Origin of the sequence: Streptomyces canus (assembly GCF_030816965.1) — a bacterium.
GTDB classification, from domain to species: Bacteria; Actinomycetota; Actinomycetes; order Streptomycetales; family Streptomycetaceae; genus Streptomyces; species Streptomyces canus_E.
The window spans coordinates 2893951-2951621 of sequence record NZ_JAUSYQ010000002.1 but is presented as its reverse complement, the minus strand read 5'-3'; the positions used below and the strand labels follow the sequence as shown (position 1 = coordinate 2951621).

At 69.9% G+C, this 57671-nt stretch carries 48 protein-coding genes and 2 pseudogenes (2 of these 50 only partly in view); 30 read left to right on the top strand and 20 right to left on the bottom strand.

Translation table 11 applies throughout. The features are described 5' to 3' along the window. Together QF027_RS14535 and QF027_RS14530 are read left to right on the top strand one after the other, a co-directional pair. Positions 1-312, top strand: the end of a protein-coding gene (locus QF027_RS14535; protein ID WP_307074922.1) for an alkene reductase. Its footprint begins 759 nt before the window's first position; the window shows 312 of its 1071 coding nt (coding positions 760-1071); its start codon lies beyond the left edge, outside the window; it ends in the stop codon at positions 310-312. Between the two features lie 63 nt (positions 313-375). Next, complete coding sequence (locus tag QF027_RS14530; protein ID WP_307074920.1) at positions 376-1293, top strand: alpha/beta hydrolase; 918 nt, start codon at positions 376-378, stop codon at positions 1291-1293. A 340-nt stretch (positions 1294-1633) separates the two neighbouring features. On the opposite strand, the gene QF027_RS14525 is transcribed toward QF027_RS14530, so the two are convergent. Then, entirely contained in the window at positions 1634-3457 is a 1824-nt protein-coding gene (locus QF027_RS14525) for a helix-turn-helix transcriptional regulator (RefSeq protein ID WP_307074918.1), read from the bottom strand. A gap of 287 nt (positions 3458-3744) precedes the next feature. Between QF027_RS14525 and QF027_RS14520 the strand changes: the two genes are divergently transcribed. The 4 genes from QF027_RS14520 (at position 3745) to QF027_RS14505 (ending at position 7044) form a co-directional block, all read left to right on the top strand. After that, positions 3745-4560 (top strand): oxidoreductase, encoded by an 816-nt coding sequence (locus QF027_RS14520; protein ID WP_307074916.1) that lies wholly within the window; start codon positions 3745-3747, stop codon positions 4558-4560. Positions 4561-4840: 280 nt separating this feature from the next. Beyond that, positions 4841-5749, top strand: coding sequence for an SMP-30/gluconolactonase/LRE family protein (locus QF027_RS14515; protein WP_307074914.1), 909 nt, complete (start codon positions 4841-4843; stop codon positions 5747-5749). A 41-nt stretch (positions 5750-5790) separates the two neighbouring features. Next, complete coding sequence (locus tag QF027_RS14510) at positions 5791-6393, top strand: TetR/AcrR family transcriptional regulator (protein ID WP_306982264.1); 603 nt, start codon at positions 5791-5793, stop codon at positions 6391-6393. Between the two features lie 300 nt (positions 6394-6693). After that, positions 6694-7044 carry a DoxX family protein gene (locus QF027_RS14505; RefSeq protein WP_306982265.1) on the top strand — a complete coding sequence of 117 codons (351 nt, stop codon included), beginning with the start codon at positions 6694-6696 and terminating at the stop codon, positions 7042-7044. A 330-nt stretch (positions 7045-7374) separates the two neighbouring features. Here the strand turns inward: QF027_RS14505 and QF027_RS14495 are convergent, their stop codons facing one another. Beyond that, entirely contained in the window at positions 7375-8334 is a 960-nt protein-coding gene (locus tag QF027_RS14495) for a GlxA family transcriptional regulator (protein ID WP_306982267.1), read from the bottom strand. A gap of 284 nt (positions 8335-8618) precedes the next feature. On the opposite strand from QF027_RS14495, the gene QF027_RS14490 reads away from it, so the two are divergent. Then, on the top strand, positions 8619-9560 hold the full coding sequence (locus tag QF027_RS14490; RefSeq protein WP_306986717.1) for an NADP-dependent oxidoreductase: 942 nt from the start codon (positions 8619-8621) through the stop codon (positions 9558-9560). 812 nt (positions 9561-10372) lie between these two features. Here QF027_RS14490 and QF027_RS14485 read toward each other — a convergent pair. Beyond that, positions 10373-11119 (bottom strand): annotated as a pseudogene (locus QF027_RS14485) (MFS transporter); the annotation flags it as partial. Between the two features lie 237 nt (positions 11120-11356). Here QF027_RS14485 and QF027_RS14480 point away from each other — a divergent pair. Further along, entirely contained in the window at positions 11357-11494 is a 138-nt protein-coding gene (locus QF027_RS14480) for a hypothetical protein (RefSeq protein ID WP_307074910.1), read from the top strand. Between the two features lie 45 nt (positions 11495-11539). On the opposite strand, the gene QF027_RS14475 is transcribed toward QF027_RS14480, so the two are convergent. Beyond that, positions 11540-13582 carry a DUF2075 domain-containing protein gene (locus tag QF027_RS14475; RefSeq protein WP_307074908.1) on the bottom strand — a complete coding sequence of 681 codons (2043 nt, stop codon included), beginning with the start codon at positions 13580-13582 and terminating at the stop codon, positions 11540-11542. A 291-nt stretch (positions 13583-13873) separates the two neighbouring features. After that, entirely contained in the window at positions 13874-15766 is a 1893-nt protein-coding gene (locus QF027_RS14470; protein ID WP_307074906.1) for a DUF2075 domain-containing protein, read from the bottom strand. 357 nt (positions 15767-16123) lie between these two features. Here QF027_RS14470 and QF027_RS14465 point away from each other — a divergent pair, with 357 nt between their 5' ends. The 3 genes from QF027_RS14465 to QF027_RS14455 all read left to right on the top strand — a co-directional run bounded on the left by QF027_RS14465 (position 16124) and on the right by QF027_RS14455 (position 18735). After that, entirely contained in the window at positions 16124-16756 is a 633-nt protein-coding gene (locus QF027_RS14465) for a hypothetical protein (RefSeq protein ID WP_307074904.1), read from the top strand. 941 nt (positions 16757-17697) lie between these two features. After that, positions 17698-17913, top strand: a complete 216-nt coding sequence (locus tag QF027_RS14460; protein ID WP_307074902.1) for a hypothetical protein — start codon at positions 17698-17700, stop codon at positions 17911-17913. A 66-nt stretch (positions 17914-17979) separates the two neighbouring features. Beyond that, on the top strand, positions 17980-18735 hold the full coding sequence (locus tag QF027_RS14455; protein WP_307074900.1) for a transposase family protein: 756 nt from the start codon (positions 17980-17982) through the stop codon (positions 18733-18735). Positions 18736-19269: 534 nt separating this feature from the next. On the opposite strand, the gene QF027_RS14450 is transcribed toward QF027_RS14455, so the two are convergent. Continuing rightward, complete coding sequence (locus tag QF027_RS14450) at positions 19270-21876, bottom strand: LamG-like jellyroll fold domain-containing protein (RefSeq protein ID WP_307074898.1); 2607 nt, start codon at positions 21874-21876, stop codon at positions 19270-19272. Positions 21877-22004: 128 nt separating this feature from the next. Beyond that, the gene (locus QF027_RS14445; protein WP_307074896.1) at positions 22005-23501 is read right to left on the bottom strand and encodes an arabinofuranosidase catalytic domain-containing protein; all 1497 of its coding nucleotides are present in this window, start codon (positions 23499-23501) and stop codon (positions 22005-22007) included. A gap of 630 nt (positions 23502-24131) precedes the next feature. On the opposite strand from QF027_RS14445, the gene QF027_RS14440 reads away from it, so the two are divergent. The 7 genes and pseudogenes from QF027_RS14440 (at position 24132) to araD (ending at position 33447) form a co-directional block, all read left to right on the top strand. Continuing rightward, on the top strand, positions 24132-25181 hold the full coding sequence (locus QF027_RS14440) for a LacI family DNA-binding transcriptional regulator (protein ID WP_307074894.1): 1050 nt from the start codon (positions 24132-24134) through the stop codon (positions 25179-25181). Positions 25182-25606: 425 nt separating this feature from the next. After that, positions 25607-26749 (top strand): substrate-binding domain-containing protein, encoded by a 1143-nt coding sequence (locus QF027_RS14435; RefSeq protein WP_307074892.1) that lies wholly within the window; start codon positions 25607-25609, stop codon positions 26747-26749. A gap of 2 nt (positions 26750-26751) precedes the next feature. Beyond that, a complete protein-coding gene (locus QF027_RS14430; RefSeq protein ID WP_306982314.1) occupies positions 26752-28344 on the top strand; it encodes a sugar ABC transporter ATP-binding protein in 1593 nt (530 codons plus the stop codon). Then, positions 28341-29360 (top strand): ABC transporter permease, encoded by a 1020-nt coding sequence (locus QF027_RS14425; RefSeq protein WP_306982316.1) that lies wholly within the window; start codon positions 28341-28343, stop codon positions 29358-29360. Before QF027_RS14430 ends, QF027_RS14425 begins: the two co-directional genes overlap by 4 nt. 55 nt (positions 29361-29415) lie before the next feature. After that, positions 29416-31135, top strand: a pseudogene (araB, locus tag QF027_RS14420) (ribulokinase). A 31-nt stretch (positions 31136-31166) separates the two neighbouring features. Next, entirely contained in the window at positions 31167-32684 is a 1518-nt protein-coding gene (gene araA / locus QF027_RS14415) for an L-arabinose isomerase (protein ID WP_307074889.1), read from the top strand. A 34-nt stretch (positions 32685-32718) separates the two neighbouring features. Further along, positions 32719-33447 (top strand): L-ribulose-5-phosphate 4-epimerase AraD, encoded by a 729-nt coding sequence (gene araD / locus QF027_RS14410; protein ID WP_307074887.1) that lies wholly within the window; start codon positions 32719-32721, stop codon positions 33445-33447. Between the two features lie 63 nt (positions 33448-33510). On the opposite strand, the gene QF027_RS14405 is transcribed toward araD, so the two are convergent. Continuing rightward, positions 33511-34713 carry a CdaR family transcriptional regulator gene (locus QF027_RS14405; RefSeq protein WP_307074886.1) on the bottom strand — a complete coding sequence of 401 codons (1203 nt, stop codon included), beginning with the start codon at positions 34711-34713 and terminating at the stop codon, positions 33511-33513. 247 nt (positions 34714-34960) lie between these two features. Here QF027_RS14405 and QF027_RS14400 point away from each other — a divergent pair, with 247 nt between their 5' ends. The 4 genes from QF027_RS14400 to QF027_RS14385 are packed head-to-tail and all read left to right on the top strand — an operon-like array spanning position 34961 to position 38728. After that, positions 34961-35893 carry a substrate-binding periplasmic protein gene (locus QF027_RS14400; RefSeq protein ID WP_307074884.1) on the top strand — a complete coding sequence of 311 codons (933 nt, stop codon included), beginning with the start codon at positions 34961-34963 and terminating at the stop codon, positions 35891-35893. An 8-nt stretch (positions 35894-35901) separates the two neighbouring features. Further along, complete coding sequence (locus QF027_RS14395) at positions 35902-36651, top strand: amino acid ABC transporter permease (RefSeq protein WP_306982327.1); 750 nt, start codon at positions 35902-35904, stop codon at positions 36649-36651. Further along, the gene (locus QF027_RS14390) at positions 36648-37442 is read left to right on the top strand and encodes an amino acid ABC transporter ATP-binding protein (RefSeq protein ID WP_307074882.1); all 795 of its coding nucleotides are present in this window, start codon (positions 36648-36650) and stop codon (positions 37440-37442) included. The genes QF027_RS14395 and QF027_RS14390 overlap by 4 nt, the downstream gene beginning before the upstream one ends. Further along, on the top strand, positions 37439-38728 hold the full coding sequence (locus QF027_RS14385; RefSeq protein WP_307074880.1) for an NAD(P)/FAD-dependent oxidoreductase: 1290 nt from the start codon (positions 37439-37441) through the stop codon (positions 38726-38728). The genes QF027_RS14390 and QF027_RS14385 overlap by 4 nt, the downstream gene beginning before the upstream one ends. A 22-nt stretch (positions 38729-38750) precedes the next feature. Here the strand turns inward: QF027_RS14385 and QF027_RS14380 are convergent, their stop codons facing one another. From QF027_RS14380 to QF027_RS14370, 3 genes are all read right to left on the bottom strand, one after another. Next, positions 38751-39872 carry a M24 family metallopeptidase gene (locus QF027_RS14380; RefSeq protein ID WP_307074878.1) on the bottom strand — a complete coding sequence of 374 codons (1122 nt, stop codon included), beginning with the start codon at positions 39870-39872 and terminating at the stop codon, positions 38751-38753. A gap of 91 nt (positions 39873-39963) precedes the next feature. Continuing rightward, on the bottom strand, positions 39964-40308 hold the full coding sequence (locus QF027_RS14375; protein ID WP_306982334.1) for a MazG-like family protein: 345 nt from the start codon (positions 40306-40308) through the stop codon (positions 39964-39966). 36 nt (positions 40309-40344) lie between these two features. Next, on the bottom strand, positions 40345-40920 hold the full coding sequence (locus QF027_RS14370; RefSeq protein ID WP_306982337.1) for a DoxX family protein: 576 nt from the start codon (positions 40918-40920) through the stop codon (positions 40345-40347). A gap of 129 nt (positions 40921-41049) precedes the next feature. Between QF027_RS14370 and QF027_RS14365 the strand changes: the two genes are divergently transcribed. Both QF027_RS14365 and QF027_RS14360 read left to right on the top strand, forming a co-directional pair. Beyond that, positions 41050-41376 carry a nuclear transport factor 2 family protein gene (locus QF027_RS14365; RefSeq protein ID WP_307074877.1) on the top strand — a complete coding sequence of 109 codons (327 nt, stop codon included), beginning with the start codon at positions 41050-41052 and terminating at the stop codon, positions 41374-41376. 65 nt (positions 41377-41441) lie between these two features. Continuing rightward, positions 41442-42422 (top strand): aldo/keto reductase, encoded by a 981-nt coding sequence (locus QF027_RS14360; protein ID WP_307074875.1) that lies wholly within the window; start codon positions 41442-41444, stop codon positions 42420-42422. Between the two features lie 24 nt (positions 42423-42446). On the opposite strand, the gene QF027_RS14355 is transcribed toward QF027_RS14360, so the two are convergent. The 3 genes from QF027_RS14355 to QF027_RS14345 form a co-directional block, all read right to left on the bottom strand. Then, entirely contained in the window at positions 42447-43136 is a 690-nt protein-coding gene (locus tag QF027_RS14355; protein WP_307074873.1) for an ABC transporter ATP-binding protein, read from the bottom strand. A gap of 42 nt (positions 43137-43178) precedes the next feature. Next, a complete protein-coding gene (locus QF027_RS14350; RefSeq protein ID WP_307074871.1) occupies positions 43179-44648 on the bottom strand; it encodes an ABC transporter permease in 1470 nt (489 codons plus the stop codon). Positions 44649-44991: 343 nt separating this feature from the next. Continuing rightward, positions 44992-45756: an SDR family oxidoreductase gene (locus QF027_RS14345; RefSeq protein WP_307074869.1), complete on the bottom strand. Its 765-nt coding sequence runs from the start codon at positions 45754-45756 to the stop codon at positions 44992-44994. Positions 45757-45886: 130 nt separating this feature from the next. On the opposite strand from QF027_RS14345, the gene QF027_RS14340 reads away from it, so the two are divergent. Next, positions 45887-47527, top strand: coding sequence for an alkaline phosphatase D family protein (locus tag QF027_RS14340; RefSeq protein ID WP_306982350.1), 1641 nt, complete (start codon positions 45887-45889; stop codon positions 47525-47527). Here QF027_RS14340 and QF027_RS14335 read toward each other — a convergent pair. Next, positions 47514-48536: a Gfo/Idh/MocA family protein gene (locus tag QF027_RS14335; protein ID WP_306982353.1), complete on the bottom strand. Its 1023-nt coding sequence runs from the start codon at positions 48534-48536 to the stop codon at positions 47514-47516. The two genes, QF027_RS14340 and QF027_RS14335, sit on opposite strands and share 14 nt — an antisense overlap. An 87-nt stretch (positions 48537-48623) precedes the next feature. On the opposite strand from QF027_RS14335, the gene QF027_RS14330 reads away from it, so the two are divergent. The 3 genes from QF027_RS14330 to QF027_RS14320 all read left to right on the top strand — a co-directional run bounded on the left by QF027_RS14330 (position 48624) and on the right by QF027_RS14320 (position 52103). Beyond that, a complete protein-coding gene (locus tag QF027_RS14330; protein WP_307074867.1) occupies positions 48624-49922 on the top strand; it encodes a multidrug effflux MFS transporter in 1299 nt (432 codons plus the stop codon). Beyond that, positions 49874-51037 (top strand): serine hydrolase domain-containing protein, encoded by a 1164-nt coding sequence (locus tag QF027_RS14325; RefSeq protein WP_307074865.1) that lies wholly within the window; start codon positions 49874-49876, stop codon positions 51035-51037. The genes QF027_RS14330 and QF027_RS14325 overlap by 49 nt, the downstream gene beginning before the upstream one ends. A 76-nt stretch (positions 51038-51113) precedes the next feature. Continuing rightward, positions 51114-52103: a small ribosomal subunit Rsm22 family protein gene (locus tag QF027_RS14320; RefSeq protein WP_307074863.1), complete on the top strand. Its 990-nt coding sequence runs from the start codon at positions 51114-51116 to the stop codon at positions 52101-52103. A 21-nt stretch (positions 52104-52124) separates the two neighbouring features. Here QF027_RS14320 and QF027_RS14315 read toward each other — a convergent pair whose 3' ends face one another. Beyond that, positions 52125-52319 carry a DUF6243 family protein gene (locus QF027_RS14315; RefSeq protein WP_307074862.1) on the bottom strand — a complete coding sequence of 65 codons (195 nt, stop codon included), beginning with the start codon at positions 52317-52319 and terminating at the stop codon, positions 52125-52127. A gap of 108 nt (positions 52320-52427) precedes the next feature. Here QF027_RS14315 and QF027_RS14310 point away from each other — a divergent pair, with 108 nt between their 5' ends. Together QF027_RS14310 and QF027_RS14305 are read left to right on the top strand one after the other, a co-directional pair. Beyond that, positions 52428-53057 carry a TetR/AcrR family transcriptional regulator gene (locus QF027_RS14310; protein WP_307074860.1) on the top strand — a complete coding sequence of 210 codons (630 nt, stop codon included), beginning with the start codon at positions 52428-52430 and terminating at the stop codon, positions 53055-53057. Positions 53058-53169: 112 nt separating this feature from the next. Further along, complete coding sequence (locus tag QF027_RS14305; protein WP_307074858.1) at positions 53170-53907, top strand: bifunctional DNA primase/polymerase; 738 nt, start codon at positions 53170-53172, stop codon at positions 53905-53907. Between the two features lie 21 nt (positions 53908-53928). Here QF027_RS14305 and QF027_RS14300 read toward each other — a convergent pair whose 3' ends face one another. The 4 genes in view from QF027_RS14300 to efeO are tightly spaced (at most 10 nt apart) and all read right to left on the bottom strand, a layout consistent with a single transcriptional unit that may run on beyond the window. After that, complete coding sequence (locus QF027_RS14300) at positions 53929-54927, bottom strand: hypothetical protein (RefSeq protein ID WP_307074856.1); 999 nt, start codon at positions 54925-54927, stop codon at positions 53929-53931. Next, a complete protein-coding gene (efeU, locus tag QF027_RS14295) occupies positions 54887-55759 on the bottom strand; it encodes an iron uptake transporter permease EfeU (RefSeq protein ID WP_306982369.1) in 873 nt (290 codons plus the stop codon). The genes QF027_RS14300 and efeU overlap by 41 nt, the downstream gene beginning before the upstream one ends. A 3-nt stretch (positions 55760-55762) precedes the next feature. Continuing rightward, positions 55763-57022 carry an iron uptake transporter deferrochelatase/peroxidase subunit gene (efeB, locus tag QF027_RS14290; RefSeq protein WP_307074854.1) on the bottom strand — a complete coding sequence of 420 codons (1260 nt, stop codon included), beginning with the start codon at positions 57020-57022 and terminating at the stop codon, positions 55763-55765. Between the two features lie 10 nt (positions 57023-57032). Continuing rightward, a protein-coding gene (gene efeO, locus QF027_RS14285) for an iron uptake system protein EfeO (RefSeq protein ID WP_307074852.1) crosses the window boundary here: on the bottom strand, positions 57033-57671 show its 3' portion. Its footprint extends 507 nt past the window's final position; only the last 639 of its 1146 coding nucleotides appear in the window; the start codon falls outside the window, past its right edge; the stop codon is at positions 57033-57035.

Genomic DNA, 57671 nt, shown 5'->3' with positions numbered 1-57671 from the left:
GCCCCGCTCGACCTCGCCTACCTGCACATCGCCCACGGCGGTGACGACGAACTTCTGCACACCCTGCGCAAGTTGTGGCCGACCACGCTGGTCCTCAACCGGGCCGGTACCGACATCGCCACCCGCGCGAAGGACGTCGAAGACGGACTGGCCGACGTCGTCACCGTCGGCACCATGGCGCTCGCCAACCCCGACCTGGTCGCGCGCGTACGCGCCGGCGTGCCGCTGAACACCCCCGACCCCGCCACCTTCTACGGCGGCGACCCAACCGGCTACACCGACTACCCCACCCACACTGCCCACACCGCTTGACAAACCCCGGCGACACTGGTCCTGGCGGGCCGGTACGCCCAGCTGGGCCCATGGAGGTACCACGTGTCTGAGCACCCCGCAGTCGAACTGAGCCCGGAAGCGATCCAATTCGCGGAATGGCTGGCCACAGGGGCGAATCCCCCGTCCGAGTTGGACGCGGCGCGCATCCAGGCGGAGCAGGTCCATCTCGCGGCCCGGGAGCCGGAAGGCGTCACCTATCGGGAGGTGGACGCGGGTGGCGTGCTGGGAATCTGGTGCGAACCCGTCGACGCCAACACCGACTACGTCCTCCTGCACAGTCACGCCGGGGGCTCCGTTCTGGCGTCAGCACACGTCGACCGGAAGCTCGCCGGGCATATCGCCAAGGCCGCCGGGGCCCCCGTACTGGTCCTGGACTTCCGGCGCGCGCCGGAACACAAGTACCCGGCTCAGGTGGACGACGCGGAGGCGGCCTTCAACTGGCTGCTGTCGGAAGGGTATGAGCCGGGGAACATCATCACGATCGGCCACTCGATCGGCGGGTTCATCGCGGTCGCCCTGGCGCTTCGCCTCCGCGACAAGAAGCAGCCGCTGCCCGGTGCCATCGTGTCGATTTCCCCCTGGTGCGACCTCGAGATGGCCAACGCGACCATCGCGACCAACGCCGGGACCGACAAGATACTCAGCAAGGGTCTGCTGGAGTTCTTCCGGGAGTCCTGGGTCGGCGGCACGGGCATCGAGTTCACGGACCCCCGAGTCAATCTGAACCGGGCGGACCTGAGCGGTCTGCCCCCGACCCTCGTCTCCTGGGGGACGTACGAGGTGCTGGCCGGCGAGGACGAGGAGTTCGCCGCCCGCGTCAAGGACGCCGGAATCGACACCACGACCGTTGTGGTCCCCGGAGGCCAGCACTCCTACGTCTACGGTGCCGGCCGGATTCCGGAGACCGACGCCGCCATCGCACAGATCGGCGCGTGGGTCCGGGAGAAGACGAAGATCTGACCGCGCCCTCGGCAGCCGCAAGATCCGCGCGCCTGCCGGATCGGGACGGTGGACGGGCGCTGACATGGCCTGCGCCGGCGCGCAGGTCCGCGACGCGCACGACCTCGTCCCGGTCCAGCAGGCGAGGCCGGGACGCGGACCACGACCACGGCTTGGCCGGGGCGGCGGTCGTGCCGCTGAACGTGCTGCTGAAGGCCCGCGAGGTCGCGTACCACCTCACCGACTCCGACGCGAAGGCGTACTTCGCGTTCGAGGGCTCGGCGGAGCCGAACTGGTCGCAAGGGCGGGGGCTGTCGGCTGCCTCGCGCCCGGTGGGCATGGCGGGGAGAAAGACGGCCGGTCAGCCGATCAGATGCAGCCCGTCCCCGAAGTCGATGCGCGCGAGATCCGCGCGCGAGACGATACCGAGCTTGGGGAACACGTTGGCCAGGTGATGACCCACCGTGCGGGGACTGATCAGCAGCTGTGCCCCGATCTCCCGGTTGGTGAGCCCCTGCCCGGCCAGCCGTGCGACCCTCAACTCCTGCGGGGTGAGGACGGCCCCGGTGTCCCGGGCCGGTGCGGAGTCGCGGCGCAGGTGCTGCCTTGTCAGCTCCTGTTCGGCCCGGGTGCGGTCAAGCAGGGGCGTCGCGTCCAGTCGCCGGAAGGTTTCCGCCGCTTCGGCGAGTTGGATCCGGGCGTCGGTACGGCGGCGGGCCCGCCGCAGCCACTCGCCGTACAGCAGGCGCGTGCGGGCGTAGTTGAAGGGCCGCGACCGGGCTCCGGGAACATCCAGCGCAAGCCGGAACTGCTTCTCCGCGTCCGCTCCGGAGGCCAGCAGGGCATGGACAAGGTGCGTCGCGGAGATCGCCCACGCCGCCCCGGTCCGCTCGGCCCACCGCCGCAGCCGCCGCGCCTGTTCCTCGGCCCTCGCTCGCTGTCCTGCCTGGACCGCGGCCTCGGCGGTGTCGGGCGCGGCGAGCACGGCGACGGTGGGGTGTGCCGCCTCGTGCCCCTGCTCGGTCAGCCGGACCAGGCGGTCCAGCGCCTCCTCGGCCCGGCCGGCGAAGAGCGCCGACATGCCGAGGTTCCACTCCGCGCAAGCGCTGAAGACGCGCACCCCACGCGGCACCCACACCTCGTTGCTCCGGGCGGCGAAGTCCGCGACGGTCTGCTCGTCGCCTCGCACGGCTGCCAGCCATCCGAGACCGGCGCGGCACTGCTCCGCCAAGTGGTCGTCACCGATCCCCTCGGCCACTTGGAACCCCTTAAGGGCGTTCGCCGTGGCCGAGGTCCAGGAGCCTTGCGCGATGTCCAGCGCCACGGTCTGGGCCAGCGCCTGGGTCAGGGCGGTCATCTGGTCCGTGTGCCGCAGCGTGTCGGTCTCGCGGCGGAGCGCCTCCTGAAGGGCGGAGTCGATGCCCCAGGCCACCGCCATCGGTGACGGTGGCATCAGGAGCCAGGAACTGCCGCTGAGCTCGGTGAGGATGTCAGCGCCGGGGGCCACGATCTGGTCGCGGTCATCGGCGCCGCCGCCCCCTTCCTCCGTCCACCATTCGCGCAGCAACGGCAGCAGATCGGCGTTCGGGAAGTTCCCTTGCGGGAGCCGCCGTTCGAGCCGCTGGAGCGTCTCGCGCTGCAGTTCGCCATGATTGGCCGCCCACGCCGCCCGTAGCGCCATGCTGCCGAGTCTGAACGCCTGCCCGGCATCGGTCACCCGCTCCATGTCCCGGGTCAGTTGACGGCAGGCGGTTTCCACATCGCCGTGCGCGAACTCGATCAGCCCGCGCAACCCCTCGCTGAGATCCGCGACCGTGGAGGGGGAGGAAAACCCTTCGGCCCGCTCCAGCATGCCCAGTGCCACGTCGACGTGGCCGGCCTCCCAGGCCGCCCTCGCTCCGTGCGCCAGCCGTCTGGCCGCGCCGTTCGTCGAGGGGGACAGCTTCGCCGCACGCCCCAGGGCACGGGCCGCCGTGGCAGAGCCGCCGCGGGCCCAGGAGCGGTGGGCCGACTCCTCAAGGAGCCGGGCCACCTCCTCGTCGGGTCCGCCCGCGGCTTCCACAGCCGATGCGAGGTGCCAGGGGCGCAGCTCGTCGGCGTTCTCGCCGGTCAGGACGGACGCGAGCGCGCGATGAACCGTCTGCCGGTCCGCGGCCTGCGCCTCCTCGTAGACCACCGCAGCCATCAGCTGTCACCGCCTTCCTTGACCACCCGGATGCGAACGGGTGCGACCTCGCCAAGACCGCGGCCAACCTGCACCGAGGCCGCCATCGACGAGCGCGGCGGGTCATGCGACGACCGGCCGTCCCGGTACCCGCCGCGTCGCCCACTCGTGGTCTTTCCCGTACCGCGCCCCACGTTTCCCCGCCTCTCCGGGATTGCCGGACCTGACCCCTTGCCATCGACCGACGGTCAGCATATGGTCGTACGAACGTAAGACATACGGACGTAATACAAACCAGGGAGTACGTGATGGCGACAACTCGACCGGTGGCACTCGTGACGGGGGCCACATCAGGGATCGGCAAGGAGGCGGCCCGCGCCTTCGTAGCGGCGGGTTTCGAGGTGATCGGAACCGGCCGCACGACCTCCGGGCTCACCCCGCCCGCCGGTGTGACCTATCTCGATCTCGACGTGGCCAGTGACGACTCGGCCACCGCCGCGGTCGCCCAGGTGATCGACCGGTTCGGACGCATCGACGTCCTGGTCAACAACGCGGGCATCGGCTCGGCGGGCGCCGTCGAGGAGAACTCCGTCAGCCAGGCCCGGAGCGTCCTGAACGTCAACGTCCTCGGCGTCATCCGTATGACGAAGGCCGTCCTGCCACACATGCGCGCCCGGGGCGGCGGACGCGTCATCAACATCTCGTCGGTCCTCGGGGTCGCCCCCCAGCCCTTCATGTCCCTCTACGTCGCGTCGAAGCACGCCGTCGAGGGCTTCTCCGAGTCGCTGGACCACGAGGTCCGCGAGTTCGGCGTCCGGGTCCTCCTCGTCCAGCCCGCCTACACCAAGACCAGCTTCGACACCAACGCCGCGCAGCCCGACACCCCGCTGCCTCTGTACGCGGAGCGGCGGCGTGTCTTCGACGAGGTGATCGCGGATGCGATGAGGGACGGCGACGACCCCGCCGTCGTCGCCAAAACGATCGTCACCGCGGCCACCGACAAGAAGCCGAAGTTGCGCTACACCGCCGGACCGCTGGCCTCACGCGTCACCAAGGCGCGCCGCCTCGTCCCCGCCGGAACGTTCGACAAGCAGATCCGCAAGAACAACCGGCTGCCCGGCTGACAACCAGGTCCGGCTCCGCCCGTATGTCTCCGACAACCCGGCATAACGGACATCCCTGATGTCGGCGGAAGTACATCGATCACCACTCGTTGATTCGCCAAGGAGAGTCATCCAGCAACGTCAGCCCACGGCCCGGCCCAGTGCATCCAGTGCAAGGCGCTTTCTGAAGAAGAAGGTCGGGATCACGCTGGCGGTCACCGCGACGGCGGCCGTCCTGGGGTCGGCGACGTCCGCGTCCGCATGGACGGGACACTCGTACAGCGGAGCCGCTGTCACCGACGTGCGGACCGCGGCGACGTTCTACTTCGCCGCCGGTGAGATCCCCGAGAACATCACCGCCAACCCCGACGGCTCGGTGACCCTGTCCATGCTCGGCAGCTGCGCGGTGTGCGAGCGCACCCACGGTCCGGAACTGATGCGTATAGGCGCGTCCGGACAGCGCACCGTGCTCGCCACCGGGCAGGTGGGTGAGGCGATCAGCGGCAACGCCCGTGGCGCTGACGGCACCGTCTACTACGCGCTGTGGGCCCCGGGCAACGCGGACCGCAACGGCGTGTACAAGCTGCTTGCGGACGGTGCCTCTCAGCGCGTCGCCGCTCTGCCCGCCGACTCGGGCCCCAACGGGCTGGCCGTCGACTCGGCCGGACGCACCCTCTACATCGCGGACAGCCTGAAGGGCACCATCTGGTCCGTTCCGGTCTCGGGCGGATCGGTGACCCCGTGGTTGACCGACGCCGCTCTCGCGCCGGTGCCGACCGAAGCCCTGCCGATCGGCGCCAACGGGCTCAGGTTCCACAACGGCGCCCTGTGGATCAGCAACTTCAACAAGGGAACACTGCTGCGGGTACCGGTCACCGCCACCGGCAAGGCCGGCCCCATCCGTGTCGTCGCGGGCGGCCTGCCCAACATCGACGACCTCAGCTTCCTGACCCCCTGGTCCGATGTGGTGTTCGCGGCGCAGAACGGCTCCTCCTCGCAGAACGGTCCGGACAGGGTCGTGGTGATCTACCCGGACGGCACCGAAAAGGCCGTTCTGACCAGTGCGGACGGTCTCGCCTCGCCCTCCGCGACCGCCGTCCTCGGCGACCGGCTGTACATCACCGACGGCGGGGTCCCCGAGCCCCACGACCCGAAACTGCAGACCGCCAGGATCAACTTCCCCGCTCTCCTTGCAGGCGCGGCACACTGACCTGACCAGCGCGGCAGCCGGGGCGCGAGCCCCCGGCTCCGATGGAGGAACGCACAGTGCGGTACACGAAGGAACACAAGCAGGAGACAAGGCGGCGGATCATTACGACCGCAGGCCGCCGGCTGAAGCGTGACGGCATCGACGGCTCCGGAGTCGCGACGCTCATAAAGGACGCGGGCCTGACCCACGGCACCTTCTACGCCTACTTCGCCTCCAAGGACGAACTCGTCGCCACGGCGGTCGCCGACCAGATGCGCGCACAGCACGAGAGCATCGTCGCGCAGGAGGCGCCCGGCCGGGCCGGACTCGAGCAGATCGTGCGCTGGTACTTCTCCCCCGAGCAGCGCGACAGCATCGAGGACGGCTGTCCCAACGCCGCCCTGCTCGACGAGATCGGACGCTCCACGGATCCCACCAGGCAGGCGTACACCGACGGCGCGCTGACTCTCATCGACGGCTTCGCGGCCCGCCTGGCACCCCACGACCCGCCGTCAGCGCGTCTGAAAGCACTTGGCCTCCTCGGCATGATGGCCGGGACGCTGCAGCTCTCCCGGGCCCTGACCGATCGGCAACTCGCCGACGAACTCCTCGAACAGGGCATCCGCAACGCCCTCGCACTGGTGGATGCCGAGCAGCAGAACTGATCGTCCGGTGCCGTTGCAGTGACCGGAGCAGTACACGGCAGTTGCCACAGATCGTCGACGGCACCGGATCATCACCCTCCCGGCAGTACCGCCGGCCCACCGCTCCCAGATCGTCGACGGGGAGACCCTGCCGACCGACCGGTGGCTGCGATCGCCGCCGGCTCGGCATCGACAGGATCACCTCGCCCACCCCCCCAACATTGCCCGGGACACGAGGCAGTCGCACGACCGCGGCTCATCGCTTGCCGCCCCTGTACTCCAGGACCGATCGGCGGTCCCCTTCCTCCTCAGGAGTTCTCCGTGTTCATCGCCTATGTCGTCCTCGCTGTCGTGGTGTCCCTGGCGTTGGTCTTCTCTTCCGTTCCCGACTTCACCGGCGATCCGAAGGTCACAGACGGGCTCAAGGCGCTCGGGGTGCCCGACAGCTGGTTCCTGCCGCTCGGCCTGGTCAAGATCGCGGGCGCTCTGGGGCTGCTCGCCGGCATCGCCTACCGACCGTTGGGCATCGCGGCGGCGATCGGCGTGGTCCTGTACTTCCTGGGCGCCGTGATCACGCACCTCCGTGGAGGCGACAAGAAGGGAGTCGGCATCCCGGCCGCCATCATGCTCGTTGCCCTGGCGCCGCTGGTACTGGGGTTCGCGACGGTCTGACCATGCGCCACGATCGGGATCAGACCAGCTCAAGACGATGAGGTCGTCGGCCAGCCGGCGGAACAGCCAGGCGTGGTGGACCGAGGCGGGGCCGTGGCGAAGATGCCGAACGGCTCATCGCGTACCTCCCAGCCATGGCAGTAGGGGCAGTACACCAACTCTGTGGCCCAGTGCCCGGCCAGGCCCGGGCCTCTCGGGCAGCACGTTGCGCGGGCGGGTGGCCACCAGCACCCGGGGCGCCGTCACCGTGCCTTGCCTCAAACGATCCGGCCGCCGTACTGACGGCAGGTTCCGTGCGCACGGCGCGACCACCCCGCCGAGCCCGCACACTCAGTGGGCGGGGGTCAGGGCGCCGCGGAAGGTGCGCCGGTAGGCGAGCGGTGAGACGCCGATGACGGCATGCAGGTGTTCGCGGAGCGATGTGCCGCCGGCGAAGCCGACCTGGCCGGCGATTTCGTCGACCGGCAGGTCGGTGGTTTCCAGGAGGTGCCGTGCCCGGTCGACGCGCTGCTGGATCAGCCAGCGTCCCGGGCTCATGCCCACCTCCTCGGTGAAGCGCCGGGCGAAGGTGCGCAGACTCATGTGGGAGTGCTCGGCGAGGTCCGTCAGGGTCATGGGCTCGTGGAGGTGCTCCAGGGCCCACTGGCGGGCGGTGGCCGTTCCGCTGGCCGTGGCCTCGGGCACCGGGTGCTGGATGTACTGTGCCTGTCCTCCCTCGCGCCACGGGGGGACGATGCACCTGCGGGCCACCTGGTTGGCGACTTCGCTGCCGTGGTCCTTGCGGATGATGTGCAGGCAGACGTCGAGCCCGGAGGCGGCACCGGCCGAGGTCAGCACGTCCCCGTCGTCGATGAAAAGGACGTCGGGATCGAGTGCGACGTGTGGGAAGCGGGCACGGAAGAGGTCGGCGACCATCCAGTGGGTGGTGGCCGGCCGGCCGTCGAGGAGACCGGCGGCGGCGAGGACGAAGGCGCCGGTGCAGATCGATACGAGGCGGGCGCCTGGTGCCACGGACGCGAGCGCCTGGACCATGACTTGGGGCACTTCCGCCGTGACGTCGGTAGTGGTGAAGGGCGGGATGACGACGGTGTCGGCGGTGCGCAGCGCCTCGGGGCCGTGCTCGACGGTGATCGAGAAGTCGGAATTGGTGCGCACCGGTAGGCCGTCGACGCTGCAGGTGAGCACCTCGTAGCGGCCGTCCGCGGCCTCGAAGACCCGGCTGGGGATACCCAGTTCGAAGGGGTACACCCCGTCGACGGCCAGGACGACGACTCGGTGAGGGGATGTCATGGCGTGATCCCGTCGAAAGATAGAATTCATGCCATGCTATCGGACGGTCACGGCAACTTGCTGGGTGAATCACGCGGGCTGCTGACACGGTTCCCGCCGTTTCCCCCTTCCTGCCGTCCACAGCACGCGAGCGGTGGAGTCCCTCGGTCCGGGCAGTCGATGCAATGCGTCGACGAAAAAAACACGTCCTGGCAGGATCCCGTTGAAAGTTGGCATTCATGCCATGGCGCTGGGGAGTGGCAGGCCGCGACGCTGGACGCATGACGAATCCCAGTACCGCGACCATGCGCGCCATCCGCCAAGACACCTACGGCTCCCCGGAGGTACTCAAGGAAGTCGAACTTCCCAGGCCCGAGCCGGGGTTGAGTGAGATCCTGATTGCCGTCCGTGCGGCCGGCGTCAACCCGACCGACTGGTGGAACCGCGCCCAGCCGATGACCGTCAACGGCCTGCCCCTCATCCTGGGCTGGGACGTCTCCGGAGTCGTCGAGGCAGTCGGTACCGGCGTCACCCTGTTCAAGCCGGGCGACGAGGTCTTCGGCATGTTGCCCTATCCCCACGGGGTCGGCTCCCACGCCGAGTACGTGACCGGCCCGGCCCGCGCCTTCGTCCACAAGCCCGCCGGTATCGACCACGTCCAGGCCGGCGCGCTGCCGCTCGCGGCCCTGACCGCCTACCAGGCACTCGTCGAGACGGCCGATGTCCAGCCCGGGCAGCGCGTCTTCATCCACGCGGCCGCCGGCGGAGTCGGCCATCTCGCCGTCCAGATCGCCAAGTCCCGCGGCGCGTACGTCATCGGCACCGCCAGTGCCGCCAAGCACGACTTCCTGCGTTCCCTGGGAGTGGACGAGGCCATCGACTACCACGAGGTCGACTTCACCGAGGCCGTCAAGGACGTCGACGTTGTCCTCGACTCGATCTCCCTGGACACCGGCGCCCGCGCCCGCTCCCTGGCCGTGCTGCGCCCGGGAGGCACCCTCGTCTCGATTCTTCCGGTACCCGTCGACCCCGCCGAGCTGGCCGACATCGCCGAGCGGGGCATCCGCTTCGAGTCCCTCCTCGTCGAGGCCGACCGCGCCGGTATGCAGGCCATCGCCAACTTGGTCGGAACCGGCGCCCTGCGCGCCCACATCGAGGCCACTTTCCCGCTCGCCGAGGCCGCCAGGGCTCACGCCCTGGGCGAGACCGGCCGCACCACCGGCAAGATCGTGCTGACCGTGGAGTAGACATTGACGACATAGATTGCCGTCCAAGCCCTCAGGTCCGTCTCCGACGGATGGCGACACGACCGTCGTCATGGATCGGTGAATTCGCGTTGGACTCAGCGGGTTCAGGCACCAAGCAGACGCCGCCGTCGGAGCCGACGACGAGATGCTCCGCCGGGTTGCGCGGCTTGTCCGAGGGGCTCAGCGCGGGCTCCGACCGTTGAAGACGCAGGAGTGTCCAGCGTGTTCATCGGGGCCTTCTTCGGTGTGCTCGGCGTCGGCCGGGGGCGAGCTCCTCGGCCGAGAACCCGAGCCGGCCATCCCTTTGATCGTGTCCGGCGTGAAGCCACCCGGCCCGCCCACCCCGCGGTTCGCGAAGGTGACTCCTGCCGTGAGGGGCAACGAGTCGTGGGGTCAGGGAATGTGTTGGTGGCTGACCGCGGACGCCATCGGGCGCGGATGATCGTGCTTGCGGGGGAGGGGCTGCTGCCGCGGACGCCCATCAGCGCACGGCATCGGTCGTCCTGCTCACCGCCGGATGCTGCCGACGAAGAACTCGTACGACCTGGCCCGGCGACTGCCGGCCGCCGACCTGGTCGTCTCTCCCGACGCCGGCCACGGAGGCATCTTCCAGTTCCCACGAGCAGTTCGTGGCGGAACGCTGGGAACGTCGGAGGCTTCTGCGGGCCGGGTGGTCGACGCCCGGCCCGTCAACCGGTCATCGGCCGAGGGCGGAGAAGCCACTTCACGAATCATCGAGTCGCCGCAAGTGGCCATGCCTGAACTGAGGGGCGGCCTGCCGTGACCGGCGGGGCCGCCCCTTTGTCGTGGGTTCAGGTCGCGACCGGGGCGCCGACCGAGGCATCCTCCGTGGCGAGGCCGGCGGCCGGGTCGTCGGCCTTGCGCCGGCTGGGCATGAGCAGTGCCACGGCCGCTGCCAGGGCGACGGCGCCGGCTCCGACCCAGAGGGCGGGGATCAGCCCGTCCACGAACAGTGACGCGGATCCGTAGCCGCCCCGGGCGGAGAAGACCGCGGCCAGCGTTGCCACGCCGATGGCGCCGCCGACCTCGCGGATGGCGTTGTTGGCGCCGGAGGCGATGCCCTGCTCTTCCGGGCGGACGGTGCTCATGACGAGGTTCGCGCTGGGCGCGAAGAACATGCCCAGGCCGATGCCGCAGACGATCAGTGCGGGCAGCAGGTGGGTGTAGGCGACGTGCGGCTCGACGGTGATGGCCCACAGCCCGAGGCCGACGGCGTTCAGGGCCATGCCCGCTGTGACGACGGGTGCGCCGCCGATGCGGTCGGACAGTGCCCCGGCCAACGGTCCGGCGATCATGGGCATGGCGGTCCAGGGCAGCATCCGTACGCCCGCCTGCATAGGCGAGTAGCCGCCGACGGTCTGCAGGTACTGGCTGAGCAGGAAGATCGACCCGAACATGCCCAGCAGCATCAGCAGGCTGGCGGCGTTGATGGCACTGAAGGAACGGTGGCGGAACAGGCGCATCGGCAGCATCGGGTCCCTGGCGCGCAGTTCGTACAGGACGAAGCCGACGAGCAGGGCCGTACCGGCGAAGAAGCCGCCCACGCCCCGACCGCGTCGTCGGGCTGCAAGCTTCAGCGAAATCACCGGAGTTCGGCTACCGTTGCCTCGCGCCGTGTCTCTTCTTCTGAAGGTGCGGTCGGAACTGCACAGGCTCGGCAGTGGAGCGCATCCCTTGTGGACGCCACTTCGGTGGTGTGGACCGCCCGGTAGGGCAGGACCCGTTCTACCGCCTTGGCGGGGGGCTACCTCGCGGCTTTGCAGAAGGGCTGTTGCATGAGCATCGCCTCCGACAAGAACGCACAGACGCAGCGCGCGTGGCACCGCGAGCTCGCGCTCCGTATCGCCGCCGGCCTCGTGGCCAAGGCGCTCTGGAGCGTGGTGCAGACGGCGGCACGGGTCTGCGGTTTGTAGCCGCAGGGTGGTGGGGTCCTCGGACCCCACCACTGAACCCGGCTCTCAGATCAGAGATTCGAAGCTCAGCTGCAGACCCTGAGAACCGGCCTTCGAACCCTTCTTTATCCTGTATTTGCCCTTCGGCACCGGCGGAAGGCGGACGCCGCGTGCTTCCGGCGGCAGGCTGCGCCACGTGGGGCGCAGACCGTCGTCCTCGACCGGTCCTACCATCCTCTTCAGGTACGCCTGAGTCTCGGCGTCCGTCGAGTACAGCACCGTCGCGCGGCTGGCCCGGGTCATCAACACGTGATACGCGTTGCGCACGCATGCGTCGAACCGCTCGTTGTTCCTGGACCGGATGCTCTCGTCCGCCGAACCCGGCGTCCGCACCCGCCATACCCCGCGTTCCTTGTCGCGGGTCAATGCCGCGCGCCGGTACTCCCAGTGGTCGTCGCGCCAGACCATGTCATCACCGATGATCACGCCGCACCAGTCCCACTCCAGCCCCTGCGCGCTGTACACGCAGCCGATCTGGCCGACGCCCTCGCGTCGTACCCCCCAGAGCTTGGCGGGAGGCGCGTCGTTCGCACCGGGCTTGTCTCCCTTGACGTTCCACGGGCGATGCCAGTCCCCGACGCGCACGTCCGGCTCCAGCGTCCCGTCCTTCCGCAGCGGCGTCCACGGCCAGCAGAAACCCGCGACCATACGCGCGCTCGCTCCTGCCTCGCTCTCCTCCAGGATGATCCGCTCCAGCTCCTCCGGGCTGTCCGCCACCTCGACGTGCATGAGGCCGTCGGGTATCCAGCTGTCCGGCTCGCGGTCGGAGATGCCGAGGAGATCGTGGACCCAGTCGCGATAGCGGTCGCTGCCTCCGCAGCGGAACTGCTTGTGGAGCTCGTACATCCTGGGCGTGAGGTGACGGCTCTCCGCGGCTTCTCGGATCAGGTCAGCCGTCCCCACCTCGCCGGGACGTACGACTTGGCTCCCGTCCAGCAGGAAGACGGTCACGCGGGCGGCGTCCAGGAGATCATCCACCTGCGGTTGCTTCCCCCACTGTTCCTCCGGCAGGTAGCGGGACGTCGAGCGCGCGCGTAGGCGGTGCGCCTCGTCGCAGATGAGCAGATCCAACGGCGGCTGAGGTGGAGTGATGAAGCTGCTGAAGAAGGCGAACCTGTCCTGGAACTCTCCGTCGCCGTAGCCGACGTGCTTCTTCATCGCAGCGTCGAACGCACGGGAGCCGCTGGCGTACTTGACGCTTTGTCCTGCGGCCGAGAAATGCTGCAGCAGTTCCAGGCCGATCGCGCTCTTGCCGCTCCCCGCCCCTCCCTCCACGATGAAGACGGCGCGCTCTTCCTCCGCTGGAAGACGCTCAAGGGCCAGGCGGATGTCTCTGAACACGCGACGCTGCTCACCTCGCAGGGTGAACACGGTGTCTTCGCCCCGCGACGACATCATCGCGGTGAGCAGCGGTGTGGTCCGGATGGCCAGCCGCTGCAGGACCCGCTCCGCCGCAGAGGCACTTCCGTTCTCCGCGAAGCGTTCTCGCAACTCGTCGAGGAGACTTGCGCGTGTGTCGGCCGTGATGGTCAACGCGTGTGGTCCCGTGGAGGTGCGGGCGGAGAACAAGGGGGCCACATCGGAGTCGTGGGCGTTGTGCAGGTAGGAAAGGCCTGCGTACTCGATCTGCATGCCCTTGAGCGGGCCCTCGTCACCGGTGAAGAAGTCATAGGTGGCTTGGAGTTGGTCGCTGGGGTGGGGCTTGGGTTTCGCGTAGCCGGGCACCTCGACTCTTTCGGGTCTTTTGGCGCTGTGCGAGACCGAACTCCACCGTTTGAGTTCCACGAGTAGGACCGACTCCCGGTCCGTTTCCGGGTGCCGTCCCACCAACACAACATCCACCGGTGCGTCAGCGCCCTCGGGCTCGCATTCCACGAGCATCCGTACATCGCCACGGCCCGCACTCACCAGGTCGGTGGCGAGTTGTATGAGGCTTTCCTTCCAGGCAGCCTTCTCCCCGTCGCTGACTTCTCTCTTCTTGAAAGACAGCCAGCGCGCGGCCAGATGGGACAGCAGCAGCCGCCGCTGATCAAGTCTGAGAAGGTCCACCGCAGGTAACTGCAGCAGGAGCACGAGGACATCCCCCAAGGCACGAGAAACTCGTGCGGGTGGGGGCATGTCCTGAGGGAAGCCCGTCGGGCCGCATCCGACAGGTGATCACTCTAGGTCACATGGCTGAGCGGCGCTCGTACTCCGGCGTCCGGGTGGGGCGGCCAAGTGCTCCCTCAGATGCAGTTCAAGCAATCGTCACTGCGGCTCGATGGGCTTCCGCTCCGCCCCGGCGGAGTTCCCTCCTCTCGGAACGTGCGGGCAGGATGATTGCGTTTCGCACACGCGGCACTACACGAGCGCCGGCACCTCGGCCTGAGATGCTGGATGGATGAGCGACCGCAGCTTCTCTCGGGTCTCCGCGTCCGTCGAGTAGAGGATCGTCCCGACCATTCCCCGCGTCAGCAGCACCTTGTACGTGTTGCGGATGAGGCGGTCGACGTCGTCGTCCGGGGTGGCCTTCGTGAAAGACGGGTCCTTCGACGCCGAGCGGTCCACGACCCAGTGGTCCGTTCGCCAGACCAGGTCGGGGCCGATGATCACGCCCGACCAGTCGTACTCGAAACCCTGCGCCGTGTAGACGCAGCCGACCTGGCCGAAGCCGGCCGGGTCGGTGGCCCAGAGGGGAGCGGGTGGTGCGCCGAGGGCGGATCGGTCGCCGTAGAGATTCCAGGGGCGGGACCATCGGCCGATCACGACGTCTTCGGGGAGGGCCGTCATGTCGGGGGTGATCTTCGTGGTCCATTTCCAGCAGTAGCCGGCCGACATGCGGGCGCCGTAGCGCTCCTCCCGGCGTGCGACGAGGAAGTCCTCCAGCTCCTGGGGGCTGTCGGCGGTCAGCAGTTGTAGCTTGCCGTCGGGCTCCCACTGGCTGGGGGTGTCGCCGTCCAGGCCGAGCAGGTCGAGGACCCACTTCTCGTACGCGTCGCTGCCGCCGCACCGGAACTGGCCGTCAAGTTCCACGACCATGCAGTCGAGGTCCTGTGCGGCGGCGGCCCGTTCGATCTCCTGCCTGGTCCCCATTTCGCCGGGGCGCACCACCTGGTGCTGGTCGAGCAGGAAGACGGGGACCCGGGCCGCGTCGATCAGTTCCGCCACCTGGGGTCGTCCGGTACGCAGCGCCGCTTTGGTGTAGCGGTTCGCGGAGGTTTTCCGCAGCCGGTGGGCCTCGTCGCAGATCAGCACGTCGAGGTCGTTGGGCTCGGCGTCCATGAAGCTGTTGAAGTACTTGAACAGCTGCTGCACTTCACGTTTCTTGTGCCCCGCGACCCTGCGCATCGTCTTGGTGAACGACTGCGACCCGGTCGCGTGCAGCGCGGGCACTCCGCGGCGGTACAGCTCACCGAGGACCGACAGCGCGATCACGCTCTTGCCGGATCCGGGACCGCCGGTCACCACGATCACCTGCTTGTGGTTTCCCCGCTTGGCCTTGCGGACGGCGGACATCACCTTCTCGTACGCGACCCTCTGCTCGGCGATGAGCACGAACTGTTCGCGGTCGCGGATCTCGGCTGCCGCGACGGACATCAGCTGCTTTGACGGCCGTACCTTGGCGTCGAGCAGGACGTCGGCCACCTGTGCGCCGGGCTTCGCGGCGAGCCGAGAGCGCAGGAAGTCCAGGAAGGTGCCGCGCTGTTCCCCGGTGTACATCCGGCCGTACTGGTTCTCCTCGACCTCCCTCAGCCCTGCGATCTGGAACTCGGTCGCGTTGTGCAGGAATGCCACGCCGGCCAGGGAATGGGGCATCCGCTCCAACGCCCCGTTGAAGGACAGCAGATACTCGCAGTAGCCCCGCACCTGTTCGATCGGGTTGAGTACGGGCTGCGCGTAGGAGTCGATCCGGCACAGCAGTGGCTCGTCCTCCTCCGGGTAGGCCGAGCTCCACTGCTTTAGTTCCACGACGACGTACGACGGTTCGCCGGTGGTCGGATGTACACCGGCGAGTACGGCGTCGGCACGTTTGCTGGTGAGGGGCAGGCTGTATTCGACGAGGACCTCGACGTCGTCGAGATCGGCCTCGATGAGCGCGTTGACGAGCGCGGGCAGGCTGCGTTCCCAGGACCGTATCTCCGTCGGCGCGGGCCTCCGGCCGTGCTGGTGACGGAAGTTCTCGGTCAGATGCAGTGCCAGCGACCCTTCGAGGATACGGGTGGCCACGGACGCCGCGGACTCACGGAACAGCAAGAAAATGCCCCCAGGCAGCACGAAGAATACTCGTGCGGGTGGGGGCATGTCCTCGGGTGTCCGCTGCGGAGGCGGAGCCAGGAAGCCCGTCGGGCCGCTGAGATGGTGCTCACCATCCTAGGTGAGCGTGCCGGTCACGTGGAGGGGATGGAGGAGCGTTCGGTCAGGTGGAGCAGTGGAGCCGGACGGGCTGCATAGCGGGGCGCATGGTAGGGGACACACCCACCGGGCGGCCACATTCCGTCGGCAGACGTGCTCGCGGCGTGCGGGGCTGATAGACAACAGAGGGGAACGGCCTCTGCTTCGCCTTGCGCCGTCCGACAGACCGGCACCGAGCGATCAGAACCAGGACACCACATGCTGCTGGCCGAGCAGGCACTTGCCGGGCTCAGGCTGCGCGGACAGCAGCTGCGGGCCGCTGTCACCGTGTTCGCCGATGAGGCTCGCCGCCGTTCCGCAGTCGGGCTCGGAGCCGTCGACAGCCGGGCACTGCTCACTGCCCTCCACGACCTTCCCGTGGACCTCCCCTTATCCCTGTCCGCGCTCGATGCCCATGCCCTGCGGACGCTACGCACCGCACCGCCCGGCGTCGTGGACCAGGAGGACGGACAGGGCATCTTGGTACGGCGATTGGTGCCCGCCGCCCGCGTCGAGTTGGTTCTCGTTCATGGGCCGCAAGGCATTTCACCCCGCGACTGGGACTCCGCGGTCCGGGACGCATCGCAGTTCGCTCCGTTCTGCGCCCGTGGGGTCGTGGTATCGGACCCGGTGTCGGAGCGAGCGCTGCACAACCCTGACCCGTCTTGCGATCCCGACTTCGATCTTCTCCTCCTCAAGGCCCGCTTCTATGGAGTCGGCGTCGCCATCCAAGGGTCGGCGGGGCTGCGTTGGGTTCTGGAGCCCGCCCCCTACCGCCCCCTGCGGCACTCCGCCGCCCAGTGGCTTTTTCACGAGCAGGCGTGGCGTCAACTCGGGCCGGACTGGTCCTGACTGCGACGCTCCGCGGCCGCGGGCATTGCGGGTGGACTCGGGCGGCGCCAGGCCTGAAGAACCCTCGGGAACGGGACCTCCGTGTTCGTCTGAGATGCCAATAAGCGGTGGTGCTCCCAGGCGTCCGCGAGTTGCTGACGCCACCAACCGATGCGCTCGTCGCCCGGCAGGGTCGCGTCCAATTCGTCATGCAGCCCATAGAGTTCGCAAACAGTGTGCTGCAGTGCAGCGACGACGTCGGTTTCTCTGTCCGTGAAGCGGGTGAGAACAGCCCCCTTGCAGACCGTGCAGTCGCAGACCCAAGGATCGATGTGGGCGAACCAGTCCTGGAGGGTGGCCACGCGGTGGTAGCGGAGCAGGCGCCGGACCAGGACCACCGGATACGGCTTGTGGCCACCGCCCCCGTTGTCGTATCTCTCTGCACCTGACCGGTGCGGCAGCGCCGGTCAGCACCAGCCCGCCCCTGCGTGCCGGGATGAACGGGAGCAGGTCGATTGCCGACTGGTCGTTGGCCATGATCAGCAGACGGTCCCGCAACATTTCGTCGATATCTCCGATCCCAGCCCCCACGAAATCGTCCCCCCTCACGGTCGTCAGGCCCGGTCCCCCTGGTCCTCACTGTCAGAGCCGTGACCGATGGCCGCAAGACCACCTACCAGCGGCGGAGCCGTTCTCGGACAGTGGAGGATGTGGTTGGGAAGAGTCTGGGCGCACCGCAAGCACTCCCTTGGTCGCGTAGAGTGACATCTCTGGGCGGATCCGTGCCAAACGTGATTGATGCGTCACGGAACCCGTATCTGGCCGGGTATCAGGCATGTCAAAACTGGCAGAAATGGGTGGCGCGCAAGCAGCATGCCCCGGCTGCCGTCGAGTTACGACTCGGAGATCATTTACGGGACAGTCCTTGGGGGAGCGTTGGTCCGACTCGGTAGCATCGGGATATGCCCACGGGACCTTTGCACGACCGCGCCGTCAACAGCATCGTCAACGGTGAACTCACCCAGGAGATCTTCCCCTGCCGGTGCATGATCGGCGAGGATCACATCGAGGGTCCGAACTCCGTTGGCTACGAAGCGGAGCCTGAGGGCTACTCGTTCGCTGGAGCCGAGGAAATTTGGCTCTCCAGCGGCATGGATGAGGACTACGACTTCCGCTAACGACCTTGGGGGCGGTGGCGGTCGGTCCGTGACGTGAGAAGGGCCGCACGGGTTGGGCGAGTTGTGATGCTTGTCTGGGCCCGTGCGGCCCGTTCCCATCCTGTCCAGTCCGGTATCCCCCGTCCACATGTCGGCGGGTGGCTCGAAGAACTCCCACCCAAGTGGCAGGCCTCACGGGAGTCGGCGCTGCGCGAGCGACGTGGCGGGGACCGGCGCCGCGCTGCAGGGGCCGGCCCCTCTCGCAAGCTGGTGTTCATGGACCGGCTGCTGGTCACGCTGGTGCACCTGAGGCTGCCGCTGCCGCTCGCGGCGCTCGCCGAGTTGTACGGAGTGGACCGCTCCACCGGCTCAGGCGCATTCCGCGAGGTCCGGCCGCTGCTGGCGAGCCGCGGCTTCGCTGTTCCCGAACGGCCCGGCGTTCGGCTACGCACGCTGGAGGACGTGTCGGCCTACGCCGAGGCGGAAGGGGGCAGCCTGCGGATCGATGGCACCGAGGTGCAGGTCCGCCGCCCGCGCGTAGGCCGCCCGGGCCGCAAGTCGTTCGTGTCCGGCAAGAAGAAGCAGAACACCATCAAGAACACGACCTTCAGCGACGATCAGGGCCGCACCCTGTTCAGCGGGGTGATCCAGCCCGGCCGGATGCACTATCAGGCCGCCGTGCGCACCGAGGGCTTCGCCGAGCAATTCCGCAGGCACCCCAAGGTCAAGGCCGAGGTCGACGAAGACTACCGACGTTTGGCGGACGAGTTCTCCGCCCAGGTCAGTCCCACCGAAGAAGCCGAAGGACGAGGCCCCGCTCGGCGAGCACCACGCCTGGCGTGAGCAGCGCCGCCGCCAGTCCTCCGAGCGGATCTGCGTGGAGCAGACCAACGCCGAGTACAGGTAGGAGCGGTCCCTGCAGCGATTCACCGGACGGCGCGAGACCTACACCGAGACCACCTCGTCATCGCCGGACTCGTCTCCGACCGCTCCGCCCGCAGGGCGACCCACCGCATGCCCAGCACAGAACTCGTGTTCGCCCGACAGGCCGCCTGCTGATCACCCACCAGCCGATCCGCCACGCCAGCACGTCCCGAACTCAATCGCTCCCAAGGTCAGTAGAGAACGGCAGCCGAATGCCCGCGAGCCGGTTCCTTCTGAGGAACGTCATCGACACCAAGGGATGGAAGCGATTGTGGTTTCCGAGCTGCAGCCCGGGTTGAGGTGCTGCCAGGCTCAGCGCTGATGTCCCGGCCCGCCTTGCAACTCACTTGGCGGCTCGGGCAACGTGCATTCATAGTGCGGAAGCCTTGTCTTGGGCAGGGCCTCCGATCCGCGACGGAGGCCATACCCGATCGGTGAGCACGCGGCCCAGTGTCAGGTCAGCGTCAGCTCAAGGACCGTCACCGACAGCGGTGGCAGCGTGCTCGTGAACGTCGCCGCCGCACCGGTCACCGTCCTGGAACTGGGCACGAGTGTGTCGGGGGCGGTCAGGGTGTTCGTCGCCGTCGGTGACGGTCCCGTCAGGACCGTGGCCCTGGCGCTCCTCTTGACCCCATTCGCCAAGCCCTGGAGTTCCACCGGCACCTCCACCTTCTCCGTCCCGTAGTTCACCACCGCGAGGTACAGGTGATTCCCTGACCGGGTGGCGACCGTGGCCAGGCCGGGCAACGCGCGTGCCGTCGCCGGAAGGACCGTGTCGCCCAGCCTGCTCGTCAGCATCTGTTGCGCCCAGTAGCTCGGGGAGACGTAGCTCGTGAGGTTGTCGTAGGCGATCAGGTTCGTTGCCCAGACGTTGTTCTTCACGTGGGAGAACAAGGGCGCGTAGCACTCCATCAGGACCTGGTCGGAGTTGCGGATCAGGCCCGCCAGCCACGCCGCGTCGCCCAGGGCCGCGTTGAGGTCGGGCGTCGGGCGGCCCTCCTGCGCCGCCCACTCGCCCACGAAGACCTTCGTCGAGGCGCGGTCCCTGTTGTCGTACTTGTGGGTGGCGGCCTGGGCTGCCGACGGGGCCAGGTAGTAGTGCTCGTCGATCAGGTCCGGGGTGCGGCTCGTCACCGTCGTCGTGGCTATCAGCTTCAGGTGCGGGTACTTCGCCTTGATCGCGTCGTGGAACGCCGTGAAGCGGGCGTCGTACGAGCCCGACCCGTCGAACCAGTCCTCGTTGCCTATCTCGACGTACTCCAGCGGGAACGGCTTCGGGTGGCCGTCGGCCGCACGCCGAGCACCCCATGTGCTCGTGACCGGGCCCGTGACGTACTCGATCTCGTCCAGGGCGTCCTGGATGAAGGGTTCGAGTGCGGTGCCCGTTACGTGTTCGCCCTTCAGGGTGTAGCCGGCGAAGACGGCCAGGACCGGCTGGGCCTTCATGTCCTCGACCCATTGCAGGTATTCCAGAACACCCAGTCCGTCCGTGGACCAGTAGCCCCACGCGTCGTCCATGTGGCCGGGGCGCTCCCAGACCGGGCCGATCGTGTTCTTCCAGTTGAAGCGCGTCGCGATCGTGTTGCCCTCCAGGAAGTTGCCGCCGGGGAAGCGCAGGAACTTCGGCTTCAGGGCGACCAACTTCTCCATCAGGTCGATGCGCAGGCCGTTGGGGCGGTTGTTGTAGGTCGGCGGGAAGAGGGAGACGTGCTGGAGCCACAGGGTCTCGCCCGCGGCGGTCGGGTCGGCCGTGGTGACGGTCAGCCTTGCGTCGCCCGTTACCGGGGCGCCCGCACCTGTGCTCAGGGTCAGTTCGAAGGGGCGGTCGGGGAAGGTCGTACCGATGTGCGCGATCCTCGCGGAGGCGTACACCGTCCCGCCGTCCGCCGACTCGATGGACACCGTGAGGGGACCGATCCCGCGCGATGCCTTGGCGAACAGGCGGGCCGTGTAGGTCGTTCGGGGGCGTACGGGTATGCCCCAGAAGCCGTCGTTGGACACGCCGGCCCGGTTCCCGGCGCCCGTACCGCTCGGCAGTACCACCTTGAGGGAGCGGTTCAGCGCCTCGTTCAACGGCGTGGCGGTGTCCAGCGTCAGCGTCGTGCCTCCCACCGCCGACCAGTGGACCGGTGACGTGTCGCTGGCCATCATCGAACGGTTCTGCACCAGTTCGGCGTAGATGCCGCCCTCGCCGGAGTGGTTGATGTCCTCGAACATCAGGCCCGGGAGGATGGGGGAGACCGCGTGAGCCGGATTCGCCACGTCCACGCTCAGCAGCGGTGTCGTGGACTCCACCGGGACCCCGGCCAGCGTCGCCACCTGGTCGGAGGTGAGAGCGGTCGGGAACAGCTGTACGTCGTCGATCAGGCCGTGCCACTGGTCGACCTGTCCGCCGCCGTACAGCGCGCGGCCGATCGCGGTCGACCCTGTGCCGGCCCAACCGGCGGTGTAGGCCGTCTCCCCTTCCAGTACGCCGTTGACGTACAGGCGGGTGACGCCGGCCGCGGGGTCGCTGACGCCGACCAGGTGGGTCCAGGTGCCGGCGGTCGGGGCGGAGGCAGCGGCCGCGACGGCGGCTCCCTGGGTGGCGTCGGACGCGAGACGGGCGAAGGCGAAGGTGCCCGTGTCGTCGCGCAGACCCAGGTAGAAGGCGCTGACCACCTTGCCGTCGATGCTGACCGCGGTCTGGTAGCCGCCCAGTTGAGCCAGGTTGACCCAGGCGGCCACCGAGAACGCCTTCGAGGTGTCGACGACCGGTTCGGACGCGGTGGCGTTGCCGCCCGCCGTGAGGCTCAGGCTGTGGGCGCCGACCTTGCCGGTGTCCCAGCCGGCCGCGCCCTGGAGGGTGGCGGTGTGGGCGTTGCCGGACGCGTCGGCGGCGGTGGTGCCGGAGCCTTCGTCGAAACTCCAGTGCGCGGCCGCGGCGGGGAGGGCGACGGGAGCGGCCACGGCTGCGGGAGCGGCGACGGCGGGAACGGACCCGGCGAAGGTCCCGGCCAGGGACGTGACGCCGAGGGCGGTCAGGACGGTCCTGCGGGACGGTCCGGCTTCTGATGGCATGCGCAGTTCCTTCGTGTCAGATGAACCCAGATGAACCAGATGAACCAGATGAACGAGATGAACCGATGAAGCGCGGGCCCGTCGGCGGGGAGGGGGCCGACGGGCCCGCGGTGACCCCGACCGTCAGGTCACGGCGCGATGTTCCACTGCTGGCACGCGTTGTCCAGCTGCTGCCACTGCCGGACCGCCGTGCCGTTGGCCGTTCCGCAGTTCGCCACGTCCAGCGTCATGCCGGTGTTGACGTTGGTGATCGTGTAGTGACTGCCGAACTTGGTGACGTCCCACTGCTGGCAGGTGTTGCCGAGCGAGGCCCACAGCTGGACGGCCGTGCCGTTGCTCTGCCCGCAGTTCTTGTCGTCCAGGACCGTGCCGCTGTTGACGTTGCTGATGGTGTAGTGGCCGTTGCCCGCGCTGGCGAACTTCCACTGCTGGCAGGTGTTGCCGAGCGAGGCCCAGATGTCGATCGACGTGCCGTTGGCGGTACCGCAGTTGACCGCGTCCAGGACCTTGCCGGAGTTGGCGTTGGTCAGGCGGTAGGCGGTGCCGGTGACGGGGAAGCTCGCGGTCGGGGTGGTGTAGCCGACGGAGGTGATGTTGGCCTGTACGGCGTTGTCGGCGGCGTCGGTCGGGTAGCCCGAGGTCATGACGCCCTCGAAGAACGAGCCGTCCGAGCCGTTGCTGTTGTCGCCGCCGGTGCCGAGGACGATGGCGCCCTCCAGGTGCATCGGGGTGTATCCGCCGAGGTTGGGCAAGGCCCCGTTGTACCAGGTGGTCAGTGAGCCCGACTGTGCATTGCCGCCCTTGATCGCGTAGGTCGTGGTGCCGTTGTTCTTCTCCAACGCGGTGACGAACTCACTGGAGTTGCCCTTGTTGTTCGAATTCGAGCCGTTCCCTCCGAAGAAGAGCCCGTTCTCCAGGTCCGCCTCGACCCAGGGGCCCGATCCGGCGCCGGAACACGAGAACCAGCACTCCGTACCGAAGTTGATCGCGTCCATGTGACCGTTGCCGGTGTCGTTGCCGGACGTCTCGGCGTTGCCGTAGTCGAAGCAGCACCGGTTGTTCACATGGTGGCCGCTGGTCACCATGTAGGCGCCCTCGGGGGAGCTGCCGGTGGCGATGCCCGTGGTGCTGTTGTCGCGGTAGCCGACGCCGGCGGACACGAAGACGCCGTACGCCGCGTGGCCGCCGACCGTGACCGGAAGGGCGTCGGCGATCGCGCCGACGTCCTGGCCGCCGTTGCCGCCGGGCCCTTCGATGGCCAGGTCGTTGTGGTTCGCGCTCTGGTCGTAGATCTTGGTGATGGTGCAGGTCGTCCCGGAGCAGAAGGAGTCCTGGGCCGCCGCGTTGGCGTAGCCGCCGGCGCTGAGGACGCCGATGTTGGTGGTCGCGCCGTCCGAAGCGCGCTTGACCTGGTAGAGGGAGCCGCCGTAGGAGGCGTAGAGCGCCCGCGTGGTGCTGTGTGCCGCGGCGCACGGTGTCCCCGCGGAGGCGTAGATGTCGCAGGGCAGGGACGAAGCGGCGGCAGCCGTGCCCGCGGTGCCGACGACCCCGGCCAGGATGCCTCCGACGAGCGTGAGGATCGCGCTCAGTGTCAGCAGGAGCCCTCTCAGGCGCGGGCCTCGCACGCGACTTCTCACTCGGCCTGTCACTCGACTCACTCGACCTGTCACGGTGAACCTCTTCCGTCGTTGGTTCTTCTCTCGTCCGGCGCCGTGTGCTCCGGACAGAAATGTGGGCGCTAACATTTCGGGCCCTCGTCGGCGCACGTGCGAGCCGTACGGGAGGGCGAGGGGAGGGGGAGGGGGAGGACCGGACTGGGCGATCCGTAGATCGAGCAGCGTCGTCGAGAGTGTCACTGCTGGTCAGGGCGGCGGATCGGTCCGGGGTGGGGGACTTGTGGGGGGTGCCGTTCTCGCGTGGTCGGCGAGCTGGACGGCTGCTCTTGTGGCACCGTCTTTTTACGGCCGGATGAATACCGGGTCAACACGGTCGAACAGTCAAGACTGCGGAAACAAAAGCTGTGCCGTCTGTTTACCCGGGTGCGCGGCGATGCGGGAAGGGACGTCCGGCTGGACAGTACTGCCAGCTCAAAGGGCTCTTTGCCTGCGCGTCGAAGTCCGGAAAACCCGAGTTCGAGGGGCCCGAGCTGCCTTGCTCCGGAGGAATGTGTGCGCTAACAATTCGTCACGGCGTGCCGCTCCCACCGGAGAAGCAGCTCATCGACAACGACACGACGGTGTGTGAGGAGGCGGGACATGGACGGCGATCGCGCACCGGTGATGGCGGACGTGGCCCGGATCGCGGGAGTCTCGCACCAGACCGTCTCCCGGGTCCTCAACGACCATCCCAACGTCCGGCCCCGCACCCGGGAACGCGTGCTCGCCGCCGTCCGTGAACTCGGCTACCGGCCCAACGCGGCCGCCCGCACCCTGGCGACCCGCCGCACCCGCACCCTGGGTGTGATCAGCTTCAACACCACGCTCTACGGCCCCGCCTGCATGCTCTACGGCATCGAGCAGGCGGCCAGAGAGAACGAGTACGTCGTCACCGTGGCGGCGGTCGGCTCACTCGACCGGTATTCGGTGCTGGACGCCGTGGACCGGCTGCGCGACCAGAACGTGGCGGGGATCGTCGTCATCGCGCCGCAGACCGCCGCGGTGGGGGCACTGGCCAACGTGCCGGCGGACGTGCCCCTGGTCGCGGTCGGCTGCGGCACCCACACCGCGCTGGTCTCGGTCGCCGTGGACAACGAGGCGGGCGCCGAACTGGCCACCTCCTACCTGCTCGACCTCGGCCATCGCACGGTGCACCACCTGGTCGGGCCGCGTTCCTGGCTCGACGCGCAGGAACGCGAGGCCGGCTGGCGCGCCGCCCTGGAGAAGCGGGGGGCTCCCGTGCCCGAGCCGTTGGCCGGCGCCGACTGGACGGCTCGTACCGGATACGAGCACGGCCGTCGGCTCGCCGCTGACCCCGAGGTCACCGCGGTGTTCTGCGCCAACGACCACCTGGCCCTCGGCCTGCTGCGGGCCCTGCAACAAGCAGGACGCCGGGTGCCGGAGGACATCAGCGTCGTGGGTTTCGACGACATGCCGGAGACCGAGTACTTCGGCCCGTCACTGACCACCGTCCGCCAGGACTTCGACGAACTCGGCCGCCGTGCCCTGCGCGCGCTGATCGAGCTCGTCGGCGATCCGGATGCCGGGATCCCGGCATCCGGCGACAGACCCCACATCGTCATACCGCCCAGCCTTGTGGTGCGGACCTCGGCGACCCGCACGCGACCCCGAACGGAAAGTCCGACATGACCGACTCCCGCTAGCACCACGTCCCCAACGCCCTTGCCGACAAGACCTGTGGTGAGCCGCGTGCCGTACGGAGCACCGCCGCGCCGACCGTGAGCGATCGGCCGTGACGTCCACGAGGTACGACAGCTCCACCCCGGCCCACCGCCCCGAGCGGCCGGTCCCTCCTCCGCGCTGAGTCACCCTCAGGCATCCTGGCGCCCTCGCCGCGCTCACCCCGTGAGCCCCCCGCCCGGCGACGCCGACGCCCTACGCCACGTACCGCTTCCCAGTGGCCCCCACACCTGCCCCCGCCTCCCCGGCACCGGCATGCCCGTGAACAGGTGTGCGTTCCCAGCGTTCCCGCCCATCCCGAGATCCCACCCATCCCGAGACCCCACCCATCCCGAGACACCGACCAGACACGCCAAGAAGGGCGCTGATCACCCATGCTCCGCACCAGAAGGTCCCGCACCCTGGCCACCGCGACCGCGGTGCTCCTCTCGCTCGCCGCCGCAGGCTGCTCCAAGAGCGCGGGCGGCTCCGACGCGTCCGGCTCGGCCGGTACCAAGGCCGCCGCCCCGGTCGCGCTGGCCGGCTCGGTCACCTTCAACCAGACGAACCTCGCCAAGCTCGACGCGGCGCTGAAGTCCGCGCTGGCCGGCAAGGACCTGTCCAAGGTCGACATCGCGATGGTCGTGAACGTGGCCGCCGACTACTGGAAGGCCGGTCAGGTCGGCTTCCTCAAGGGCTGCTCCGACCTCGGCATCGCGAAGAGCAAGTGCACCTACTTCGCTCCGCCCGGCGGCAAGCTGACCGAGCAGAACTCGGAGCTGGAGACGCTGCGTTCGCAGGGGGTCACCGGCTACTCGATCTCGGCGATCGACCCGACCTCGGCCGCCGGGACCATCCACACCGACGTCCAGAAGGGCATCGGCGTCCTCGCGATCGACTCGCCGCTGCCGGGCACGGACGCCGCCTCGCTCTACCTGGGCACCCCGAACTACACGGCCGGCTTCCAGGCGGGCACCGCGATGAAGCAGGTGCTCGGCGGCAAGGGCAAGGTGGCGATCCTGGTCGGCTCCCTCACCGCCTCCAACGCCACGCAGCGCATCGCCGGCTTCGAGGCCGCGCTCAAGGGCACCAAGATCACGGTCGCCCAGAAGGTCAACGACAACCTCCAGGCCAGTACGGCGACTTCGGACGCGGAGACCATCCTCGCGAACAACCCGGACGTCAACGGCCTGTACGGCGTCTACTCCTACGACGGTCCCGCGCTGGCCCAGGCGGTGACCTCGGCGGGCAAGACGGCCTCGGTGCACATCGTCTCCGACGACTCCGACGCCCAGACGCTGAAGTTCATCAAGTCCGGCGTGATCTCCGGGACCGTCGTGCAGATGCCGTACCAGCAGGGCTACACCGGGGCGTACATCCTGGCCGCGGAGAAGGTGCTGGGCAAGGACAAGACGATGGCGCTCGTCAAGCCGTACCTGGAGAAGGACGGTTCGACCCTGAGTTCCGGCGTGGGCCTGGTCACCAAGTCCGACCTGAGCGCGTACCAGTCCCTCGAGTCGCAGCTCGGGATCGGCTGAGCATGACGGCCACGAAGAACGCCCCGGACCGCGCGGTCACCGCGCGGCTGCGGGGGGTGCACAAGTCCTACGGACCGGTGCGCGTCCTCGACCTGCCCGAACTCGACCTCTACGCCGGCCAGGTGATCGGTGTGGTCGGCGAGAACGGCGCCGGGAAGTCCACGCTGATGGGCACGCTGGCCGGATCGGTGCACCGGGACGGCGGCGAGATCCTGGTCGACGGGGAGCCTCTCGCCGCCGGGTCCACCGAGGCCGCGGGGCAGCTCGGCATCGCCATGGTCTCCCAGGAGTTCCCGCTGGTCGGACAGCTCTCGGTGGCCGAGAACCTGCTCCTCGGCCGCCGCCCGCGCCAGTCCAGGCGACGGTTCCTGGTGGACCGTACGGCACAGCGGGCCGAGGCGAAGTCGATGCTCGCGGAGATCGGTCTGTCCGCCGAGACGATCCCGGTGAACCGGGAGGTCCGCACCCTTCCGGTGCCGACCCGCCAGATGATCGAGATCGCCAAGGCCTGGGGCCGCGAACCCAAGCTGCTGATCCTGGACGAGCCGACCTCCTCACTGGGGCCGGTCGAGGCCCAGATGGTGCTGGGCCTGGCCCGCCAACTCGCCGACCGCGGCGGCACCGTGCTGTTCATCGGACACCGCCTCGACGAGGTGCGGGAGATCAGCGACCGTGTCCTGGTCCTGCGCAACGGCAGGCTGGTCGCCGACCTCGAACCCGCCGAGGCCAGTGAGGAACGGCTGATCCGGGAGATGGTCGGCGGCGAGGTCGCACAGGGCGAACCGAAGGCACCGCCCGCGACGAGCCCCGTCCTGCTCCAGGCCGAGGGCCTGACCGCGGACGGCCTCGGACCGGTCGACCTGGACGTGCGCGAGGGCGAGATCCTGGGCGTGGCCGGGCTGATGGGCTCGGGCCGCAGCCGCCTGGTCCACACGATCGCCGGGGCACAGCCCTCGACCGGCGGCCGGATGCTGCTGGGCGGCACGCCCTACCGGCCGCGGGGCGCCGGTGACGGCGTGGCGGCCGGGATCGCGCTGATCCCCGAGGACCGCAAGGAGCAGTCGCTCGTCCTGTTCGCGTCGATCCGGGCGAACGTCGTCGTCTCGGTGCTCAAGCGGATCAGCACCCGGGGCCTGCTCGCACCGGGCCGGGAACGTGCCGAGGCACGGAAGATCACCGAGAACGTCAACGTGCGAATGCAGTCGGTGGAGCAGCCGATCGGCTCGCTGTCCGGCGGCAACCAGCAACGCGCCATCTTCGGCCGGGCGTTCGCCGCCGAACCGCGCCTGCTGCTGCTCGACGAACCGACCCGCGGCGTGGACGTGGGTGCCAAGGCGGAGATCTACAAGCTGATCGACCAGGCGGCGGAGCAGGGCATGGGGATCGTGGTCGCCTCCTCCGAACTGGAGGAGCTGCTGTGGATCTGCCACCGCATCGCGGTGATGAACCACGGGCGGGTGGTCACGGTCATCGACCGGGCCGACGCCACCAAGGAGCGGATCATGACGGCCGCGGCCGGCACCTCCTCCCTCGACGAGCACCGACCGACAGATTCCCTCGACGAACACCAAGTGACGAACGGAGCCACAGCATGAGCGCGCAGAGCACGCTCGCCCCGAACGAGGTCGCGCCGCGCTCCCGTTCGGCCGCATCGACCCTCGCCCGCAGACTCGCCGCCTCCCCGGAGGCCGGCGTGATCATCGCCTGCGTGGTGGTGTTCGCGGCGATCGCCGCCAACGCGGAGACGTACACGGCGGTGGGCAACCTCCAGGTGATGGGCCGCGACCTCTCGCAGGTCGGCATCCTCGCGATCGGTGAGGCGCTGGTCATCCTGACCGGTGGCATCGACCTGTCGGTGGGCGCGCTGGCCGGTCTGGCCGGCATCCTGGCCGGCTGGATGAACGTCAACGAGGGCCTGCCCGCCCCCCTCGCGATCCTGCTCACGCTGGTGATCACCGCCTGCGTCGGTCTCTGGCACGGCGTCATGGTCACCCGCCTCAACGTGCCGCCCTTCGTGATCACCCTGGTCACCTACACCGTCGCGCAGGGCACGGCGCTCGCGATCACCAGCGGCTCGCCCATCAACAACCTCGACCCGATGTTCAGCAACCTGAGCCAGTACTACCTCGGAGAAGTACCGGTCCCCGCCCTGTTCTTCGTCGGTGCGGCGGCCGTCGCCTGGTTCGTGCTGGAGCGCACCTACGTGGGCCGTCAGATCTACGCGGTCGGCGGCAACAAGGAGGCCGCCCGGCTGGCCGGTATCCCGACCGCCCGACGGATCACCTCCACCTACGTCGCCAGCGCGGCCCTCGCCGGTCTGGTCGGCATTCTGGTGATCGGCCGTATGAACGTGGCCGACCCCTCGGTCGGCGCCGGCTGGGAACTGACCGCCATCGCCGCCGCGGTGGTCGGCGGGATGTCCCTCTCGGGCGGTGAGGGCCGTATCGCGGGGATCGCGGCGGGCGCGATCCTGCTGGAGTTCATCACCAACGGCCTGCTCGCCCTCAAGGTCAGCCCTTACGACCAGCAGGTCGTCCAGGGAGCGGTCCTCGGCGTCGCCATCCTGCTCGACCGGGCGCGCGCTCGTTACTTCGGCAGGAGTCGGAGTTAGGACGTCGGGTGGCGTCGCCGACCCTTCGCCCGCATTTCTTCGAACGTAGATCGATATGTCGAACACCTCAGTGTGGAGGAGGCCGCCGGTGAACGCCGGACAAGAGACAGCCGTGAACCCGGAACCGTGCGTCGTGGGAGTCGACTTCGGGACGCTGTCCGGACGGGCCGTGGTGGTCCGCGTGCGCGACGGCGCGGAGCTGGGGACGGCCGAGCACGAGTACCGGCACGCGGTCCTGGACCGGGAACTGCCGGACGGTAGGGGACTGCCCCCGGACTGGGCCCTCCAGGTCCCGTCGGACTACGTCGACGTGCTCCGCCACGCGGTGCCGGCGGCGCTGGCGGCAGCCGGTGTGCGCCCAGAGCACGTGATCGGCATCGGCACGGACTTCACCGCCTGCACGGTGCTGCCCGTACTGGCCGACGGCACGCCCCTGTGCGAACTGCCCGAGTACGCCTCCCGCCCGCACGCCTACGTCAAGCTCTGGCGCCACCACGCGGCCCAGGCCCAGGCCGACCGGATCACCGCACTGGCCGCCGAACGGAAGGAGACGTGGCTGCCGCGGTACGGCGGGAAGATCTCCTCCGAGTGGGAGTTCGCCAAGGCCCTCCAGGTGCTGGAGGAGGACCCCGAGATCTACCACCGCACCGAGCGCTGGGTGGAGGCGGCCGACTGGATCGTGTGGCGGCTGTGCGGCACGTACGTCCGCAACGCCTGCACCGCCGGCTACAAGGGTCAGCTCCAGGGACGGCGCCTACCCCTCCCGTGCCTACCTGGAGGCGCTCAACCCCGGCTTCGCCGACTTCGTGACGCAGAAGCTGGAGCAGCCGATCGGCCAACTCGGCGGCCTGGCCGGTGGGTTGACGGCCGAGGCGGCGGCCTGGACCGGACTGTCCGAGGGCATCGCGGTCTGTGTGGGCAACGTCGACGCCCATGTGACGGCACCCGCGGCGGGCGCGGTGGAGCCGGGGCAGATGGTCGCCATCATGGGCACCTCGACCTGCCATGTGATGAGCTCGGACCGCCACGAGACGGTGCCCGGCATGTGCGGCGTGGTCGACGGCGGCATCCTGCCGGGGCTGTGGGGCTACGAGGCCGGGCAGAGCGGTGTCGGGGACATCTTCGGCTGGTTCGTCCGCACCGGATTCCCCGCCGCGTACGCCGAACAGGCCGCCGCTCTCGGCCGCGACGCGCACGAACACCTGACGGCTCTCGCGGCCGGGCAACGGGTGGGCGAGCACGGGCTGATCGCGTTGGACTGGCACAGCGGCAACCGTTCCGTGCTGGTCGACCACGACCTCAGCGGCGTGATGGTCGGCCTGACACTGTCGACCCGGCCCGAGGACGTCTACCGCGCGCTGCTGGAGGCCACCGCCTTCGGCACCCGCACCATCATCGAGGCGTTCGAGACGTCCGGGGTGCCGGTCGGCGAGCTGATCATCGCGGGCGGCCTGACGAAGAACGCCCTCTTGATGCAGATCTACGCCGACGTCACCCGCCGCCCTCTCGGCGTCATCGGCTCCGCCCAGGGCCCGGCCCTCGGCGCGGCGATGCACGCCGCGGTGGCGGCCGGGGCGTACCCCGACATCCAGGCCGCCGCCCGGTCCATGGGCAAGGCCGACCGCGGCGTCTACCAGCCGGACCCGGAACGCGCCGCGGCCTACGACCGCCTCTACGCCGAATACCAGCTCCTCCACGACTACTTCGGCCGCGGTGCCAATGAGGTCATGCACCGGCTACGGCGTCTGCGCGCCGACGTCTCCGCGTCTTCCTGATCTCCCTGACCTTCCTGAAAGGCAGCCCCTCATGGACACCGACGTCACCCCCTACCCCGATCACGAGATCTGGTTTCTCACCGGCAGCCAGGGCCTGTACGGCGACGACGTGTTGCGCCAGGTGGCCGACCAGTCGCGGAGTATCTCCGAGACCCTGGGCCAGCCCGGCAAGGTCCCGGTGCGGATCGTGTGGAAGCCGGTCCTGACCGACGCCGACTCGATCCGCCGGATGTGCCTGGAGGCCTCCGCCTCCGACACCTGCGTGGGCGTGATCGCCTGGATGCACACCTTCTCCCCGGCGAAGATGTGGATCGCCGGACTCGCCGCCCTGGATGTGCCCCTGCTGCATCTGCACACCCAGTACAACCTGTCGCTGCCGTGGCCGAGCATCGACATGGACTTCATGAACCTGAACCAGGCCGCCCACGGCGACCGCGAGTTCGGGCACATCGAGTCCCGGGTCGGCGTCGACCGCAAGATCGTCGCCGGGCACGCGACCGACCCCAGGGTCGTACGACGTGTCGCGGCCTGGGCGCGAGCTGCCGTCGGCCGCCACAGCGCACGCACCCTGCGCCTGGCGCGCTTCGGCGACAACATGCGCGACGTCGCGGTCACCGAGGGCGACAAGGTCGAGGCGCAGCTGCGGTTCGGCTTCTCGGTGAACACCTACGGTGTCAACGACCTGGTCGCCGTGGTCGACGCCGTCGAGGACAAGGCGGCCGCCGAACTCGCCGCCGAATACGTCGAGTCGTACGACGTCGTGCCCGCCCTGCGCCCCGGCGGCATCCGCCACGACTCCCTCCTGTACGCCGCCCGCCAGGAACTGGGCCTGCGCACCTTCCTCACCGAGGGCGGCTTCACCGCCTTCACCACCAACTTCGAGGACCTCGGCGGGCTGCGCCAGCTGCCCGGCCTGGCCGTCCAGCGCCTGATGGCCGACGGCTACGGCTTCGGCGGCGAAGGCGACTGGAAGACCTCCGCGCTGCTGCGCACGATGAAGGTCATGGGCCAGGGACAGTCCGGCGGCACCACCTTCATGGAGGACTACACCTACCACCTCGGCCCGGGCACCCCGCGCGTTCTCGGCGCGCACATGCTGGAGGTCTGCCCCTCGGTGGCCGCCGCCCGCCCCCGCTGCGAGATCCACCCGCTGTCCATCGGCGGCCGCGAGGACCCGGTCCGCCTGGTCTTCGACGCGGCCGAGGGCCCCGCCGTCGTCGTCGGCCTGTGCGACCTGGGCGACCGCTTCCGCCTGACCGCCAACGCCGTCGACGTCGTCGGCCCCAGCGAGCCCCTGCCCCACCTCCCCGTCGCCCGGGCCGTGTGGAAGCCGCAGCCCTCACTCGCGGAGTCGGCCGAGAGCTGGCTGCTGGCCGGGGCCCCGCACCACACCGTGCTCAGCTCGGCCGTCGACGTCGAGACGCTGACCGACTACGCCGCCATGACCGGCGTCGAACTGCTCACCATCGACGCGCACACCACCACCGACCAGTTCGCCAAGGAAATCCGCTGGAACGCCGCCTACCACCGCCTCGCCCAGGCCCTGTGACCATGACAGACGGCCGCGTCGAAGGAGACGAGCGATGACCGTACAAGTCCGTGACGGCCTGCGAGAGGAGGTCCTGAGGGCGAACCTCGCCATCCCTCAGGTAGGCCTGGCGACGCTGACCTGGGGCAACGTGAGCGGAGTCGACCGCGAGGCGGGAGTCTTCGTCATCAAGCCGTCGGGCGTGCCCTACGAGGATCTCGCTCTCGAGCACCTGGTGACGGTGAGGCTGTCCGACGGCGCGGTCGTAGAGGGCGACCTGCGCCCCTCCACCGACACCGAGACCCACCGCTGCCTCTACCGCGCCTTCCCCTCCATCGGCGGTGTCACCCACACCCACTCCACCCACGCCGTCGCCTTCGCCCAGGCCCGCCGCGACATCCCCGTCCTCGGCACCACCCACGCCGACACCTTCAACGGCCCCATCCCCGTCACTCGTGACCTCACCCCCGAGGAGTGCGCGAAGGACTACGAGTACAACACCGGCGTCGTCATCGTGGATCTACTGGGGGAGGAGGACCGGAAAGCGGTAGAGGTCCCGGCGGCCCTCGTCGCCGGCCACGGCCCCTTCACCTGGGGCGCCACCGCCCGCAAGTCACTGGAACACGCGATCATCTGCGAGGCCGTCGCCGACATCGCCCTCCACACCCTGTCCCTGTCCCCGACCGCCCCGCCACCGCGTCATCTACTGGAGCGCCATTACACCCGCAAGCACGGGCCCGACGCGTACTACGGCAACCCGGAGGTGACCACGACCTCCGGCTGACGACCTCCGGCTGACCGGAGTGATCGGGCTGATCGGTCTGATCGGTCTGATCGGGCTGGAGACTCACTCGACCCCGTCGCCGGCCCCCGTCCCTCCGCCCAACCGATCGGCCAGACAGGCCAGGTACAACGCCATCGTGGTCCGGTGCTCGCGCAGCGGACGGCCGGTCGCCTGCTCGATCTTGTTCATCCGGTAGACGACGGTGTTGCGGTGGATGTGCAGGGCCTCGGAGGCGCGGACGAGGTTGAATCCGCTCTCGCACCACGCCGTGATGGTGTCGCGCAGGACCGGCCAGTCCGGCTGGCCGCGCAGGCTCGCGGTGGTGCGTTCGATCAGGCGGTTGCGGGCCGGCTGGGACACCGCCGTGAGGGCCTGGTGGACGCGCAGGTCGGTGATCAGGTGGACGGGGGAGTCGCTCGCCACCCGCGCCCCGAGGCGGAGCGCGTCGCAGGCGTCCTGGTAGGAGTCGTGGAGACCGCTCACCGAGGCGGCCGGTTCGCCGATACCCGCTCGGGCGACGAGACCGTCCTGCGCGGCGATGACATCGGTGGCCCGCCGGCAGTCGTCCAGCAGGGAGGCCACCGGGCGCCGGTCCGGGAGTCTGCGCAGGACGCCGATCCAGCCGGGAGCCGTCGAGGCGATGATGTCCTGGGGGTCGGCGAAGACCTCGCGGACCGTGCGCAGCAGTTCCGAGCGGACCAGTGCCATGTCCCTGGTGGGCGCCCCCTGGCGGCGGGCGCCCGCGTCGGGGACCCGTACCTCGATGGCGACCGCGACCCGCCGCAGCCGTAGGTCGAAGCCCAGCTCGGCGGCCCGGAACAGCAGGAAGTCGCCCTCCACGACCTGCGGGTCGTACGACGCGACGTCGGCCAGCAGCTTCTCCGCCGCCCGCTCGGCGAGCAGGCGGGAGCGCAGCATCACGGACTCCCTGAGCAGGATCTCCGTCTGGCGTTTGACCAGCAGCCCGAACCGGCGCACCTGCGGGGGCGTTCCGGTGATCCCGACCGTGCCCACGGCCTTCCCGTTCGCGACCAGGGGCAGGGTGACTCCCGGGCGTACTCCGCGCAGTTGCTGTGCCTGCGACGCGTTGTGCGTGGCGGGTTCCTGAGTGCGGACGACCTCGACGGACGCCTCGTGGAAGCTGCCCACCCGGCTGCTGTCGCCGCTGCCGATGACCAGGCCGCCCGCGTCGGTGATCAGCACGTTGAAGCCGATGACGGCGGTGGTGTCGGAGGCGATCTCCTGCGCGAGTGACGGGCTCAGCATGAGCGGTTCTCCCGTCGACGGGTGGGCCCGGGTGGACGCACCGTACAGCCGATCGATCGAATTCGGCCACAAGTCTGTACGGAGTACACGGTGACGTAACCGAGGCCGGTTCGTAGCGTATGGCCCCAATCGCATCCGCAATCACATCCCCGATCCCTCCCCCTCACATCCCCGCCGGGGGCACAGCGCGGTGAGTCGGCGGGCTCCCCTCCGCATCCTTCAGCATCGTCACGGAAGGCCCACGCCGATGATCCGTATGCGTCCGCTTGCCGTCGCTCTGTCCGCCACCCTGCTGCTCCTCGGGACCACCGCCTGCGGCTCCGGTGACGACGACGGCCCCAAGAACGTGTCGGCGAAGACCGCCGCGCTGGGCACCCTCACCCCCGGCGTCATCAAGGTGGCCGTCCAGCCGTACGCCCCCTACACCAGCGTCCAGGGCGACAAGATCGTCGGCCTGGACGGCGACATCCTCAACCACGTGGCCAAGAAGCTCGGCCTGGAGGTGAAACCACAGGTGACGGACTTCGCCGGCATGCTCGCCGGGGTGCAGTCCCGCCGTGTGGACATCACCGTCGGCGGTGTCGCCTGGTCCGCGGACCGGCAGAAGCAGGGGCTGTTCACCGACCCGCCCTACTACTCGCCCCCGGCGATGGCCGTCCGCAACGGCAAGACGTACAAGACCGTCGACGACCTCGAGAATCTGAGCCTCGGCACCGTCGAGGGCTATGTCTGGGTCAAGTCGATCCAGTCCGTCCCCGGCGCCAAGCTGCACGCCTACCCCGACGCCAACGGCGTCTTCGACGACCTCGGCGCGGGCCGCGTCGACGTCGGCTTCCTCGACCCGCTCCTCATCATCGCGGCGCAGAAGGAACGCCCGGAGCTGAAGATCAGCACCCAGTACCTGACCCCGCCGACCGCCGCCGAGGTCAAAGCGAAGCCCGCGTACGCCTACTTCCAGCCGTACCAGACCGGCTTCTACCTGCCCAGGAAGGCCACCAAGCTGGAGCAGGCGATCTCCGCGCAGATCGACGCCATGTACTCGAACGGCGAGATGGCCAAGCTCGTCGAGAAGTACGGCGGCGACCCCGAGCAGTTCCTGAAGCCGGCCGCCGACGTCGCCACCGCGCGCCGGGGCGTGGACCGGCCGCAGGACTGGAACCCGCCGACCATCGCGAAGTGAGGGACGACATGTCCGGCCTTCTTCAGGTGCCCTGGTCCGACTACCGGCCCGACCTCGTCGACGCCCTGTGGCGCACCGTCTCCTACACGGTCGTCAGCTTCGTCGGCGCGGTCCTGCTCGGTCTCGCGGTGGCGCTGCTCCGGCTCAGCAAGGCGTGGCCCGCGCGTGCCGTCGCCGCCGTCTACACCGAGGTGTTCAAGAACGTCCCGCTCCTCGCCATCATCTTCCTCACCTACTTCGGCCTGGCCTCGGCGGGCATCCGGCTGGACGTCTTCACCGCCGGCTGCCTCAGCCTCGTCGTCTTCTACGCCGCCTACCTGTCCGAGATCTTCCGCTCCGCGATCAGCGGGGTGCACGCCGGACAGACGGAGGCCGGGGAGGCGCTGGGCCTGGGCCGGGCGGGAATCTTCGGGCACATCGTCCTGCCGCAGGCCGTACGGCAGGCGCTGCCCGGCACCAACACCATGCTCGTCGACCTGCTGAAGTCCACCTCGCTGCTGGTCACCGTCTCCGCCGCCGAGCTGATGTCCGAAGGGCGGCTCATCACCTCGGCCACCTTCCGGGCCCTGGAGGTGTACCTGGTCATCTCGGCCATCTACTTCGCCCTGTGCTACCCGCTCTCCCAGCTGCTCCTGCTCCTCGAACGCAAGGTACGGGCGGGCATCCCCCTCTCCCCGTGGCGACGACGGCGCCTGAAGGCGGCACGCGCCCTGCTCGCCCCAGCCGTGGAGGCCGACATGAAGGCAGGTGTCGTATGACCGAGTCGGTCACCACCCCGCAGACCACGCCTCGGACACGGACAGAGGCCGTCGTACGGATCAACGGGCTGAGCAAGTCCTTCGACGGGCGTCTCGTCCTCGACCAGGTGGACCTGGAGGTCGACCGCGGCCGGATCGTCAGCGTCATCGGACAGAGCGGCGGCGGCAAGACGACCCTGATGCGCTGCGTCAACCTGCTGGAACGACCCGACCGCGGCACGATCGAGGTCGCCGGAGAGGTGGTGCACAGCGACGGCCGCACGGTCTGCCGCGACCTGCCCCGGCTGCGCCGTACCGTCGGCATGGTCTTCCAGCGGTTCAACCTCTTCCCGCACCTGACCGCCGTGGAGAACGTCGTCCTGGCCCAGCGCAAGGCGGGCATCCCGGAGCAGGAGGCGCTGGAGCGTGCCGTCACGCTGCTGCGCCGGGTCGGCGTCGCGCACCGCGCCCTCGGCCGGCCCGAGCAGCTGTCCGGCGGCGAACAGCAACGCGTCGCCATCGCGCGGGCCCTCGCCCTCAAGCCCGAGCTGCTGCTGTTCGACGAGCCCACGTCCTCCCTGGACCCGGAGGCGACCCGGGAGGTACTGAGCGTGATGCGCGAACTCGCCGCGGACGGGATGACGATGCTGCTGGTCACCCATGAACTGCCCTTCGCCCGCGAGGTGTCCGACCACGTCGTGTTCGTCGACGGCGGTCGGATCGTGGAGGAGGGCAGGCCCGAGCACGTGCTCGACAACCCCTCCCAGGCCCGCACCCGGGAGTTCCTCGCGTCGTACGGAACCGCGTCATGACCGGTACGCCGGCTCTCACCGGCAGCGGACCCGTGGTGGTCGTCGGGGGCGGTGTCGTAGGACTGTGCACCGCGTACTACCTGGCGGCGGCCGGACTTCCGGTGGAGGTCGTCGAGCGGCGCGGGCTGGGCTCGGGGGTGTCCCGGGGCAACGCGGGCTGGGTCTGCCTCAGCCACTCGACGCCCGTGCCGTCCCCCGGCGTGCTGCGCTACGCCCTGCGCTCCCTGGGCCGCCCCGACTCGCCGCTCTATCTGCGGCCCCTTCCCGACCCGGCGTTCGTGCGCTGGCTGTGGCGGTTCTGGCGCAGCAGCGCACCGGCCGCCTTCCGGCGGGGCTACGCCGCGATCGCCGACCTGAACCACGACACCTTCGACCTCTTCGACGGGCTGCGCGAGGCCGGGGTGGCCACCACCCTGACCCGGCCCGGCATGGTGCACGCGTTCCTGTCGGCGGCCGAGGCCCGTCATCACCTCGCGATCCAGCGGGAGATGGCGGAGGGCCGCTATCCGATGCCCGACGACATCACCACGGGCGACGAGGCCCGTCTGCTGGACGGCGCGCTCTCGTCCAAGGTGCGCGCGGCCTACCTCGTCGAGGGCGAGGGCGTGGTCGATCCGGAGGGGTTCGCCCGCGGGCTCGGCGAGGCGCTCGCCGCCGCGGGTGTGAAGGTCCACGAGAACGCGGAGGTCACCGGATTCCGGTCCGGGACAGGGCGGGTGACCGCACTCCGGACCGACCGGGGCGAGATCCCCTGTTCGGCCGTCGTCGTCGCGGCCGGAATGCGGTCCCCCGTGCTGCTGCGCGAGCTCGGACACCGGCTGCCGCTCCAGGCCGGCAAGGGCTACAGCTTCGCGGTGGACCTGGACCCGGCACCCCGGCACACCCTGTACTTCGGCGAGCGCAGGGCCGTCGCCTCTCCGATCGGCACCACCACCCGGATCGGCGGCACGATGGAGCTGAGCGGCAACAACAACCGCCTCGACTGGCGCCGGATCGTCGCGGTGGCGCTCGCCAGCCGCCACTACCTGGGCCGGTGGTTCGACGACCCCGACGACCTGGTGAGCCTGATCCGTGACCCCTGGGTCGGCGGCCGGCCCTTCCTGCCGGACGGACTCCCGGTGATCGACCGGCTGCCGGGCCGGGAGAACGTCTTCGCGGCCACCGGCCACGGCATGCTCGGCGTCACCCTGGGCCCTGCCACCGGCCACCGGCTCGCCGAGTACATCCGCACCGGCCGCCGCCCCGAGGTCCTCGCCCCGTTCGGCTTCGACCGGCTGCACGGCTGAGGGGCTGCGGCGACCGGCGCTCTCACGCTACGATCGCCATCCCGCGATCCGTGGCGTCGAGCCGCCTCCCCCCGTCCGCCGTGCACGTCACGACGTCCGTGATCCGTACGCCGAAGCGGCCCGGCAGATACACACCCGACCCGATCGAGAAGCACATGCCGGGGACGAGAAAGGTCTCCTCGCCCTCGGTGAGGTACGGCGGCTCGTGAGCGGTGACTCCGATGCCGTGGCCGGTGCGTTCGGCGGCGTACTCGCCGTACCCCGCGTCCTCGATCCACCGGCGTGCCCCGCGGTCGACCTCCTGGCAGGTCGCGCCGGGGGCGACCGCCTCGAAGGCCGCCTGCTGGGCCGTACGGACGAGGTCGTGGACCGTGCGTTCCTCCTCCGTCGGTTCGTCGACGTGGACCGTGCGGGTCAGGTGCGAGGCGTAGCCGTCCTTCAGACCGCCGAAGTCCAGGATCACCATGTCGCCCTTCGTCAGCGTCCGTTCGCCCGTCCTGTGGTGCGGGTCCACGCTGTTCCGGCCGGACGCCACCACGGTGAAGACCTGCCTGTGGCCGTGTACGCGGAGCAGGTGGGCGAGGTCGGCGGCCACGTCGGACTCACGGCGGCCGGTGAATCGTACGGAGAGGATCTCCTCGTACACCGCGTCCGCCGCCGCTGCCGCCGACGCGAGGCGGGCCACCTCGTGGTCGTCCTTCACGGCGCGCAGCAGCGGGAGTACGACGGTCAGGGGCCGGTAGGTGGTGAGGGGGAGGGCTTCCTGGAGGCCCAGCAGGTGCAGCGCCCAGGTGGTGTCGGAGACGGCGTAGCGGCCGTTGGGGAGGAGGAGGCCGGTCGCTGCCGCGTACGGGTCCTGGCCGTCGCGCCAGTCGGAGATGCGGACGGCGTCCGCGCCGGGTGCCGTCTGCGCGTCGGGACGTTCGAGGGACGGGACCAGCAGGCGGGGTTCGGAGCCGGGGGTGAGGACGAGGAGGGTGAGGCGTGCCGTCGTCGCAGTGGGGCGGTAGCCGCAGAGCCACGTCAGGTCGGGGCCGGGAGTGATGAGCAGTCCGGCCAGGCCGGTCTCGGCAGCGTCCCTGGCCGCCCTGGTCATACGAGCCGCGTAGTCCTCTTCCGTGAAGGGGGCGGGGGTGTCGTTCATGGGGGCTCCTCCGACCGCTGCCGTCGTCCGGTTCATCGTCCGAGGAGTCAGGCGCGGGGTGCCCGGGGGCGTGGGCCGACCGGGTGAGGGTTCAGGCCGTCTCGGGGCCGAGTGAACGCTCCGTCACCCGGGTCAGATGGCGGTGGAAGACCTCGCGGGTGTCCGGGGTCAGCGTGCGCAGCGCCACCAATGCGGTGATCACCACGTCGCACAGCTCACCCTGCACGTCCTCCCAGGTGTGGCTGACGCCCTTGCGGGGGTTCTGGCCGATCGCCCCGATGACCGCCTCGGAGACCTCGCCGACCTCCTCGGAGAGCTTCAGCATGCGCAGGAGGAGGCCTTCGCGGCCGCTCACGGGCTGATCCGTCTCCAGCCAGGCCCACAGGGCGTCGACGGACTTCCAGAGGTCCGGAGAGGGCATGCCGTGATCACTCATGCGGAGCAGCTTGCCACGGCGTGGGGTCCCGTTCGGCTACTCCCCGAACAACGCCTCCTCCTCCTCGAACAGCGCCGTCTGCGCGCCCTCGCCCCCGTCCTCCTTCTCCCGCAGCCGCCGAGCCCGCGCCCCCACCACCGCCGCGGTCACCAGCCCCGTCGCCGCGAGGGCCACCGGCACCATCCATCCCCGGTTGACCGTGTGGCCGAGGGCGTGGTCCAGGGAGATCCGGCCCGGCCCCGTCACCGCCAGGCCCGCCGCCGTGAGACCCAGCGTTGCCGCGTACTCGTAGCCGCCGCCCGCGTTGAAGAAGCCGTTGGGGGCGTGTACCGCGGACGCGCCGGCCATCGCGCCGGCCGCCGCCGCGCCCGCCGCCGGGGTCGCCAGGCCCAGTGCCAGCAGGGTGCCGCCGCCCGCCTCGGCCAGCCCCGCCGCCGTGGCGCTCGCCCGGCCCGGCGCGTAGCCGACGGACTCCATGAACTGGCCGGTTCCCTCGAGGCCGCCCCCGCCGAACCAACCGAGCAGTTTCTGCGCGCCGTGGGCGGCCAGCGCACCCCCGGTTCCCAGCCGAAGAAGCAGCAGGCCCAGATCACGTCGGTCGTAAGCGGTCACGATGACTCCCAGCAGAAATGGAACGAGACCCCCCTCGCGTTTCCACCGTCGCACCGCTCACACCTGCCCGGAATACTCGTGCGGCCGTTCGGGTGGCGGCCCCGGGGGCGCGGTGTGAGTCTGGCTGGCATGACGATTCAGACCGCCAGACTCAGCGACCCGGCCGTCCGCGCCTTCGTCTTCGCCGTCAACGCCCATGACCGCGAGGCCTTCCTGTCCCTGCTCGCGCCCGGCGCGACCATGGCGGACGACGGCAGCGACCGTGACCTCGACGAGTGGATCGACCGGGAGATCTTCTCCTCCAACGGCCACATCGATGTCGACAACGAGTCCAACGGCGGCCGTTCCCTCCTCGCCCACTACCGCAACGACGCCTGGGGCGAGATGCGCACCCGCTGGGACTTCACGGTCGAGGAGGACGGCAGGATCTCCCGCTTCGAGACCGGCCAGGCCTGAAATCCCGAGAATCCCCCTCGCCAACCCCTTGCCCTGAAGCGCACTTCAACTCCTAGCGTTCAGGCATGGAGATCACACGCACTCTCGGCCGCTCCGGCATCGAGGTCAGCGCACTCGGCTTCGGCTGCTGGGCTATCGGCGGCGAATGGCAGGACGCCGACGGACAGCCCCTCGGTTGGGGCAAGGTCGACGACGAGGAGTCCGTACGGGCGGTGCACCGCGCCCTCGACCTCGGCATCACCTTCTTCGACACGGCGGACACCTACGGCGCCGGACACAGTGAACGGGTGCTCGGACGGGCGCTGGGCAAGCGGCGGGACGACGTGGTCGTCGCCACCAAGTGGGGCAACGTCTTCGACGAGGAGACCCGCACCCGCACCGGCGTCGACGACACCCCGGCCCACGCCCGCCGCGCCCTCACGGCGTCCCTCGACCGGCTCGGCACCGACCATGTCGACCTGTACCAGCTGCACCTGAACGACCTGGACCCCGAGCGCGCGGCCGAACTCCGGGATCTGTGCGAGGAGTTCGTGGGCGAAGGCCTGATCCGCGTCTACGCCTGGAGCACCGACGACCCGGCCCGCGCCGCGGTGTTCGCGCAGGGAGAGCACTGCACGGCCGTGCAGCACGCGCTCAACGTGCTTCAGGACACGCCCGAAATGCTCTCCCTGTGCGAGGAGTTGGGCCTGGCCAGCATCAACCGCAGCCCGCTCGCGATGGGGTTGCTGGCCGGTAAGCGCCAAGGGCCGAAGGACACCGGCGACATCCGCAGCAAGCCCCCGGCCTGGCTCCAGGGCTTCGGCGACGGTACGTCCGCCGACCCGGAGTGGCTCTCCCGCATCGACGCGCTGAGGGAGATCCTCACCAGCGAGGGCCGCACCCTGGCCCAGGGCGCCCTGGCCTGGCTGTGGGCCCGGAGCCCGCGCACGGTTCCGATCCCCGGCTTCCGGTCGGTGGCCCAGGCGGAACAGAACGCCGGGGCGATGGAGAAGGGGCCGCTCACCGCCGAGCAGCTGACCGAGGTCGACAGCCTTCTGCAACGGTGAGCGGCCCCGCCTCGAACAGCGCTCCTACCCCTGAGCCAACGACTGTTCGGTCAACGTGAGCTGTCCCGCCTTGATGGTCGCGAGGCGGGGTGCCCGACGAGCGATCGACGAGTCATGGGTGACCAGGATGAACGTCAGCCCGTACTCGTGCCACAGCCCCTCCAGCAACGCCATGATCTCGTCGCGCATCGACTCGTCGAGGTTGCCGGTCGGCTCGTCGGCGAGCAGCACCTTCGGCTTCTTGACCAGCGCACGCGCGATGGCCACCCGCTGCTGCTGGCCACCGGACAACTCGGAGGGCGCGTGGGTGAGCCGCTCACCCAGCCCCACCGAGCGGAGCGCCTCCGCCGCCCGCTCACGCCGTTGCGCCGGCTTCACTCCCAGCGGGACCAGTGCCGTCTCGACGTTCTCCTGCGCGGTCAGCGTCGGGATGAGGTTGAACGACTGGAAGATGATGCCGATCTTCTCGGCCCGCAGCCGGGTCAGCCTGGCCTCGCTGGTCTTCGCCAGGTCGACGCCGTCCAGTTCGACGCTGCCTTCGGTCGGGCGGTCCAGGCCGCCGATCATCTGCAACAGCGTGGACTTGCCGCCACCGGTGGGGCCCTGGATGACCAACTGGTCGCCGTCCTCGATGGTGAGGTCGACGCCCCGCAGCGCCTCCACCGTCTCCTTGCCGCGCGTGTAGCGCTTGGTGACGCCGGTGAGTCTGTACATGAGAACTCCGTAGAGAAGAAGAAGTGGGGAAGGCGACAGCGGTTACGACACGCTGCGCAGCGCGTCCGCGGGCCGCATCCGTGAGGCACGCCACCCGCCCATCGCCCCGGCGATCAGACCGCCGGTCACCGCGAGGCCCACCGCGAGCGCGATGGTGGTCATCGAGACGGGCGCGGAGAGCGCGATCTCCATGGTGTTCCGGGTGGCCTGGCCGGGGCCACCGCCACCGCCGGGGCCGCCCGCACCGCCACCGCCGCCGGTGCTGCCGAGCTGCGCGGTCAGCTTGGGGCTGATCGCGGTCACCGTGTACGCGGCCGCGAGGCCGAGGCCGATACCGAGGGCGCCGCCGAGCAGGCCGTTCACGATCGACTCGCCGACGACCTGCCGGGTGACCCGGCGGCTCGGCCAGCCGAGCGCCTTCAGGGTGCCGAACTCGCGCACCCGGCGGGAGACCGCCGAGGAGGTCAGCAGCGCGGCGACCAGGAAGGCGGCGACGAGCACGGCGATGGACAGCCACTTGCCCACGCTGGTCGCGAGGTTGGAGGCGGTGGACAGGGACCCGGAGACGGTCTCCGCGAGGTCGGCGGAGGTCGTGACGGTCGTACCGGAGATGTTCTTCTGGATCGCCGCCTTGACGGAGTCGATCTGCTTCGAGTCGCTCGCCTTGACGTAGATCGTGGTGACCTGGTTCTTGGCGTCGGCCAGTGTCTGCGCCTGCTGCAGCGGCAGGTAGACGTCGGTGGTGGACTCGCTGCTGTCCGGCGTCGCGACGCCGATGATCGTGTACGTGGTGCCGGAGATCTTCAGGGTCCCGCCGACCTTGAGGGAGTTCTCCTTGGCGTAGGCCTTGCTGACGACGGCGACCTTCGCGTCGGTCTGCGCGGCGGTGAAGGTCTTGCCCGTGGTGATCCTGGAGCCGGCCAGCGGGCCCAGCGTCTGGTCGGTGACGTCCACCCCGGCGACGGAGTAGGAGTTCACGTCGAAGTTGGCGCCGCCGCCCTGGACCTGGGGCGCGGCGGTGCTGCCACTGCTGCTGCCGCCGCCCGGGCCGCCCTGGCCGCTGTTCCCGGTGTTTCCACCGGAACTCTGTGCCTTGCCCTGGGTGAAGGAGCCGTCGACCTTGGTGACGTTCAGGGTCAGCGCGCCCACCGCGCTCGCCACGCCGCTCTGCTGGGAGACCTTGGTGACCACGCCGGCCGCCAGGGCCTGACCGCCCTGGGTCGTCACGCGGTCGGAGCTCTGCGTGTCGTCGCTGTCGTTGGAGTCGGCGTCGAACTGGAAGTTCGGTCTGCCCGAACTTCCGGACGTCGGGGCCGACCTGGCCTTGGTGACGGTCATGTCGGTGCCGAGGCCGTAGAGAGACTTCAGGACCTTGTCCTGAGCCTGTGTCATGCCGGCCGACACCGAGTTGACGGTGATGACCAGCGCGATACCGAGCGCCAGACCCAGAGCGATGACCAGGGCCGCCTTCTTGCGCCGGCCCAGCTCGCGCTTGAGATAGATGCCAAACATCCCGTTCCTCGAAGGTTCTTGGCGCCCGCTGTGGGCGCGCCCTCAAGGTAGGGACGCAGCATTGCGGGGCCGTGAGGAAGGGATATGCGCGGGCTGAGAAGGGATGTGCGCGAGCTGAGAATGTGCGCGGCGGCCGTCCATGGACCGGTGCGTACCTCGCGGTCCCACGCGAGATCCACCCCCCATCCGGTCCATGGATGGCCGCCGCGCTCCCCCTCGGATGCGGTCGACGGAACGCCACTCCTCAAGTGTGAAGCTCTTGTGGAGAGCGTGTGATGAGCATAAGCCGCCAACCGGCCGCAGTGGGGTGGAAGCACATATTCCGTTTGGGGAGATCGGTTGCTCAGCCACGCCCCACATACGGCATGGCCGTCGCCAGTACGGTCGCGAACTGCACGTTCGCCCCCAGCGGCAGCTCCGCCATGTGCCGCACCGTGCGCGCCACATCGGCCACGTCCATCACAGGTTCCGGCGCGACCTCCCCGTTGGCCTGCAACGCCCCCGTCTCCATCCGCGCGGTCATGTCGGTCGCCGCGTTCCCGATGTCGATCTGCCCCACCGCGATGCCGTACGGCCGCCCGTCCAGCGACAGCGACTTGGTGAGGCCGGTGAGGGCGTGCTTGGTCGCGGTGTAGGCGACGGAGTGCGGCCGGGGTGCGTGCGCCGAGATCGAGCCGTTGTTGATGATCCGTCCGCCCTGCGGGTCCTGCTCCTTCATCTGCCGGTACGCCGCCTGCGCGCACAAAAACGCCCCGTTGAGGTTGGTGTCCACCACATGCCGCCAGGCGTCGTACGGCAGCTCCTCCACCGGCACCCCGCCGGGATCGAACGTCCCCGCGTTGTTGAACAGCAGATCCACCCGCCCGAACCGCTCCACGACGGCGGCGAACAGGGCGGCCACGTCGTCCGGTTGGGAGACGTCCGTGCGCAGGGCCACGCAGTCGCCCCCGGGCGCGAGCGCCGCCGTCTCCTCCAGTGTCCCGGTCCGCCGCCCCGCGAGCGCCACCGACCAGCCCGCGCCCAGCAGTTCCACCGCGACCGCGCGTCCGATCCCGGAGCCCGCGCCGGTCACCACCGCGACCTTGTTCGTAGCTTGCCTGTCATCCATGGGGCCGCAGCGTAGGCGCCGCCACCTGGAACTCATTCGTCCGACACCCGACTGTTGTGTACGCGCCAATCAGGAGTAGTCCTGGACCACTCCAATTGGCGTCTGCATCCATCAGTCAGGGGAGGACCCGATGACACACGACCCCCGCAGGTCACAGCACACCCCAGAACTCCGCGCCGCCGCACGCCACTTGCCCCGCCGCCGCTTCCTGACCGTCACCGCGGCGGCAGCCGCCCTCGCCTTCTCCGTGAACCTGCCGGCCGCCGGCACCGCGAGCGCCGCTGAGCTGGACGCCGCGAAGATCACCGAGGACCCCTTCACGCTCGGCATCGCCTCCGGCGACCCGTTGCCCACGTCCGTGCTCCTGTGGACCCGCCTCGCCCCCACCCCCTACCAGCCCGACGGCGGCCTGCCGGCCGAACGCGTCACGGTCCACTGGGAGGTGGCGCACGACGAGAGATTCCACCGCGTCGCCAGAAGCGGCACGGCCGTCGCCCACCCCGAGTTCAACCACACCGTGCACGCCGAGGTGAACCACCTCGACTCCGACCGGGACTTCTTCTACCGCTTCCGCGTCGGCAAGTGGATCAGCCCGACCGGCCGCACCCGCACCGCCCCGGCCCCCGGCAGCCGCAACCGGCAGCTCACCTTCGCGGGCGTCTCCTGCCAGGCATACACCGACGGCTACTGGACGGCGTACCGCCATCTCGCCGACGAGGACGTCGACATGGTCCTCCACTTCGGCGACTACCTCTACGAGTACGCGGTCAACTCGGTCGGCGGTTACCGCAACTACACCGACCGGACCGTCCCCGACATCTTCAACCACGAGACGGTGACGCTGGAGGACTACCGCCTGCGGTACGCCCTCTACAAGACCGACCCCGACCTGATCGCCGCCCACGCGGCACACCCCTTCGTGGTCACCTGGGACGACCACGAGACCGAGAACAACTACGCCGACGACATCCCCGAGAACAGCGTCCCGCCGGAGGAGTTCCTGCTGCGCCGGGCCGCCGCATACCGCGCCTACTGGGAGAACCAGCCGCTGCGCCGCCCGCAGCTGCCGGTGGGCCCCGACGCGCAGCTCTACCGCCGCCTGCACTGGGGCCGACTCGCCCAGTTCGACATCCTCGACACCCGCCAGTACCGCTCCGACCAGGCCTACGGCGACGGCCTCCAGCTGCCCGGGCCGGTGATCGACGACCCGGAGCGCACGATGACCGGGGACCGGCAGGAGCGCTGGCTGCTCGACGGCTGGCGCGACTCACGGGCCCTGTGGAACGTCGTACCGCAACAGGTCAACTTCTCCCAGCGCAAGCTGGACCTCAACCCCGTCTCCAAGCTCTCCATGGACTCCTGGGACGGCTACCGTGCCTCACGCCGCCGCATCCTGGACGGCGCGAAGGCGGCCGGCATCGAGAACCTGATGGTCCTCACCGGGGACGTACACGTCGCCTACGCCTACGACATCAAGGACGACTTCGACGACCCGTCCTCCCGCACCCTCGGCACCGAGATCGTCCCCACGTCGATCTCCAGCGGCCGGGACGGCGCCGAGCACCTCCCGACCTGGGAGACGTACACGAAGGCCAACCCGCACATGAAGTTCTACGACGGCCGGCGCGGTTACGGGATCATCCGGCTGGACCGTGAGCAGGGGCGGGCCGACTTCAAGGTCGTGCCGTATGTGACCACGCCCGGGGCGCCCGTCTTCACTGCCGCGTCCTTCATGACGAGGGTGGGGGACCAAGGGCTCAGGCAGGTGTGAGTTCCGGCTCACCCGCCTCGCTCGGATAGCGGACGCCGATCCGGTCCCGTACCGCGTCGAGCGTCCGCATCACGGCCAGCGTGCCGTCCAGCGGCACCAGCGGGGACTGCGTCTCACCGGCCCGCACCGCGCGCATGACCTCGCGGGCCTCGTGCTTGAGGCTGTTGCGGGGCCCGTCGGCCGGGTCGGCGACGAACTCCTCCGGGTCGCGCCCGTCGCGGTGCAGGACGAAACGGTCCGGGTGGAAGAAGCCGTTCGGGATGTCGATCCGACCCAGCGAGCCGGTGACCGACGCGATCGTGGCGGTGCCGCCGGTCAGGGAGCAGTGCAGGGAGGCGAGCGCCCCGCTGTCCCAGGACAGCAGCGCGCCCGTCTGCAGGTCCACGCCCTCCTCGGAGAGCACCGCCTTCGCCGTGACGTCCGAGGGCTCCCCGAGCAGCAGATGCGCGAACGACACCGGATACACCCCGAGGTCGAGGAGCGCGCCCCCGCCCTGCGCCGGGTCCCGCAGCCGGTGCGCGGGCGGGAAGGGCCCGGCGAGCCCGAAGTCGGCCTGCACCGTGCGGATCTCGCCGATCGCGCCGTCGTCGACGAGGCCCTTGAGCCGCCGGATCAGCGGGTTGCAGTACATCCACATGGCCTCCATGAGGAAGCGGTCGTGCTCCTTCGCGAGCGCGACCAGCTCCTCGGCCTCGCGCGCGTTCAGCGTGAACGCCTTTTCGCACAGCACGTTGCGGCCGGCGGTCAGGCACAGCCCGGCGGCCACGCGGTGCGCCGAGTGCGGGGTGGCGACGTACACGACATCGATGTCCGCGTCCTCGGCCAGGGCGCCCCAGTCGCCGTACGCCCGCTCGATCCCGAACCGCTCCGCGAACACCTTCGCCGAGGCCTCGGACCGCGAGGCGACCGCCACGACCTCCGCGTCCGGCAGATCCACCAGGTCCGCGGTGAACGCCGCCGCGATCCCGCCCGTCGCCAGAATCCCCCAGCGCACGCTCTGCTCCGTCATCCCGGCTCCACCCTCGCTCACGTGACCCTCGCCACCCTGTACGAGCTGAGAGCATAGGCGGCGGATCACTTGGAGAGGGAGGGGCACATGCCCGAGCAGGGCGCACCGACACCGCACCTGGAGCAGCGGGCGGCCACCGCGGACAAGGAACCACCCACGGTCGCCGTCCGCCGCACCGGCCTGCTCGTCACCCTGCTCCTGGGCGGCCTCACCGCCACACCACCGCTGGCGATGGACATGTACCTCCCCTCGCTGCCCGAGGTCACCGACGCCCTGCACGCGCCCGCCGCCACCGTCCAGCTCACCCTCACCGCCTGTCTGCTCGGCATGGCCCTCGGACAGCTGGTGGTCGGCCCGATGAGCGACCGCTGGGGCCGCAGGCGCCCGCTGCTCGCCGGTCTCGTCGTGTACGTCGTCGCCACCGCGCTGTGTGCCGTCGCGCCCACGGTGGAGTTCCTCGTCGGCTTCCGGCTGGCGCAGGGTCTCGCGGGCGCGGCGGGCATAGTGATCGCCCGCGCCGTGGTCCGGGACCTGTACGACGGCCTGGCGATGGCCCGCTTCTTCGCCACCCTCATGCTGATCGGCGGGGTCGCACCGATCGTCGCGCCGCTGATCGGCGGGCAGATCCTGCGGGTGACGGACTGGCGGGGCGTGTTCGTGGTCCTGACGGTCATCGGCGCGCTGCTCGCCGCCCTGGTCTGGGCACGGTTGCCCGAGACCCTGCCGGCGGCGGAGCGGCACACCGGCGGTGTCGGCGAGGCCCTGCACGCGATGCGCCGTCTCCTCGCCGACCTGCCGTTCACCGGCTACCTGCTCACCGGCGGCTTCGCCTTCGCCGCGCTGTTCGCCTACATCTCCGCGTCGCCGTTCGTGATCCAGGAGATCTACGGCGCCTCCCCGCAGACCTTCAGCCTGCTGTTCGGCCTGAACTCCGTCGGGCTGGTCATCGTCGGCCAGATCAACGGCAAGGTGCTGGTGGGCAGGGTGAGCCTGGACCGGGCGCTGGGCGTGGGCCTGCTGATCGTGACGGCGGCGGCCACGGCGTTGCTGCTGATGGCGACGGGGACCTTCGGCGAGGTGGGCCTGGCTCCCGTCGCCGCCGCGCTCTTCGTCCTGATGTCGGCGATGGGCGTCACCCTGCCCAACGCCCAGTCCCTCGCCCTGCTGCGCACCACGCACTCCGCCGGCTCCGCTTCCGCCCTGCTCGGCACGTCCTCCTTCCTCATCGGTGCGATCGCCTCCCCATTGGTCGGGATGGCCGGGGAGGACACCGCCGTCCCGATGGCGGTCGTCCAACTGGCGGCAGCACTGGTAGCCCTCACCTGTTTCATGGCAATGTGCCGTTCCGGGAACAGGCGTGCGACTACGGAGGGAGCGGAGAACTGAGCGCACCGAGACTGCGCACCGACACACCGGAACGGGCCGGGCTCGACCCCGAGGAACTCCGGCTTCTGGTCCGGGAGTTCCACGCCCTCACCACCGGCGCACACCCCTGGGCCCCGGGCGCCGTCCTGGCCGCCGGGCGCGGCCCGGTGATCGCCGTGGAGGAGGCGTCGGGCTGGGCCGTCCGCTACGCGTCCTACGACCCCGAAGCCGACGCGGGCGTGGAACTGCCCCCGGCCGCACGCGTCCCCGTCCGGGTGGACACCCCCTTCGACCTGGCATCCCTCACCAAACTGTTCACGGCCGTGGCCGCGGTGCAGCAGATCGAGCGCGGCACGCTGGGCATGGACGCGCGCGTAGGGGCCTACCTGCCCGACTTCACGGCGGCCGCGACGCACTCCGTCACCGTCCGCCAACTGCTCACCCACACGTCCGGACTGCGCCCCGAACTCCCTCTCCACGACTGTGACAGCGACGAGGAGCGCCTGAACCTCCTGCGCGCCGAGCCGCCCATCGGAGTCCCCGGCACCTACACCTACTCCGACCTCAACCCGCTCCTCCTCCAGCACGTCCTCGAACGCATCACCGGCCGCCCCCTCGACGTCCTCGTCCACGAGGGCATCACCCGCCCCCTCGGCATGACGTCCACCCGCTTCGGCCCCTGCCCGTGGGCGGCCGCCACGGAGGACCAGCGCCGGCCGTGGGCCAAGGCGGACCGGGGGATGCTGCGGGGCCGGGTCCACGACGAGAACGCGTGGTCGCTGGGAGGAGTGGCGGGCCACGCGGGCCTCTTCTCGACCGCCCGCGACCTCGCGATCTTCTGCCGGGCCCTGCTGGCGGGCGGCGCGTACGGCCCCGCCCGCATCCTCGGCCCGGACTTCGTGGAGCTGCTGCTGACCCCACCGGGGCTGGGCTTCGCCATCGACCAGAAGTGGTTCATGGGCGAGCTCGCGGGGCGGGGCGCGGCGGGCCACACCGGTTTCACGGGCACGTCCCTGGTCCTGGACCCGGCGACGGACACTTTCGTGGTGCTGCTGGCCAACACGGTCCACCCGCGAAGACGCCCCCCGGACAACAGGCCGAGGGCGCAGGTGGCGCGGGCGGTGAGGGGCACGTGAGTCTCTTCAGCCGTCCGGTGTCTGAGGCGAGCCACCACGAGGCCCGCTCCACACCTGCCGCCCATAGAATCCTCGGGTGACCGCCCCCGCACCCCCGTCCGAAACCCTCCGCACCGCCCTCGCCACCCTCCTCGACGGCCTCCCCCCGAAGCAGGCGGCCCAGGCGGTGGACCGCCTGATCGCCAACTACCGCGGAATCACCCCCACCGACACCCCGATCCTCCGCGACCGCGCGGACGTGGCCGCCTACGCCGCGTACCGCATGCCCGCCACCTTCGAGGCGGTCCACGCGGCCCTGGAGGCATTCGCCGAGGCCGCCCCCGACTGGATCCCCGCCAGTCACACCGACGTCGGCGGCGGGACCGGTGCCGCCACCTGGGCCGTCACCGCCACCTGGCCGGGCGACCGCGCGGTCACCGTCCTCGACTGGTCCGACCCCGCGCTCGCCCTCGGCCGCGAGATCGCCACCGCGAACCCGGCCCTGCGCGACGCCCACTGGCAGCGCAGCAGGATCGGCAAGGACCTCACCCTGCCCGCCACGGATCTGGTCACCGTCTCGTACGTCCTCAACGAACTCACCCCCGCCGACCGCACCGCCCTCGTGAACACCGCGGCGGCGTCGGCACAGGCCGTCGTGATCGTCGAGGCGGGCACCCCCGCCGGGTACGCCCGCGTCATCGAGGCCCGCGACCGGCTGATCGCCGCCGGCTTCCGTGTCGCCGCGCCCTGCCCGCACAGCGCCGCGTGCCCGATCGTCCCCGGCGAGGACTGGTGCCACTTCTCGGCGAGGGTCAGCAGGTCGTCCCTCCACCGTCAGGTCAAGGGCGGCTCACTGCCGTACGAGGACGAGAAGTTCAGCTACGTGGCGGCGACCCGACTCCCCGCCACTCCGGCGTCCGCCCGGGTGATCCGCCGGCCGCAGATCCGCAAGGGACAGGTGCTCCTCGACCTGTGCGAGCCCGACGAGCACCTGACCCGCCGCACGGTCACCAAACGGCACGGCGACCTGTACAAGGCGGCGAGGGACGCGGCGTGGGGCGACAGCTGGCCCCCCGCGGACCGCTAGGCCCGATCCGCGGGGCCCCGGTCACGACGACGCTTCCCCCGCTGCGTCCGTCTCCCGCTTCTCCTGGAGCTTCCGCAACAGCTCACGCTTCTGGGCCTGCGGGTCCTGCGCGCCGCCGATCCGGCCGTCGCGCTTGCCGCCGCGCAGCGCCTTGCGGCCGATGTTGCTGCGGGTCCCGCCGACTCCGAGCATGTCGCCCGATCCACCCCGTGCCATGACCTTCTCCTTTCACCCGGGCCGAGATTAAACGAGACGTCTCGTCTCGCGAACCTCTCCCACTCTCTGGCGAGACGCACCGTCTTGTCAACCTGGTAAATTCGCCCCATGGCCACCCAGAAGTCCAAGCAGCCCACCCCCGACACCACCCGCCGCAGCGAACGGTCCCGCCGTGCCATCTACGACGCCGCCCTCGACCTCGTCGCCGAGGTCGGCTACCCCAGGACCACGATCGAAGGGATCGCCGCCCGCGCCGGTGTCGGCAAACAGACGATCTACCGCTGGTGGTCGTCGAAGGCGGAGGTGCTGATGGAGGCCTTCCTCGACCTGGGCGAGCAGGCGGCACGCGAGGCCGGCCCCGAGGAGGCGTACACCATTCCGGACACCGGTGATCTCGCCGCCGACCTCAAGGCCGTACTGCGGCTCACCGTGGACCAGCTCAAGGACCCCCGCTTCGAGGCCCCCTCCCGCGCCCTGGCCGCTGAGGGCGTCGTCAACGAGGAGGTCGGCCGGGCCTTCATGGCCAAGCTCCTCGAACCGTCGCTCCAGCTGTACGTCGACCGCGTGCGCGCCGCCCAGGAAGCCGGCCAGGTGCGCCCCGAGATCGAGCCGCGCATCGCCCTCGAACTCTGGGTCTCCCCCCTCGCCCAGCGCTGGCTCCAGCACACCGGCCCGATCACCTACGACTACACCGACACCCTCGTCGACTACGCCCTCCACGGCATCGCACCGCGCTGAGCCGCCCGCGAGACGCTCACTCACGCTCAAATCCGCTCAGGGCCCCCCGGAGCGGAGGAAGGTGGGATCATAAGGCATGCTGTTCCGCACGACAGCGAGGCGAGGGTGGTAGATGAGCGCGGAGTCGGGGGGCCTGACCGGCCTGCAGAGCAAACTCTCCCAATGGCTGCGCGGACGCCGGCCGAAGGAGGCCGCCGCCGGGGCCGAAGGCGGCCGTGAGGCCCTGCTGCTGGCCGCTGCCTCAGCGGGACTCCCGCTCGCGCCCGCCGCGCATCCCGCCCCCGGGTACCGATGTTCCTGCGACCGGGTCGGATGCCCCACGCCCGCCCGTCATCCCGTGTCCTTCGCCTGGCAGACCCAGTCGACCACCGACCGCGCGCAGATCGAGCGCTGGGCCCGGCACCAGCCGCAGGCCAACTTCATCACTGCCACCGGAATGGTCCACGACGTCCTCGACGTCCCCCTGGAGGCAGGGCGGGAAGCGCTGGAGCGGCTCCTCGGCTCCGGGATCGAGGTCGGACCCGTCGCCGAGAGCGACGACGGCCGGCTCCTGTTCTTCACCCTCACCCGCGGCACTCCCGAGGACGAGGACGAGTGGTGGCCGTGCGAACTGGACTGCCACCCCGAGACGGCCGACGAACACCCCGGCCTGCGCTGGCACTGCCGGGGTTCCTACGTCCTCGTACCGCCCGCCCGGCTGCCCGGCGGCCAGGCCGTGCACTGGGTCCGCGGCCTCGAACACCCGCTGCCCGACCCGCTGAACCTCCTGGAAGTCCTCACCGACGCCTGCTCCCGCTACGTCGGCGAGGAGCCGGACCACGAGAACGCGGCCTGGCCCCTGCGCCGGTAGCGAGTCGGCTGTGGCCGGTCTCTACGAACCCTTCGCGGACGTCAGGCCCTGGATCCGGCCGAGCACGTCGACCTGCTGCTCGCCCGCGCCCTTCGGCGGGTCGACGGCCACCGAGTTGGAGACGATCTCCATCGTCAGGGACTGCTTGATCTCGCCGGTCGTCAGGGCCCGCACGGCATCGGTGGTGGGGATCGAGGTGCCCGGGGCGGCCGTCTGCTTCGTGAAGAGGTGCGTGGCGAAGAACACCAGCGCCCCCCCGTCCGTCGTGCGCAGGGCCAGCGGCGCGTAGTCGCCGCTCGTCATCGGTTCGTCGATGTACTGGGTGACCAGGCCCGGCCGCTTGCCGTCCTTCTCGCGCGCCGCACGCCAGGTGCTGGTGTACGCGCCGTCCGTGAAGGTGTCGCCGCCGCTCTTGAGGTAGGTCGCGTACTCCTGGCCCACCTCGCCGGGCGGGACGGCCAGTTCGGCCGAGTTCACCGGCACGGTCTCGGCCCAGCCGTCCGCGTCCTTCTTGAACTGCGGCACCTTGCCCTCGGCCACCAGCGTCAGATACGCCACCTGGAACGGCTCGTCGAGCCCGTTGCGGGTGAACACGAGCAGCCAGCGCGCGGTGCCGCCCTTGTTGCCGGCCGCGTCGGCCAGGAACCAGCGCGGCCAGCCCGCCTTCTTCGGGATGGTGTACGTCACGTCCGACAGCTTCAGCGGTGTGTGCGTGGCATTGCCGCTCGGGCTGTTGGCCTTGCCGGCCTTCAGCCGCGCCGCGTCGATGGCACCGAGCGCACCGGTGACGTGGGCGGCGTCCAGTGAGCTGTCGTACGCCTTGTCCGCCGCGTTGTACGCGTTCGTGAACTGCTGGAGCGCCTTGGCGGCCTCCGCCTTGGTGGTCGCGGGAAGCACCTCCCGCTCGCCGTGCACCACCATGCATCCGCTCGCCGTCAACGACAAAGCGGTCACAGAGGCTGCTATCAGTGCGCTCCGGTCAAGCCTGCGGAGCCTTCGAGGGCCGCGATCCCTGCTCATCAGGTGCCTTCACCTTCCCCTTCCCGGAGGCGAACCCTACCGGGGCGAGGAAGAGCGCGAGCGTCGGGATCAAGTACAGCAGCCACACCGTGACCTGAAGGACGGTCGGATCCGGCTGGAAGTTGAACACGCCCTTGAGGAGCGTGCCGTACCAGCTGTCCGGCGGGATGGTGTCGCTGATGTCGAAGGCCCTGTCGGTCAGGCCCGGCAGCCAGTTCGCCTCCTGGAGGTCGTGGAAGCCGTACGCCAGCACACCCGCGGCCACCACGACCAGCATTCCGCCGGTCCAGGTGAAGAACTTGGCCAGGTTGATGCGCAGGGCGCCGCGGTAGAACAGCCAGCCCAGGAAGACCGCCGTGGCGATGCCGAGGGCCGCGCCGACCAGCGGGCGCGGGGTGCCGTCGCCGGCCGCGTGCACCGACGCCCACACGAACAGGGCTGTCTCCAGGCCCTCCCGGCCCACCGCGAGGAACGCGGTGGCGACCAGGGCGGCGGTGCCCATCTGCAGGGCGGCGTCCAACTTGCCGTGCAGCTCCGACTTCAGGTGCCGGGCGGTGCGCCGCATCCAGAAGACCATCCACGTCACCAGGCCGACCGCGAGGATCGACAGGGAGCCGCCGAGCGCCTCCTGCGCCTCGAACGTCAGCTCCTGCGAGCCGAATTCGAGCGCGCACCCGAAACCGAGGGCGAGCGCGACCGCGACGCCGATGCCGATCCAGATGGGCCTCAGGGCGTCCCGGCGGTCCGTCTTCACCAGGTAGGCGATGAGGATGCAGACGACCAGGCTGGCTTCCAGCCCCTCGCGCAGACCGATCAGGTAGTTGGAGAACACGGGTCAGGCCTCCTTGGAGAACAGCGTGCTGCCCCACCAGTCGTCCTTGTCACGGACGCCGGGCGGGACGGCGAAGACCGCCGAACCCACGTGCTGGATGTACTCGTTGAGCGCGTCCGTGGCCAGATGGCGCTGGATCCGGATGAAGCCCTCACGGACGTCCTTCTGGTACGCGAGGAAGAACAGCCCCGCGTCCAGCCGGCCGAGGCCGTCCGTGCCGTCGGTGAAGGAGTAGCCGCGGCGCAGGATCGTCGCCCCGCCGTTGGAGTCGGGGTGCGCGAGCCGGACGTGCGCGTCGGGCTTCATCGCCGGCAGGAACGGCTTGTCGCGCTCCTTGGCCTTGCCGACCGGCGCGCCCTCGCCCTTGTCCCGGCCGAAGACGTCCTCCTGCTCCTGCAGCGAGGTGCGGTCCCAGGTCTCGATGTGCATGCGGATGCGGCGGGCGACGAGGTAGGAGCCGCCGTTCATCCACGGGGCGTCCTTGGCGTCCTGGGCGGAGTCCACCCACACGAACTTCTTCAGCCGGTCCGTCTCCGTGCCCGCGATGTTGCGGGTGCCGTCCTTGAACCCCATCAGGTTGCGGGGGGTCTGCGCGTCCGGCGTGGTCGAGGACGTCTTGCCGAAACCGAGCTGCGACCACCTGATGACGACCTTGCCGAAACCGATGCGGGCCAGGTTGCGGATCGCGTGCACGGCGACCTGCGGGTCGTCCGCGCAGGCCTGCACGCACAGGTCGCCGCCGCTGCGGTTCTTGTCGAGGTTGTCCCCGGCGAACCGGGGGAGGTCGACGAGCGCGTCGGGCCGCTGGTCGGCCAGGTCGAACTTCTCGAAGAGGGACGGCCCGAAGCCGATCGTCAGCGTCAGCCGCGACGGCTTGAGCCCGAGCGCCTCCCCGGTGTCGTCCGGCGGCGCCTCGGCGAGACCGCCGTACGCCCCTTCGCCGACCGCCTTCCCCGCGGTCATCCGCCGCGCGGCCGCCGTCCAGTCCTTGAGCATCTGCACGAACTCGGCGCGGTCCTCCGTCGTCACGTCGAACGCGGCGAAGTGCAGCCGGTCCTGCACGGGGGTGGCGATGCCCGCCTGGTGGGTGCCGTGGAACTCGACGGCGGCACCGGCCGAGGCCGCGGCCGGTTCGATGTCGTCGCCGGTACGGGTCATCGCGACCGCGCCACCGGCAGCGGCGGCACCGAGCGCGAGCCCGGCCCCGCCCCAGCCGATCAGCGCACGGCGCGAGGGAGCCGGGTCCGTTGCTGCGTCCGTCATGATCCCCGCCTCAGGAAGACTTGGTGACGACGGCGGCGGCGAGCTTGGACAGCGGCTCCGCGAGCGCGTTCACACCGTCCGACAGTTGCTTGCGATCGGCGTCGCCGACCTTGTCGTACGAGGTGAAGTCGTAGGACGTCTTGTCGGCGCGGTACTTGTCCAGCAGCGTGTTCAGCGCGGCGAACTGCTTGTCGAGCTCGGTGACCAGGGCCGCGTCGTTCTCCTCGGCGACCGGCTTCAGCAGCTCGTACGACTTCTCGGCGCCCTCGACGTTGGCCTTGAAGTCGACGAGGTCGGTGTGCGAGTAGCGCTCCTCCTCGCCGGTGACCTTGCCGGTGGCGACCTCGTCGAGGAGCTCCTTGGCGCCGTTGGCCATCGAGGTCGGGGTGATGTCCGCCTTGCCGACCCGGTTCTGCCAGTCGGTGAGGTCGGTGATCAGCTGATCGGCGAGGGTCTTGTCCTCGGCGGTGATCTTCTTGTCCTGCCAGAGGGACTTCTCGAGCCGGTGCCAGCCGGTCCACTTCTGCCCGCCCTCCAGCCCGTCGGCCCGCACATCGACCTTCGGGTCGATGTCCCCGAAGGACTCGGCGACGGGCTCGGTGCGCTCCCAGCCGATGCGGGAGGGGGCGTAGGCCTTCTTGGCGGCCTC

Excerpts from the sequence above, each read along its gene's own strand:
- QF027_RS14520 (WP_307074916.1), top strand. The coding sequence starts at position 3,745 with ATGGCGACAACTCGACCGGTGGCACTCGTGACGGGGGCCACATCAGGG.
- araA (WP_307074889.1), top strand. The coding sequence starts at position 31,167 with ATGGACACCGACGTCACCCCCTACCCCGATCACGAGATCTGGTTTCTC.
- QF027_RS14480 (WP_307074910.1), top strand. The coding sequence starts at position 11,357 with ATGAGCATCGCCTCCGACAAGAACGCACAGACGCAGCGCGCGTGGCAC.
- QF027_RS14315 (WP_307074862.1), bottom strand. The coding sequence starts at position 52,319 with ATGGCACGGGGTGGATCGGGCGACATGCTCGGAGTCGGCGGGACCCGC.
- QF027_RS14330 (WP_307074867.1), top strand. The coding sequence starts at position 48,624 with ATGCCCGAGCAGGGCGCACCGACACCGCACCTGGAGCAGCGGGCGGCC.
- QF027_RS14510 (WP_306982264.1), top strand. The coding sequence starts at position 5,791 with ATGGAGGAACGCACAGTGCGGTACACGAAGGAACACAAGCAGGAGACA.
- QF027_RS14430 (WP_306982314.1), top strand. The coding sequence starts at position 26,752 with ATGACGGCCACGAAGAACGCCCCGGACCGCGCGGTCACCGCGCGGCTG.
- QF027_RS14400 (WP_307074884.1), top strand. The coding sequence starts at position 34,961 with ATGATCCGTATGCGTCCGCTTGCCGTCGCTCTGTCCGCCACCCTGCTG.
- QF027_RS14425 (WP_306982316.1), top strand. The coding sequence starts at position 28,341 with ATGAGCGCGCAGAGCACGCTCGCCCCGAACGAGGTCGCGCCGCGCTCC.
- QF027_RS14375 (WP_306982334.1), bottom strand. The coding sequence starts at position 40,308 with ATGAGTGATCACGGCATGCCCTCTCCGGACCTCTGGAAGTCCGTCGAC.
- QF027_RS14465 (WP_307074904.1), top strand. The coding sequence starts at position 16,124 with ATGCTGCTGGCCGAGCAGGCACTTGCCGGGCTCAGGCTGCGCGGACAG.
- QF027_RS14355 (WP_307074873.1), bottom strand. The coding sequence starts at position 43,136 with ATGTACAGACTCACCGGCGTCACCAAGCGCTACACGCGCGGCAAGGAG.
- QF027_RS14345 (WP_307074869.1), bottom strand. The coding sequence starts at position 45,756 with ATGGATGACAGGCAAGCTACGAACAAGGTCGCGGTGGTGACCGGCGCG.
- QF027_RS14305 (WP_307074858.1), top strand. The coding sequence starts at position 53,170 with ATGAGCGCGGAGTCGGGGGGCCTGACCGGCCTGCAGAGCAAACTCTCC.
- QF027_RS14405 (WP_307074886.1), bottom strand. The coding sequence starts at position 34,713 with ATGCTGAGCCCGTCACTCGCGCAGGAGATCGCCTCCGACACCACCGCC.
- QF027_RS14490 (WP_306986717.1), top strand. The coding sequence starts at position 8,619 with ATGCGCGCCATCCGCCAAGACACCTACGGCTCCCCGGAGGTACTCAAG.
- QF027_RS14525 (WP_307074918.1), bottom strand. The coding sequence starts at position 3,457 with ATGGCTGCGGTGGTCTACGAGGAGGCGCAGGCCGCGGACCGGCAGACG.
- QF027_RS14455 (WP_307074900.1), top strand. The coding sequence starts at position 17,980 with ATGCTTGTCTGGGCCCGTGCGGCCCGTTCCCATCCTGTCCAGTCCGGT.
- QF027_RS14380 (WP_307074878.1), bottom strand. The coding sequence starts at position 39,872 with ATGAACGACACCCCCGCCCCCTTCACGGAAGAGGACTACGCGGCTCGT.
- QF027_RS14350 (WP_307074871.1), bottom strand. The coding sequence starts at position 44,648 with ATGTTTGGCATCTATCTCAAGCGCGAGCTGGGCCGGCGCAAGAAGGCG.
- QF027_RS14360 (WP_307074875.1), top strand. The coding sequence starts at position 41,442 with ATGGAGATCACACGCACTCTCGGCCGCTCCGGCATCGAGGTCAGCGCA.
- QF027_RS14385 (WP_307074880.1), top strand. The coding sequence starts at position 37,439 with ATGACCGGTACGCCGGCTCTCACCGGCAGCGGACCCGTGGTGGTCGTC.
- QF027_RS14395 (WP_306982327.1), top strand. The coding sequence starts at position 35,902 with ATGTCCGGCCTTCTTCAGGTGCCCTGGTCCGACTACCGGCCCGACCTC.
- araD (WP_307074887.1), top strand. The coding sequence starts at position 32,719 with ATGACCGTACAAGTCCGTGACGGCCTGCGAGAGGAGGTCCTGAGGGCG.
- QF027_RS14460 (WP_307074902.1), top strand. The coding sequence starts at position 17,698 with ATGCCCACGGGACCTTTGCACGACCGCGCCGTCAACAGCATCGTCAAC.
- QF027_RS14440 (WP_307074894.1), top strand. The coding sequence starts at position 24,132 with ATGGACGGCGATCGCGCACCGGTGATGGCGGACGTGGCCCGGATCGCG.
- efeB (WP_307074854.1), bottom strand. The coding sequence starts at position 57,022 with ATGACGGACGCAGCAACGGACCCGGCTCCCTCGCGCCGTGCGCTGATC.
- QF027_RS14335 (WP_306982353.1), bottom strand. The coding sequence starts at position 48,536 with ATGACGGAGCAGAGCGTGCGCTGGGGGATTCTGGCGACGGGCGGGATC.
- QF027_RS14450 (WP_307074898.1), bottom strand. The coding sequence starts at position 21,876 with ATGCCATCAGAAGCCGGACCGTCCCGCAGGACCGTCCTGACCGCCCTC.
- QF027_RS14310 (WP_307074860.1), top strand. The coding sequence starts at position 52,428 with ATGGCCACCCAGAAGTCCAAGCAGCCCACCCCCGACACCACCCGCCGC.
- QF027_RS14495 (WP_306982267.1), bottom strand. The coding sequence starts at position 8,334 with ATGACATCCCCTCACCGAGTCGTCGTCCTGGCCGTCGACGGGGTGTAC.
- QF027_RS14365 (WP_307074877.1), top strand. The coding sequence starts at position 41,050 with ATGACGATTCAGACCGCCAGACTCAGCGACCCGGCCGTCCGCGCCTTC.
- QF027_RS14340 (WP_306982350.1), top strand. The coding sequence starts at position 45,887 with ATGACACACGACCCCCGCAGGTCACAGCACACCCCAGAACTCCGCGCC.
- QF027_RS14300 (WP_307074856.1), bottom strand. The coding sequence starts at position 54,927 with ATGAGCAGGGATCGCGGCCCTCGAAGGCTCCGCAGGCTTGACCGGAGC.
- QF027_RS14435 (WP_307074892.1), top strand. The coding sequence starts at position 25,607 with ATGCTCCGCACCAGAAGGTCCCGCACCCTGGCCACCGCGACCGCGGTG.
- QF027_RS14390 (WP_307074882.1), top strand. The coding sequence starts at position 36,648 with ATGACCGAGTCGGTCACCACCCCGCAGACCACGCCTCGGACACGGACA.